Annotated in this window: 58 protein-coding genes, 6 tRNA genes, 1 rRNA gene, 3 pseudogenes and 1 other annotated feature (1 of these 69 running past the window's edge); of the genes and pseudogenes, 14 read left to right on the top strand and 54 right to left on the bottom strand. The window is 41.5% G+C overall.

Translation table 11 applies throughout. The features are described 5' to 3' along the window. From fxsT to ACYQ03_RS01980, 4 genes are all read right to left on the bottom strand, one after another. Positions 1-433 carry the start of an FxSxx-COOH system tetratricopeptide repeat protein gene (gene fxsT / locus ACYQ03_RS01995; RefSeq protein ID WP_459907231.1) on the bottom strand. It extends 2,129 nt beyond the left edge of the window, so the window shows 433 of its 2,562 coding nt (coding positions 1-433); its start codon is at positions 431-433; its stop codon lies beyond the left edge, outside the window. A gap of 216 nt (positions 434-649) precedes the next feature. Further along, a complete protein-coding gene (locus ACYQ03_RS01990) occupies positions 650-1,789 on the bottom strand; it encodes a metallophosphoesterase family protein (protein WP_459907230.1) in 1,140 nt (379 codons plus the stop codon). A gap of 700 nt (positions 1,790-2,489) precedes the next feature. Further along, positions 2,490-3,131 carry a hypothetical protein gene (locus ACYQ03_RS01985; RefSeq protein WP_488193067.1) on the bottom strand — a complete coding sequence of 214 codons (642 nt, stop codon included), beginning with the start codon at positions 3,129-3,131 and terminating at the stop codon, positions 2,490-2,492. A 50-nt stretch (positions 3,132-3,181) separates the two neighbouring features. Continuing rightward, on the bottom strand, positions 3,182-3,544 hold the full coding sequence (locus ACYQ03_RS01980; protein ID WP_459907227.1) for an HIT family protein: 363 nt from the start codon (positions 3,542-3,544) through the stop codon (positions 3,182-3,184). 177 nt (positions 3,545-3,721) lie between these two features. Here ACYQ03_RS01980 and ACYQ03_RS01975 point away from each other — a divergent pair. The 3 genes and pseudogenes from ACYQ03_RS01975 to ACYQ03_RS01965 form a co-directional block, all read left to right on the top strand. Continuing rightward, positions 3,722-4,241 (top strand): annotated as a pseudogene (locus ACYQ03_RS01975) (HTH domain-containing protein); the annotation flags it as partial. Then, positions 4,239-4,715 (top strand): annotated as a pseudogene (locus tag ACYQ03_RS01970) (pyruvate, water dikinase regulatory protein); the annotation flags it as partial. The pseudogenes ACYQ03_RS01975 and ACYQ03_RS01970, both read left to right, overlap by 3 nt. A gap of 300 nt (positions 4,716-5,015) precedes the next feature. Beyond that, positions 5,016-5,342: a hypothetical protein gene (locus ACYQ03_RS01965; RefSeq protein ID WP_459907226.1), complete on the top strand. Its 327-nt coding sequence runs from the start codon at positions 5,016-5,018 to the stop codon at positions 5,340-5,342. A 156-nt stretch (positions 5,343-5,498) separates the two neighbouring features. Here the strand turns inward: ACYQ03_RS01965 and ACYQ03_RS01960 are convergent, their stop codons facing one another. The 4 genes and pseudogenes from ACYQ03_RS01960 to ACYQ03_RS01945 form a co-directional block, all read right to left on the bottom strand. Continuing rightward, positions 5,499-6,248, bottom strand: a complete 750-nt coding sequence (locus ACYQ03_RS01960; RefSeq protein ID WP_459907224.1) for a DUF6904 family protein — start codon at positions 6,246-6,248, stop codon at positions 5,499-5,501. 25 nt (positions 6,249-6,273) lie between these two features. Further along, a pseudogene (locus tag ACYQ03_RS01955) lies at positions 6,274-6,616 on the bottom strand (RtcB family protein); the annotation flags it as partial. Positions 6,617-7,985: 1,369 nt separating this feature from the next. Continuing rightward, positions 7,986-9,371: a hypothetical protein gene (locus ACYQ03_RS01950; protein WP_459907222.1), complete on the bottom strand. Its 1,386-nt coding sequence runs from the start codon at positions 9,369-9,371 to the stop codon at positions 7,986-7,988. A 20-nt stretch (positions 9,372-9,391) separates the two neighbouring features. Next, the gene (locus tag ACYQ03_RS01945) at positions 9,392-10,477 is read right to left on the bottom strand and encodes a phospholipase D-like domain-containing protein (protein ID WP_459907220.1); all 1,086 of its coding nucleotides are present in this window, start codon (positions 10,475-10,477) and stop codon (positions 9,392-9,394) included. A 362-nt stretch (positions 10,478-10,839) separates the two neighbouring features. Between ACYQ03_RS01945 and ACYQ03_RS01940 the strand changes: the two genes are divergently transcribed. Further along, positions 10,840-10,992: a hypothetical protein gene (locus ACYQ03_RS01940; RefSeq protein WP_459907218.1), complete on the top strand. Its 153-nt coding sequence runs from the start codon at positions 10,840-10,842 to the stop codon at positions 10,990-10,992. A 139-nt stretch (positions 10,993-11,131) separates the two neighbouring features. Further along, entirely contained in the window at positions 11,132-11,593 is a 462-nt protein-coding gene (locus ACYQ03_RS01935) for a hypothetical protein (RefSeq protein ID WP_459907217.1), read from the top strand. A gap of 714 nt (positions 11,594-12,307) precedes the next feature. Here ACYQ03_RS01935 and ACYQ03_RS01930 read toward each other — a convergent pair. From ACYQ03_RS01930 to ACYQ03_RS01860, 15 genes are all read right to left on the bottom strand, one after another. Next, positions 12,308-13,084, bottom strand: a complete 777-nt coding sequence (locus ACYQ03_RS01930; protein ID WP_459907216.1) for a hypothetical protein — start codon at positions 13,082-13,084, stop codon at positions 12,308-12,310. Next, positions 13,069-14,046 (bottom strand): winged helix-turn-helix domain-containing protein, encoded by a 978-nt coding sequence (locus tag ACYQ03_RS01925; protein WP_459907214.1) that lies wholly within the window; start codon positions 14,044-14,046, stop codon positions 13,069-13,071. The genes ACYQ03_RS01930 and ACYQ03_RS01925 overlap by 16 nt, the downstream gene beginning before the upstream one ends. 141 nt (positions 14,047-14,187) lie before the next feature. Beyond that, positions 14,188-15,381 (bottom strand): McrC family protein, encoded by a 1,194-nt coding sequence (locus tag ACYQ03_RS01920; RefSeq protein ID WP_459907213.1) that lies wholly within the window; start codon positions 15,379-15,381, stop codon positions 14,188-14,190. Continuing rightward, complete coding sequence (locus ACYQ03_RS01915; RefSeq protein ID WP_459907211.1) at positions 15,378-17,267, bottom strand: McrB family protein; 1,890 nt, start codon at positions 17,265-17,267, stop codon at positions 15,378-15,380. Before ACYQ03_RS01915 ends, ACYQ03_RS01920 begins: the two co-directional genes overlap by 4 nt. A gap of 731 nt (positions 17,268-17,998) precedes the next feature. After that, entirely contained in the window at positions 17,999-18,298 is a 300-nt protein-coding gene (locus ACYQ03_RS01910; RefSeq protein WP_459907209.1) for a hypothetical protein, read from the bottom strand. Further along, complete coding sequence (locus ACYQ03_RS01905) at positions 18,298-18,495, bottom strand: hypothetical protein (RefSeq protein WP_459907207.1); 198 nt, start codon at positions 18,493-18,495, stop codon at positions 18,298-18,300. The genes ACYQ03_RS01910 and ACYQ03_RS01905 overlap by 1 nt, the downstream gene beginning before the upstream one ends. Before the next feature lie 55 nt (positions 18,496-18,550). Beyond that, a complete protein-coding gene (locus ACYQ03_RS01900) occupies positions 18,551-18,754 on the bottom strand; it encodes a LexA family protein (RefSeq protein WP_459907206.1) in 204 nt (67 codons plus the stop codon). A 436-nt stretch (positions 18,755-19,190) separates the two neighbouring features. Next, complete coding sequence (locus ACYQ03_RS01895) at positions 19,191-19,394, bottom strand: hypothetical protein (RefSeq protein ID WP_459907204.1); 204 nt, start codon at positions 19,392-19,394, stop codon at positions 19,191-19,193. Between the two features lie 716 nt (positions 19,395-20,110). Continuing rightward, a complete protein-coding gene (locus ACYQ03_RS01890; protein ID WP_459907203.1) occupies positions 20,111-20,428 on the bottom strand; it encodes an SWIM zinc finger family protein in 318 nt (105 codons plus the stop codon). Between the two features lie 409 nt (positions 20,429-20,837). Beyond that, complete coding sequence (locus ACYQ03_RS01885) at positions 20,838-21,239, bottom strand: hypothetical protein (RefSeq protein WP_459907201.1); 402 nt, start codon at positions 21,237-21,239, stop codon at positions 20,838-20,840. Positions 21,240-21,479: 240 nt separating this feature from the next. Further along, positions 21,480-21,554 (bottom strand): D-Ala-D-Ala carboxypeptidase family metallohydrolase, encoded by a 75-nt coding sequence (locus ACYQ03_RS01880; protein ID WP_459907434.1) that lies wholly within the window; start codon positions 21,552-21,554, stop codon positions 21,480-21,482. Between the two features lie 76 nt (positions 21,555-21,630). After that, positions 21,631-21,813 carry a YvrJ family protein gene (locus ACYQ03_RS01875; RefSeq protein WP_459907200.1) on the bottom strand — a complete coding sequence of 61 codons (183 nt, stop codon included), beginning with the start codon at positions 21,811-21,813 and terminating at the stop codon, positions 21,631-21,633. 71 nt (positions 21,814-21,884) lie between these two features. Further along, positions 21,885-22,109, bottom strand: coding sequence for a DUF2922 domain-containing protein (locus tag ACYQ03_RS01870; RefSeq protein ID WP_459907199.1), 225 nt, complete (start codon positions 22,107-22,109; stop codon positions 21,885-21,887). A gap of 51 nt (positions 22,110-22,160) precedes the next feature. Beyond that, positions 22,161-22,385, bottom strand: a complete 225-nt coding sequence (locus tag ACYQ03_RS01865) for a DUF1659 domain-containing protein (RefSeq protein ID WP_459907198.1) — start codon at positions 22,383-22,385, stop codon at positions 22,161-22,163. Between the two features lie 165 nt (positions 22,386-22,550). After that, positions 22,551-23,408: a ComEC/Rec2 family competence protein gene (locus ACYQ03_RS01860; protein ID WP_459907196.1), complete on the bottom strand. Its 858-nt coding sequence runs from the start codon at positions 23,406-23,408 to the stop codon at positions 22,551-22,553. 98 nt (positions 23,409-23,506) lie between these two features. Between ACYQ03_RS01860 and ACYQ03_RS01855 the strand changes: the two genes are divergently transcribed. Next, positions 23,507-24,178 carry a hypothetical protein gene (locus tag ACYQ03_RS01855; RefSeq protein WP_459907195.1) on the top strand — a complete coding sequence of 224 codons (672 nt, stop codon included), beginning with the start codon at positions 23,507-23,509 and terminating at the stop codon, positions 24,176-24,178. Between the two features lie 474 nt (positions 24,179-24,652). On the opposite strand, the gene ACYQ03_RS01850 is transcribed toward ACYQ03_RS01855, so the two are convergent. Then, the gene (locus ACYQ03_RS01850) at positions 24,653-29,926 is read right to left on the bottom strand and encodes a DEAD/DEAH box helicase (RefSeq protein ID WP_459907193.1); all 5,274 of its coding nucleotides are present in this window, start codon (positions 29,924-29,926) and stop codon (positions 24,653-24,655) included. A 16-nt stretch (positions 29,927-29,942) separates the two neighbouring features. Next, positions 29,943-32,054, bottom strand: a complete 2,112-nt coding sequence (locus tag ACYQ03_RS01845) for a hypothetical protein (RefSeq protein ID WP_459907192.1) — start codon at positions 32,052-32,054, stop codon at positions 29,943-29,945. Between the two features lie 562 nt (positions 32,055-32,616). Here ACYQ03_RS01845 and ACYQ03_RS01840 point away from each other — a divergent pair. The 3 genes from ACYQ03_RS01840 (at position 32,617) to ACYQ03_RS01830 (ending at position 35,331) form a co-directional block, all read left to right on the top strand. Then, entirely contained in the window at positions 32,617-32,817 is a 201-nt protein-coding gene (locus ACYQ03_RS01840; protein ID WP_459907190.1) for a hypothetical protein, read from the top strand. A gap of 94 nt (positions 32,818-32,911) precedes the next feature. After that, positions 32,912-33,229, top strand: coding sequence for an SWIM zinc finger family protein (locus ACYQ03_RS01835; protein ID WP_459907188.1), 318 nt, complete (start codon positions 32,912-32,914; stop codon positions 33,227-33,229). 965 nt (positions 33,230-34,194) lie between these two features. Next, positions 34,195-35,331: an FRG domain-containing protein gene (locus tag ACYQ03_RS01830; protein WP_459907187.1), complete on the top strand. Its 1,137-nt coding sequence runs from the start codon at positions 34,195-34,197 to the stop codon at positions 35,329-35,331. A gap of 277 nt (positions 35,332-35,608) precedes the next feature. Here the strand turns inward: ACYQ03_RS01830 and ACYQ03_RS01825 are convergent, their stop codons facing one another. The 6 genes from ACYQ03_RS01825 to ACYQ03_RS01800 are packed head-to-tail and all read right to left on the bottom strand — an operon-like array spanning position 35,609 to position 38,635. Further along, a complete protein-coding gene (locus ACYQ03_RS01825) occupies positions 35,609-35,875 on the bottom strand; it encodes a hypothetical protein (protein ID WP_459907185.1) in 267 nt (88 codons plus the stop codon). Beyond that, the gene (locus tag ACYQ03_RS01820; RefSeq protein ID WP_459907183.1) at positions 35,875-36,237 is read right to left on the bottom strand and encodes a hypothetical protein; all 363 of its coding nucleotides are present in this window, start codon (positions 36,235-36,237) and stop codon (positions 35,875-35,877) included. Before ACYQ03_RS01820 ends, ACYQ03_RS01825 begins: the two co-directional genes overlap by 1 nt. A 17-nt stretch (positions 36,238-36,254) precedes the next feature. Then, positions 36,255-36,659: a RusA family crossover junction endodeoxyribonuclease gene (locus tag ACYQ03_RS01815; protein WP_459907181.1), complete on the bottom strand. Its 405-nt coding sequence runs from the start codon at positions 36,657-36,659 to the stop codon at positions 36,255-36,257. Further along, positions 36,638-37,396, bottom strand: coding sequence for an ATP-binding protein (locus ACYQ03_RS01810; RefSeq protein WP_459907179.1), 759 nt, complete (start codon positions 37,394-37,396; stop codon positions 36,638-36,640). The genes ACYQ03_RS01815 and ACYQ03_RS01810 overlap by 22 nt, the downstream gene beginning before the upstream one ends. Further along, positions 37,317-38,243 (bottom strand): replication protein, encoded by a 927-nt coding sequence (locus ACYQ03_RS01805; RefSeq protein WP_459907178.1) that lies wholly within the window; start codon positions 38,241-38,243, stop codon positions 37,317-37,319. Before ACYQ03_RS01805 ends, ACYQ03_RS01810 begins: the two co-directional genes overlap by 80 nt. Before the next feature lie 35 nt (positions 38,244-38,278). Beyond that, complete coding sequence (locus ACYQ03_RS01800) at positions 38,279-38,635, bottom strand: DNA replication protein (RefSeq protein WP_459907176.1); 357 nt, start codon at positions 38,633-38,635, stop codon at positions 38,279-38,281. Between the two features lie 92 nt (positions 38,636-38,727). Here ACYQ03_RS01800 and ACYQ03_RS01795 point away from each other — a divergent pair, with 92 nt between their 5' ends. Next, the gene (locus ACYQ03_RS01795) at positions 38,728-39,156 is read left to right on the top strand and encodes a hypothetical protein (protein WP_459907175.1); all 429 of its coding nucleotides are present in this window, start codon (positions 38,728-38,730) and stop codon (positions 39,154-39,156) included. A 73-nt stretch (positions 39,157-39,229) separates the two neighbouring features. Here the strand turns inward: ACYQ03_RS01795 and ACYQ03_RS01790 are convergent, their stop codons facing one another. The 7 genes from ACYQ03_RS01790 to ACYQ03_RS01760 form a co-directional block, all read right to left on the bottom strand. Beyond that, on the bottom strand, positions 39,230-41,233 hold the full coding sequence (locus ACYQ03_RS01790) for an AAA family ATPase (RefSeq protein ID WP_459907173.1): 2,004 nt from the start codon (positions 41,231-41,233) through the stop codon (positions 39,230-39,232). A gap of 76 nt (positions 41,234-41,309) precedes the next feature. After that, a complete protein-coding gene (locus ACYQ03_RS01785; protein WP_459907172.1) occupies positions 41,310-41,528 on the bottom strand; it encodes a hypothetical protein in 219 nt (72 codons plus the stop codon). Beyond that, on the bottom strand, positions 41,528-42,508 hold the full coding sequence (locus ACYQ03_RS01780) for an ATP-binding protein (RefSeq protein ID WP_459907170.1): 981 nt from the start codon (positions 42,506-42,508) through the stop codon (positions 41,528-41,530). The genes ACYQ03_RS01785 and ACYQ03_RS01780 overlap by 1 nt, the downstream gene beginning before the upstream one ends. Positions 42,509-42,533: 25 nt before the next feature. Next, positions 42,534-42,806, bottom strand: coding sequence for a hypothetical protein (locus tag ACYQ03_RS01775; protein WP_459907169.1), 273 nt, complete (start codon positions 42,804-42,806; stop codon positions 42,534-42,536). A 1-nt stretch (position 42,807) separates the two neighbouring features. Then, a complete protein-coding gene (locus ACYQ03_RS01770) occupies positions 42,808-43,017 on the bottom strand; it encodes a hypothetical protein (RefSeq protein WP_459907167.1) in 210 nt (69 codons plus the stop codon). Positions 43,018-43,049: 32 nt separating this feature from the next. Continuing rightward, positions 43,050-43,382, bottom strand: coding sequence for a helix-turn-helix domain-containing protein (locus ACYQ03_RS01765; RefSeq protein ID WP_459907165.1), 333 nt, complete (start codon positions 43,380-43,382; stop codon positions 43,050-43,052). Between the two features lie 188 nt (positions 43,383-43,570). Then, the gene (locus ACYQ03_RS01760; RefSeq protein ID WP_459907164.1) at positions 43,571-43,783 is read right to left on the bottom strand and encodes a helix-turn-helix domain-containing protein; all 213 of its coding nucleotides are present in this window, start codon (positions 43,781-43,783) and stop codon (positions 43,571-43,573) included. A gap of 217 nt (positions 43,784-44,000) precedes the next feature. On the opposite strand from ACYQ03_RS01760, the gene ACYQ03_RS01755 reads away from it, so the two are divergent. The 3 genes from ACYQ03_RS01755 to ACYQ03_RS01745 all read left to right on the top strand — a co-directional run bounded on the left by ACYQ03_RS01755 (position 44,001) and on the right by ACYQ03_RS01745 (position 46,099). After that, positions 44,001-44,453 (top strand): helix-turn-helix domain-containing protein, encoded by a 453-nt coding sequence (locus ACYQ03_RS01755; protein ID WP_459907163.1) that lies wholly within the window; start codon positions 44,001-44,003, stop codon positions 44,451-44,453. Next, positions 44,437-44,844: an ImmA/IrrE family metallo-endopeptidase gene (locus ACYQ03_RS01750; RefSeq protein WP_459907162.1), complete on the top strand. Its 408-nt coding sequence runs from the start codon at positions 44,437-44,439 to the stop codon at positions 44,842-44,844. Before ACYQ03_RS01755 ends, ACYQ03_RS01750 begins: the two co-directional genes overlap by 17 nt. Before the next feature lie 94 nt (positions 44,845-44,938). Next, complete coding sequence (locus ACYQ03_RS01745; RefSeq protein WP_459907160.1) at positions 44,939-46,099, top strand: tyrosine-type recombinase/integrase; 1,161 nt, start codon at positions 44,939-44,941, stop codon at positions 46,097-46,099. Between the two features lie 133 nt (positions 46,100-46,232). Here the strand turns inward: ACYQ03_RS01745 and ACYQ03_RS01740 are convergent. From ACYQ03_RS01740 to ACYQ03_RS01720, 5 genes are all read right to left on the bottom strand, one after another. Further along, positions 46,233-46,324: transfer RNA gene (locus ACYQ03_RS01740), tRNA-Ser, on the bottom strand. Between the two features lie 4 nt (positions 46,325-46,328). Next, positions 46,329-46,781 (bottom strand): tRNA adenosine(34) deaminase TadA, encoded by a 453-nt coding sequence (tadA, locus tag ACYQ03_RS01735; RefSeq protein WP_459907158.1) that lies wholly within the window; start codon positions 46,779-46,781, stop codon positions 46,329-46,331. Between the two features lie 24 nt (positions 46,782-46,805). Then, positions 46,806-46,882 (bottom strand) — tRNA-Arg (locus ACYQ03_RS01730). 52 nt (positions 46,883-46,934) lie between these two features. Continuing rightward, positions 46,935-47,011, bottom strand: a tRNA-Arg gene (locus tag ACYQ03_RS01725). Positions 47,012-47,066: 55 nt separating this feature from the next. Next, positions 47,067-47,143: transfer RNA gene (locus tag ACYQ03_RS01720), tRNA-Arg, on the bottom strand. Between the two features lie 148 nt (positions 47,144-47,291). Here ACYQ03_RS01720 and ACYQ03_RS01715 point away from each other — a divergent pair. Next, a complete protein-coding gene (locus ACYQ03_RS01715) occupies positions 47,292-48,026 on the top strand; it encodes a CBS domain-containing protein (protein WP_459907157.1) in 735 nt (244 codons plus the stop codon). A 14-nt stretch (positions 48,027-48,040) separates the two neighbouring features. Here the strand turns inward: ACYQ03_RS01715 and ACYQ03_RS01710 are convergent. The 11 genes from ACYQ03_RS01710 to rrf form a co-directional block, all read right to left on the bottom strand. After that, a tRNA-Ser gene (locus tag ACYQ03_RS01710) sits at positions 48,041-48,134 on the bottom strand. A gap of 16 nt (positions 48,135-48,150) precedes the next feature. Next, a tRNA-Ser gene (locus ACYQ03_RS01705) sits at positions 48,151-48,240 on the bottom strand. A gap of 105 nt (positions 48,241-48,345) precedes the next feature. Beyond that, positions 48,346-49,620 (bottom strand): serine--tRNA ligase, encoded by a 1,275-nt coding sequence (serS, locus tag ACYQ03_RS01700; RefSeq protein WP_459907156.1) that lies wholly within the window; start codon positions 49,618-49,620, stop codon positions 48,346-48,348. 274 nt (positions 49,621-49,894) lie between these two features. Then, positions 49,895-51,475: a phosphoglycerate dehydrogenase gene (serA, locus tag ACYQ03_RS01695; protein WP_459907154.1), complete on the bottom strand. Its 1,581-nt coding sequence runs from the start codon at positions 51,473-51,475 to the stop codon at positions 49,895-49,897. After that, positions 51,475-52,629, bottom strand: coding sequence for a pyridoxal-phosphate-dependent aminotransferase family protein (locus ACYQ03_RS01690; protein WP_459907153.1), 1,155 nt, complete (start codon positions 52,627-52,629; stop codon positions 51,475-51,477). Before ACYQ03_RS01690 ends, serA begins: the two co-directional genes overlap by 1 nt. 81 nt (positions 52,630-52,710) lie before the next feature. Then, positions 52,711-52,952, bottom strand: a binding site (T-box leader). Positions 52,953-53,048: 96 nt separating this feature from the next. Continuing rightward, on the bottom strand, positions 53,049-53,342 hold the full coding sequence (locus ACYQ03_RS01685) for a hypothetical protein (protein WP_459907151.1): 294 nt from the start codon (positions 53,340-53,342) through the stop codon (positions 53,049-53,051). A 216-nt stretch (positions 53,343-53,558) separates the two neighbouring features. Then, positions 53,559-54,125, bottom strand: coding sequence for a pyridoxal 5'-phosphate synthase glutaminase subunit PdxT (gene pdxT, locus ACYQ03_RS01680; RefSeq protein ID WP_459907150.1), 567 nt, complete (start codon positions 54,123-54,125; stop codon positions 53,559-53,561). A gap of 7 nt (positions 54,126-54,132) precedes the next feature. Then, a complete protein-coding gene (gene pdxS, locus ACYQ03_RS01675) occupies positions 54,133-55,017 on the bottom strand; it encodes a pyridoxal 5'-phosphate synthase lyase subunit PdxS (protein ID WP_459907149.1) in 885 nt (294 codons plus the stop codon). A 197-nt stretch (positions 55,018-55,214) separates the two neighbouring features. Next, positions 55,215-56,432, bottom strand: coding sequence for an HD-GYP domain-containing protein (locus tag ACYQ03_RS01670; protein ID WP_459907148.1), 1,218 nt, complete (start codon positions 56,430-56,432; stop codon positions 55,215-55,217). Positions 56,433-56,462: 30 nt separating this feature from the next. Then, positions 56,463-57,275, bottom strand: coding sequence for an RMD1 family protein (locus tag ACYQ03_RS01665; protein ID WP_459907146.1), 813 nt, complete (start codon positions 57,273-57,275; stop codon positions 56,463-56,465). 283 nt (positions 57,276-57,558) lie between these two features. Next, positions 57,559-57,671, bottom strand: a 5S ribosomal RNA gene (gene rrf / locus ACYQ03_RS01660); the annotation flags it as partial.

Raw genomic sequence — 57,671 nt, 5'->3', positions numbered from 1 at the left:
CATGGCCCGTGGTACCTTGGGGAAGGTAGGGGCAAATTTCTTCCGGGTTGTTAGCATTATCAAAAATCAACAGCCAGTCACCTTTTTGTCCTAGCCATCGACGAACATCAAAAATGATTTGCTGTTGAGACGTAAAGTCTTTGGCTGGCAGAGCTAATTCCACGGCCAGTTGAGCGAATTCTGCAGCTAAAGTTGCAGGTTCCTCGGCCCGCATCCACCATACAATATTGTACTCTTCATTATGGCGGTAGGCAAATTCTATAGCAAGCTGAGTCTTGCCCATACCTCCTAAACCTGTAATAGCTTGGGTTGTTGTCGCATGTTGTCCTGATAACAGGGTTGTCCAGAGTTCCTTTAATAAGGTTTCACGCCCAGTGAAGTTTCGGTTCCGAAGATGGGGTACATTCCAGACGGGTGGTAAAGCTCCAGGCAAAGAAGACCGCCTTTGGAAAGTTTGTTGAAATGGTGGTGGAGTGAAAGGCTTGGAACTGCATGGTTTCAATTGTTCCATGTAGTTGATTTGAGATCCACTTCCCGTGTTAACTGGTCCATAAATTGGACCCATAATTATCGTTTTATTTACATGCTCCCTTTCATTTACCATTTAAGCACACCTCAAAAAATAAATAATTGGGTAATTTGTTTAAGCCTATTTATTATGTATATCCCCACTTCCTGTATGAATTGGCCCATAGATAGGACCATAAATAATAGTAGTATTCTTATTTTGTAAAGTTAATTCTGCTTCTTCACCTTTAGACTCAATAAAATTAATATCTTTAACAGATTTTACTCCTAACTCTGTAGCCAGAGGATATGGACTTTTTCCTAAAGTCATATTCCATTTTTCAAATCTAGGATCATACTCGTAAGCACGTCTCAAGGCACTTCTGGTATTTGTATTTATTTGTATAATTTGAAAACTATTTTTATATTCTGAACCTGAATATGTCGTACCTCCAGTGAAAACCCATGCGCCATTAACGTCCTTAGTTGGTTCTACTATTGCACTATGTACATGTCCATTGAGAATAATATGACATCTTTCTACAATGTAGTTATATCCACACTTCCTATTGGTGTGATAATAGTATTCTTCACTATTAAACCATTCTTTAGGGTGATGAAACAAAGAAATGGTTATTGGATCACTATGAAACTGTTTTTCATCTACAAGGTGACCCTTATTTCTTATCACCTCTAGTTGAGGTAAACCTAACCAAAGTTTACCCTTGTCAGAATTACCTCGACAAAACCATGCAGAATTTAGCACAATAAATCTAATACCTTTTATTTCACAGACACCATAAAGATGTTGAGATTGCTTCTCAGTTCCGATGTAAAAAGAATTAACACCCAAATTATCACAAAACTTATTATAGGCTTCAAATGGTCTAATAAAATCACTTAGATTTTCAAGTGCTAGTATTTCATCAGCATGAGCAGCATTATCCGGGACAATTAGATTTTTTGCTGACTTTCTATCAAGATCATGATTACCTGCGCATAATATAAGATCACTTTTGGTTAAATTTAAAGCATTAATTAATTTTTCCAACCACACTACTGCTTGATTATAGTCTGAATCTAAACCTTTCCAACCTATATCTCCTGTTATAGCAATAATTTCGGGTTTCCATTCAACTTCTATATTACTTATAAATTTTATTAGAGGAATTAAAATATTTTCACGTTGCGCTAAAGTTGTTAGTGTAATATTATCTTCAGGTTTTGGTTCAATTCCAAAATGAATATCTGAAAGATGCAAAATGTTAATTACTTGCCCCATCTTAATCCCCCTCAGGAATCTTTTAAACTAAAATTTATTTTTATGTTTTTTAGGATATACATTCAACCCTTAATTAAGAATGATAAATAAACTTAATCTAAAGAGTTTATGTGTTGCATTTATGAATAATTTCAATAGAAAATTTTATACTCCTTCATCTTTTAAATTTTTAGACAAAAATTACCTGTATATTATATTTTGCCGTTGTTTAGGGGTTGGGGTTTATTTCTAATTCCAGCCATTCATGAATTATATTTTTATAGGGGTCCATTACAGAACAAGGCTTGTTCTGGGATAGGTTGTATTTTGGTATTTCTGAGCTTTGTAGAGCTTTTCGTATGGTCTGCCGTGCAACGTTAAGATTGCAGCTGATTTTACGTATTGACCAACCTTCAATAAAGTACTTTTTTCTGATATACTCTGAATCTACTTTTAACAATATGGATCCAAAAGATTACTTTATATCAGTAGCCACTGGCCAAAATCCTAGAGTTGATTAACCATCTTCTCTAGGATTTCTTTCATTAAAATCCTCAAAAGCACAATATTTCTATGTAGAATGGCCGATAAAATTGATTTCTGGTATACCCTTATTGTATATTCCGATGTGTCAGAGCCACCCATTCCGGAATTTCAATCAGTGGCTCATTTTGACCCGGAATATTCACCCTTATAAAATAGTAAACAATAAACGTGACGTTTATGTTTTTATAATCCTAATTACATCTTCTAGTCTCATGAAGTATTTTTCAAGCCTGTCCATCTTTTTAACAACATACCCAGAAGCACCTGCATAACGTATCTTAATCCCATTTTCTAATGTGAACCAAACTCGCCCAAAAGGAACTTCTGGGTCTTGTAGAACTACTTTTTCTGGGGAAAGATCAAAATTTATGCCGCAAGCACGTAGATCCTCGTATAGACGCCACTCTGGCTCTGTTTCAATTAGTAACTCTGAGATAATCTCCGCCCTTTCTAAGGCTAAGCGTGAAGTCCATCTATGGCTAGAAAACCTTTGCCCCTTTCCATCCGAAGTCCTATTCACAATAGGTTTAGGTAGTTTGATAAATGTGCCAAGTTTATATAAAACACACAATTTATCTTTATCCTTATTTGAATTCCAGGGTGTATTTATATTTTGCCTTTGCATAACCTCAACACCTAAAATGGGAGCATAGTATAATACAGATCCATTTTTATCTAGGTTCCTTGAGGTATAGAGTGCTAACCATTTTGCAGCAAACTGTCTTTTCTGGGTTTTAAGAAGTGGCATATAGTATTGATTATTTTCTAAAACCCAATCCAGGTGTTGCCTTTCATTCGAAGGACGAAGTACCCCAATAAGGACGAATTAATATTCTTCTCATAGTAATTCACAATAAATCACCTGACTTAATAAATTCTCTTTTCGGGGATGACTCCTCTCACGCCGCCTCTTGGATTATCTATATCTCCCTTGTACCTAGGAATTAAATGTACATGAAGGTGCCAAACAGTCTGACCTGCAGCCTCTCCTACATTAATACCAATGTTATAACCACCTGGCTGATATCTAGAGTCAAGATAATCTTTACAATTGTCTAGTAGATTAAATAAAGCTTGTTTTTCTTCATCAGTAACATCAAAAAAATTGGCAAAGTGCCGTTTTGGTATGATCAACATATGACCATTGGTAACAGGATATTTATCAAAGATTGCAAAGGCTAAGTCATTTTGCAAAATAATATTTTCCATTGCACAAAAAGGACAATCCATAAAAATCCTCCTACAATAACCCTGAATAAAAATTAATTGTTATATTCAACCTTAATACAAATTTACCCTTTATAATAATCCCAAATACTATCCACTAGTTCTACTTTGCTACTTGCGGTAAAAGTGTAGCGGCTTTCAGAAAATAGTATGTCACATTATGTGGTTGGGGGTGAGGGGATGGAACTATCCAAAAGGCAGGAAACCATTATTGAGATTTTCAAAAAGAATGGTCCCATCACCGGCGAGCAAATCGCAGAGCAGCTAACCTGTCCAGAGCAACCCTGTACCTGATTTATCAATACTTACGATGGCAGGGTTACTGGAGCTCAACCGAGCGTAGGGTATTTTTACAGTGGTAAATCTACTGATCGAGTATTGGCAGGTAGAATTACCCGGATAAAAGTCGGAGAAGATCAGTTCCCATTGTGGTTCCTGAAAATTGCACTGTATATGATGCAGTGGTAACAATGTTTCTTGAGGATGTAGGAACACTTTATGTTGTGCGCGAGGGTGGCCTTCTGGAAGGCGTAGTATCCAGGAAGGATTTACTTAAGACAACACTAGGTGAACACGACATAAATAAATTGCCCCTTGGCGTAATAATGACTCGTATGCCCAATGTCCATATGCATTAGAAAATGATTCGGTATGGTTGGCAGTTCACAAACTGCTAACCCATGAAGTAGACTCCTTACCGGGTTTTGTTCGTAAGTTGGATGAGGAATACTTCAGGCGGGTAGAGGCTATTGAGTTTGCAGTTAAGTATGATGAAGGTAAGGACTCCCGGGGCATTCAACGTGCAGATCTAGTGATCTTAGGAGTATCCCGCACTTCTAAAACTCCATTAAGCATGTATCTGGCCCATAAACGTATTAAGGCGGCAAACGTTCCTCTGGTGCCTGAAGTAGCACCGCCACAGGAAATTTTTCCTTGCCGCCTCATAAGGGGATTGGCTTGACTATTAAACCACAGCAATTAAATGTCATTTGTACTGAACGCCTTAAGACCCTAGGTCTCACCCCTCACGCGGACTATGCCAGTCACGAACGGATTTTAAAAGAATTAAATTATAAGGGTAGGCTGCCCTATCATCGATGTTACTAATAAGGCAGTGGAAGAAACAGCAAGCAAGGTTTTGGAAATATACTACCGTGGCGAACGACACAGATAATCAGTGAGTCTAGAGAAGAAATAAGTTAGAAAATAAAATCGAGGTGGGTTGCTTAAGAGGATACTGAAATTAAAATAGTCTATTCCCAAATTACTTCTTATAGAAAGATAAAGTGTCAGCAAGGAAATTACCGTTGACATTGTAATTTGTTTAATTTGCTGGGAGAAGTATCATCAGTAAAGTATTTGAAAGCTTTCAATGATATAAATAAGATTTGTAGAAACCCTTGGCCAAAGTTTTCTGCAAACCTACTGTTCCAAACCTAATAAATAATATCTATTATTGAAAGGGGAATATATTGTGGAATTTGTACTTGAAAATTACCTTGATATTTTTTGGTGGCTTATGATTATCTTTATGTTTAAAGTAAAAATAACAACAAAGATATATCATATTAAAATTAGTAACTTGATCTGTTCATTCAGTGTGTCGAACTATACCGGAGAATATAAAAAAGTTAGACAGACTCCAGTCAATTCACGGGGTAGATTAAATATTTCAATGATTGCCCCCTACTGCTTTGATTTGAAATTGCCACTGGTAGCAGACCAGGACCCCACAATGAGCGGGACTAGTAGAGGTGGCTCCATTTTACCCATAGTAGATTCCAGGAGACCCGACATATAGCCATTATAACAGCCAGAGTTATAGTTGCTATTAGATGCAAAAGGAGCAGCAGTGGCCGCCCCCTCTGTTTAGCCGCGGCTGCGGCTATTGTGGCTACTTATCGATTACTGGCAACATCTATGCAAGTATTCGTCCCAATAATCATCGCCTTTCAACTCACCACTCTATATTTTCAGGGTAATCTTTTTTAAGCCTTAAATTTTTTACAGAGCAATTGTGCAGTTTTGCAGCTTCTTCCAGATCTTCTTTTAGGTTTATGTATTCCTTCCCTTTTTCTACTAACCGTTTGGCCATTGTTGGAATGCTTTTTAGGCGTTTTTCCTTATCCATCTCTATAAATTTAAGATTTAGAAGGTCTAAGTACTGTGTCATGTAGTTATCGAACCACGTGTAATCTTTAGTCATCAGGTTGATCATACGGGTATAAGAAGCCTCGGATACGGTTTCTTTTAAGCACTTTGCTACAGCTGCTTGAAAGAACCGCACCTGGGCAATGGAATTGTCCCAGATATTTTTGTGATGTCTCATCACAGTATATGTATTTTTTGCCTGCTTTCTGGCATGCAATAACACAAAGTCATTCAGGGCCATGAGAACAAACAGCATTTCAGGCCAGAGAACATTAATAACCAGGTAGATATTTTTATCACTGGTAATTGTGGACAAGCGTCTCATCTTATCCTGGTCCATACCATTATCAATAAACTCAATTTCCCTATCCCCCATCATTGCATGACGTAAGTCATAGCACACACCAAGTACTCTTATACGGGCGGTATCATAGGAGGGATAGACCCCCTCATCACCAACAATTTCGTGTAACTGATCGTAAAGTGCCTCAAAGTCCATAAAGTCGCCATAAATGGCTACTCCAGTATTATTGGGTGTGTTTTTAGCATATAGCATTTTTAGTCACCTGCTTATCTTCTTTTTATTCTGCTGCCTTAAAGTTATAGATCGGTCTTATTGTATCAATAATATCAACTGTGTCACCGATATTATTTACTATTTCCTCAATAGGCTTATAGGCAAGAGGACATTCGTCAAGGGTTTCTTTGTTAACCGAGGTGGTAAAGATACCTGTCATTGTATCTTTATACTGAGAGAGTGTAAAGGACTGACGAGCTTGTGTCCTGCTCGTGGATATAGTCATTAAATAGTTTTCCTGACACATAGGCCAAGGGCTTAGGAATATCGGTCAGTATCTCTTGTTTTTTCCTTTTGAGTTCTTTCTTAATCTCCTTTTCACGTCCTGCTTCTTTAAGCTCCAGGATATATGCACTCCGGCAGTCGCCATCTAGGTCATGAGGTTGCTAGCCTCTATCAGGAGGAAGCCTTTAGGTCCCACAATAAGAGTACCAAACTTGAACTGGATGCAGATTTTGCTTAAGCAAATGATAATTTAACCTAATTCTTTCAACCACTCTAATAATGATTTATCTTTTTGCCATGAAGGCATTTTATTTGAGAGATGCAGCAGGAAGCAATTGACAAACAAAAGATTAGTCCGATACCTTAAAGGAATTAGTCTGTGTCTACAAAGGATCTTAAATAAATTCAGATCCTATATAACAATAAATACCCTAATAAAACTGGATATAATATGGCTCAACTTTATAAATGTTGTCATTATCGAAATCACAACCAAATCTAATATAAAAAGGACTTCGGCGTAATCGCTAAAGTCCTTTTTATATATGTATTGGCGGAGAGTTAGGGATTCGAACCCTAGAGACCGCTCATCACAGTCTACTCGATTTCGAGTTGTACAGGGTGCCTATTATAAACTACTGCAACCTGTCTCAGGCCAGTAAAATCAAGACTTTTATTGATGTAGGTAATTACCTTATTTCATACCTTGACAGGTTTTTTGTGAAATTTTTGTGAACATCAAGGTCAGATGTTACCACTCACATGACTATGTAGTCGAAAAAACCCTCATTACCCCTCCATCCCGGAGGGGTGTTTTTCTCAGCACCCATCCCTATAAGATAGATACACGCCGAAGACACAGCCAACCGACAACACTGCGGAGATCTACCAGACCCTAAAGCTATACCCCAGGGTTTGGCCCCGTTTTCCAGTGAAGTTTGAGCAATGACGGAGAACATAAAAAACCGAATAATCTTCATCCCATATACGTCGAGACCTCCAGGCATTCACAAAGACCCGAAAACTGGCAGTCAGTGAGAGCGGGGGAAATAAAGACTTGTTTATGCTTGGCTCCCCCGCTACCGCTGTCTAGTGACCTGACACTAATTAGTACTCTCAGGATTTTAAGTCCTTCAACTCACCTCGAAATTATTAGCCTTGTAGCCACGATACCTTGAAATTACTGAATTTCTTTAGGCTAGTTAATGAGCAATATAGGTAATTAGGGGTAGTTTTGGCGACTTGTTGGCGACTCTCTGGCAATGTTTTTACACCATATCCTTCTTCCCCTCTGGTTTTAAACATTCAGCATTCCATTTTTCATATTAGTAATTATGGATAATCCGAAGTTGATTTTACCATTCATATACCTAACCAAAAAGCTCCAAATCTTCTGCTCAAATTTCTCGGGCATGTGGTGCTATATCGTTTGTTTCAGTACATTCCTGAAATACTTATAAGTCTTTATTGTTATCAAATCTCTTTCTGTTTTTACCACTTTGGTCTTTGTTTCGAGTGAGTGGTCCTCCCCCTCTTATTATCATAATAATCAATTACCTTGTTAGAACACTGTTCAAATTGGCTTTGGGATAAAATCCCCCTAGCAAAATTATGCAAGTCATCTTTTGAAGAGAATCCTTTTTGATAGATTACAATAATACATCGAACAATTAAACTACGTATAATTTCTGAAACAGATTTAGAATCTGCATCTTTAATACTGATAAATGAAGCCCCAGAATGTACCAATTTGTTTCGGACATCTGAGTAAACATACTCAAATATTTTTAAATCATGTTCATAAGTATGAATATTTCCGCCCGAAGATATCGCAGCAATATAGGTACGATGCTTCCAAGCTTTCCATTTTGAATCTGGTGAACAAAGACCGTCAAGAGCAAATACTAGCGCTAAAAAGCGTGCTTCTTCATAAACTGTATAAAATGCTTGACTAAGTGCTATTATGGAACTGCGTATTGCCAGCTCAATTTCAGTGTTAGAATCCCCTTTCACAATCCTAGCAAGCCATTCTAAATAAGGTTCACTAATATACTCTGCTTCTAAGCCTAACCAGTTATTTGATGCTCGGACAGGGTATACAATGTGTTGAAGTAATGTTTCTTTGTATTCTCTTAATTCGGGTAAAAAATATGTTACTGTAAAACCATTATCTAATTGCCCTGCCCTATCAGGTAGATATTCAATCTTTTCAAAACTACACTGAGTTATCCTTAAAAGATCTAATGCTCTATCTGCTTGTTCACTTGCGGTTCTAAGTAATCTCATTTCGGCATTAATATCGGCATTAATTCCCAGTAAATCAGATTCATACACACTAATATTGAGTTCAATTAAAGGGTAACGTAAAAGGTCTTCTTCTTTTCTTATCTCGCCATCCCATTGACCGAAAGATTGTTCAGATATCTCAAAAATAGAAGTATCTCCTACAAAATATTCAAACCAAGGATGTTCATTTGCAGAAAATCCATTCTCTTCAACGGGGGGCCAAAATTTAAAATCACCTATTGTAAATGCATTTTCTATCCGTAATTTCCTGATTGGAACCAAAACCTTGCATCTACATTTCTTATCTTTAAGGATTTCTGACATCTTATTTTGTAAATCTGATAGTTCGCACTCTTCAATTTCAATCCACTCGAATGAATTTCTGAAGTCATCAAGTGCTTGGCTTGGGAAATAATTGTCATTAGTAAAGGTTATACCATCACCTTCCGGAAAGGGGCTTGCCCAATAGCCTAGTTTACGAATTTTATCAAGAGATGCAGAGATCTTATCTTGCTCAAATTCATTTCTAGATGGCCACCGCAGATTACCGTTCATATTTCCATTTGGATGGAGTAAAAAAGCTTTTTTCATCTAATTCACCTTTGTTTCATTCATGTATTATCAACAACTTTATTCACTTCTCGTTTCTCTTCTACTTTTTTGAGGAGGTCAACTAAGAATTCACATAATTTGTTAAGCTTATCTTTACCAGCTAATGCAGTTTCATAGATTGCGTCAGCTAAATCCATATTTATTGCACCTGTATTATCTACCGCAGTCTGAGCATATTCATCTAAGAGCTCAGGATCACCTTCCTCAAGATACTCTTTAAAGAGTTCTTGGATCTTATTGTCAGAATTAAATCTCGAAAATTGCTCAAGCTCTGAGTCAATTCCAAACCAATGCCTTATTTCTTTGCAAATATCTAAATCAATATTTTTAAAAATATCTGGATAAATCTCATCATTATTCAATTCTTCAATAGAATTTTCAATCATGTAAGTAAGCTTTTCAATATTTTCTACAGTAATCGGTGATAATTCTGCATCAAATTTTCTATATTCATCGGATCTGCCATGATGTTGATGTCCCGAGTCTGCAAAGAAACTCCAATAATAATCTTCATAATAAACTTTTGCTTGCGTAAGCATATTTGATATCATTACAAATACTTTCATATATTCACTTGAATAGTATGAAACAGATTCATCGATTTGCATCTGAACAAAAACTTCATTTATATTATTGATAACGCTAACATCGGTAATTAATATTCCGCATTCATTATTGTTTTTGCTTTCATCAGAAAAATTTGCTGAACCTATGTAAGCCATCTTATCAGTCATGATGATTTTGGAATGGTTCCCGAAATTGAAGAATGTTTTTAGATTTGCATCATATTTCTCTGGATTAAGTCGCTCAATGTACTTATCAATTGTATCTTGGGCTCTAGCTCTTGCATACGAACTAGTGTACCTTTTAAATCTACCTGGTATATTAGTAATAATAATTACATCCTTTCCTTCCGGAAAGGTTTCTAATTTATTTATTAAGTCATCGCTTTCCTTTGATATATTATAAGTAACTATTCTAATAAAATTTGTATCATCTAAAGTCTCTAAAACCTCTAAATATCCAAATTCATTCTTTGTCATAACTAATTTTACATCATCATTTATTTTAATTTCCCTTCTCACATTAAACCTCTTTTCAAGTACTAATATTAGGTAATGCATGTTTTTCAGGTTCTCATTATAGACATTAATTAAACATTTTCCAACAAACACATTGAAAAACTATCAATGTACTTACCCGGTAAATCTTTTCCACGGTGTTGTAAATACAATTTCTTTCATCTAACATTCTGGGCCTACACAAACTTCAATGCTAAAAAGTTTATAAGGTTCATGTAGAAATAATTTCCATGTAAACAATTGTATTCCTTCTTAATTTTAACTCTTTAGATAAAAAATTGTCTGAATTTTGTACATTAAAGAGTTTTTACCCAGCGGTTCCACCACATCAAAATATTAACCTTTTACCCCTCCATCTCGGAGGGGTGTTTTTCACAGCACCCAACCCGCTCAGTGAGGTACCAGCCGAAGCCACAGCCATCCGACAACACTGCAGAGATCCACCAGACCCTAAAGCTCAGCCCCAGGACCTGGCACCGCTGTCCGGTGATGTTCGACCGATGATAGAGAACAAATAAAACCGAACAGCCTTCATCCCATTCACGATACGGCCTCCGTGTTTCTATGTTCGGTGATGTTTAGAGAAGTGCCAGGGCCGCAGCCGCGGCCCATCAAGACCGGCGGCATCTGCCGCTGGTTCCCAGGGTGAGGCAACCGGTGCCCAGGGCAGCAGCCAACCAGTTAACTGCATTGATCCGTAGCAGTTCCCGCGGGCAACCGCCCGCTTCCGCAGCTGCCACCAATGCCAGCGGGCATAGTGACCCGCAAAGTCTCGGCAAGCGATCTTTCTCCCGCTCCGAGACCACAAAGCAAAACCCCATAGCGGAGCGGGAGAAAGTTCGCGGCCCTGGACCACAAAGCCAGGCCCCGAAAGGCCAGTATGCCAATGATGGACCCTTCAGCAGGAGTACCCGCTTTGTACTGGCAGTTGCCTGGCGGTGGGCAAGCCGCTGCAAAGGCCTCTGTATAATGGGGAGTCCGGGAGAGGTTGACCCCAAAGCTTGCCGCGAACCAGCACAGAGTTGTCTTAGTACGGAAATATTAAAGCCTCCCGGCCCCATGAGTGGGGTGGGAGGTTGGAGGGTTGGAGTTGAAGGACCACAGAGGCAAGGCAGCTAGTAGGCCCCGTCTACAAAGACAGGCCCCAAAACAGGACCTATTAGCTGCCTGACATGCAAAAGACCACAAAGAAAGGCATTCACAAAGACCCATAAGCTGGCAGTTACCGGCGACCCTAAAGATTGGCAACGTGGCTGCCGGTATCTGCAGACCCGAGATAAAAGACCCACGTAGGCCGGCGAGCTCCTTGCAAGCAGACCGATGACCACAAATTTATTCTCCGAAGCAGGCTGCGGCCAAAAACCCAAGGGAGAGGCAGGGTGCCAAACCCAAAAGACTTCCCCCAAGGCACGGCACTCTGCCGAAGGTTACCTTGACCCACAAGCTGGCCGTCCATCTGGGCGGCTTCCACTGTAATAGAAAATTAAAAGCCGTCCTGTTGGACGGCCGACATGCAAAGAACTCTATAGAATTACATGCATATGACCTGTAAGCTGGCAGTCAGCGGGAGCGGGGAGAATAGATCTATTTAATAGTATCATACTCCCTCTGAACCGTAAGTTCTCCACGGTGACAGGCAGTCACTAGGGTAACCAAGACTAATATGCTACCCTCGGAAGCATTTTGAACAAGTACAAAAGAGATATATATTCAAGCAGTAGAAAAATATCAAGCGCAGCCTTTTGCAAAGCCTGTTTAAGGGTTGTTACCTTTTCTTTTTAGTATCTTTTTCTTTATTAGTCACACTTGCAATGTATTGTTAAAGACACTCTGTTATAGAGTGCCTTCCTTAGTCATAGGAATATAAAGTTCTTTGATTCTGTTAAGTAATTGTTCAAAGGTAACCGTTTTTATTCCTAAATTCTTTAGATCTGGTTGATCGTCCGTAATTTTTTCAAGAAATCGGTTAATATCTTCATAAATCTCATCTTCCACCTCAATCTTACTTGAAGGAGTTAAATTAACAAGTAACCGGAAAATATCATTCTTATGTTTTTTCACATTTTTAGAATCGATTTGCTCGCCAGCTTCAAGTCTTATAGTTAAATCTAACCAAGCTCTTATTTTGAAAAGCATTATATATTCCATTTCAAGAACTGAATAGCCGTCTACAAGGATCTTTCCCTTTAAAAGCAAATTATAATAAGCATCATTGAGAAGTATAGCCGATAAACTAGCAACATCGTCCCCAATGTGAATTGGTGTAACTAACGAGTCAAAATGCAACTGCATCTTTTCGGGCTTTCGACTAAATAATTCTATCATAGTAGGAAATCCCAGTTTGCTCGGATTTGCGAAACGATAGAAATGCTCTTTTCCTGTACTCTTTTGTCGGTATTCATAGCCACCATCTTCGATGAATTCCCAAAACTTAATTCCAAAAGGTTCATCTAAAGATTCAATGATAAGAACCATATCCAAATCTTTTGTGGATCTAAAAGAAACACCGATTTCTTCTAACAATATACTACAAGCAGTTCCTCCAATAAAAACATACTGTCCTGTGTAGTCACTAAAATACTCTTTAAATTTTTCTATCCCATGTACCATTTTTCACCCTTTAACCTTTCTTCCAGTGCCTGCTCGATTCTCTCATCATTGATCCCTTTTAAAGATAACGCAAGGGATGCAAGATCCACATAATTTTCTTTGCTTAATATCCTTGGATCGTAGTTCCAAACCTCAATTTCCGTTAGTTTTTCGTCTATAATCCTGTCCCTGTCTTTCAAAAGATAAGGCTCAATCTCACTTAAACTTTCTTTTGAAATTGCGATGACCGGGTTTCTGGGCGGATTCATCATAGAAATTAACGAAAGTGCCTCCAATCCGGCCACGAGGCTATTCTCTATTTTTTTCCATGTATATACCGTCTTCAATACTGGATTTTTTAGGTATCGACTACCTTCATTATAATACTCTGGGTCACCAATCCTTTTATATTCTTTACTTCTTTTGGTTTCTCCACAAATTACATAAGTCAGGAGCCCAAAATTATACAGGTCATTTAAGCTTCGAGAAGCAGTCATCTTGGAAGTATTTAATACTGCTGCTAGTTCTGTCGCGTTGATGGTCCTGTTCCCATTATATAACAAATATAAGAAAGCCAGTTGCGTGGAAGAAGAAAACATGGTTATCTTTTTTTCCTGTTTGTACAAGATGTTTTTTAAATCTAATCCTAAAAAAGGCAAGTACATCTGTCCATCTTCTATAACAAATGGTACGCGATTTTGAATTAAACTTTTTCTTCGAAACCATGAAATTGACTTATAGTAGAATACTAAATTTTGTTCAACCGTTCTATTAATAACTTTTATATGTTTTTTTATGGTATCTATTCCGGGAGCTTCCTGCAATATCTCAATGATTATGCAATGCTGTCCTAATATTTTGGTTTCATAGAAATTATAGATCTCAAGCAAAAACAAAGGAATTTTCTTCTTACCATCCCAAGGTTGAATAGTTATATTTTCGTCAATGTTTTCTTTTAAATAACTCTCAAGCGTGTATTTCAAATCAACCGCCCTCTTTAACATAACTAACTTTAAATATAACAACACCTATGTTATATTTCAAGTATTTTTTGTTACATTAAAGTATCTCCATTTTTTGTATTTTTAGACTTCGCCATAAAAGTTAACAAATTTGGTCATGAATTACAGATTGCTTATTAATTTCCCAACTAACCTTTTGCCTGCTTCCTCAAGATTACCCGCCAGCGGAAAGGCTAGTGTTTTAACGGTAATATCTCCTATGGTCTCCTTAAATGGCCGAATATTTGATGATGGGTAAATCAGCACTGCATCACGGCACCCCTTGGCGACAGCATAGGTAACCACCTGATTAATATCTGCCTGGGTCGGAGTGGCAGCGGTCTTGTATTTGGTGTCCATTACACACATAGCAGTTTCATCTCTTTTACGGTAAAGAACCAAGTCGATGGAAAATGTAAGTTCTCCGGTTTCTCCGATCTCCACCCTTTCTTGTGGGGTTATTTCGTATTCAGGTGGCAGGTAGGTCCGTAGCCACTGGGCCACAAATAGCTCAAAGAGTCTGGGCATATCCACCAGAAAGGGGATCATTGAATGGTCTCCAACTTCATAACCAGGTCCGCACTGCTCCAGAAAAAAACGGCACAAGGCATGAAGTGGGCGGTAATCTTGGTTTAACCTGCTATATACTCTACTACTGAAACAACCCGGGTCAAGGGGGATTAAGGACGTTTGGCTCAGTAAGCTACGGTAGGCCTTTTTTATCACTGGTAAACCTCTATCGGAACAAAGCCCGCTATATAATATCCTATTTAATGTCCAGGTTAGAATTTGATTATCTTCAATGTCTGCAGTGTGCTCTTGATAGCGACAAGAAAAACCAACCTCCCAGGGTTTTACAAGCTGGTGCCGTATATTAAGCTGCCCTCTAATATAAGGCAGTTTGTCAACCTGTTCTCTGTATTCCCGGTATAATCCCTGTCGATTTCGATTTAGTATCATCCCTGCCAGGATCATGGCCAATCTCTCATAAAATTCCTGTAGAGAATCACATTCCACCATCCCATCAAGTATCCTAAAACTTTTTAGTCTGTAAGCATACTCAAGCATGGTAAAAATATTACTTAGCTCAACCCTGGGGCACAAGTACAAATATAGATAGCGGGACACAGGGATATAACCCACCCAGCCCTGGTTGATGAGGCGCCATTTATTACCTGTTGCAGGTGAAGGAAATTCAACCTTAACCTGATTACCAAAATTTTGGTAAAGGAATAACCCTTCATCTTCCGTTAGATATGACCTTTCAAATTCAGCGGGCAAATATTCTCTTAAGGAGAGGAATTCTGCCTCTGTCATGACAGCACTTTCTCCCGGATTTTATCCCATCGAAAATCCTCCACTTTTTCCGGTTGATCAAAAAAGAATTCTTCGATATATGGCTCTATTTCCATGCGCCAGATATCCTCCAGCTGTTCCCCTAAATCAGCCCTTAAAAAGAAGGACACTCCGATTTCGTAGTTTGGATCATTGATTCTCCTGTTCAGTTTCATCAGGGTTTCAATTAAGCCCTCCACACCTAACCCCGTCTTAGTGTGGTATCGGCGTAATACTTCATAGTTAGGCTGCAACGGTATAAAAGCAAATCTTCTGCGCAGGGCAAAATCTACTAAAGCAATGGAGCGATCAGCTGTATTCATGGTACCAATAATACGTACATTCCTGGGTAGGCTGAATGTCCCTCCGCTTGCTAAAGGTATTTCCGCATCCCGATACTCTAGTAAGTACATCAGTTCACCAAACACACGGGACAGGTTGGCCCTGTTTATTTCATCAATGATCAAAACACACAGTCCTTGCCTGTTCCTGGCCTTCTGGCAAAATTGCAACAATCTGCCTGGTAATACCGGGTATTTTAGAATACCCTCGTTATCCACCTGGGGCCTGATACCTTGAATAAAATCTTCATAGTCATAGGCTGGGTGAAATTGCACTAAATCCACCAGGCCATCACTACCCCCGATTAAATGCCTGGCAAGTGCTTTGGCTAAAAAAGTTTTGCCAGTTCCCGGTGGTCCGTATAAAATTGCCTGACCTTTCCGTTCGATAGCCTTAATCCATCTTTCAAGCTCCCTTGGATCCGTTTCGGTATCAGCGGCCAATTTTTCCAGGGAATATTCCTCAGTGATGTACAGAGGATCCTGGGTAGCTAATTCACTTTCGTCAAGTTCATCTTGCATATGCAGCCCCTCTGTCAGCAAACGCATCAGTAGTTCTCTATCAAAAATAGCACCAGCAATTTGTTCCAGGTGGTGTTTTCGGTAGGGTGATTTATTATACTCCTTAAATCGGGAGGCAATATGTTTCATAGCTCCCACATAACGATGTTGTATATTATCTAAAGGTTTTTCCATAGGCAAAAGGTAACTGGCAATGGCTGGTTCGTCCTGGTTCTGAGCAAATTTATAGGAATTATCAATATCACTATCTTGTTCCTTTTCCTCCAGTAACGGAAGTCGTAGTCTCCTGTCGGCCTTATTGGGACCATAAAAGCCAAGTAACAGCCAGTTACCAAAATTAATATGTAACCCCATATACTTATTCCGAATAGTTACAGCCAACCGTTGATCCTCGGGGGAGTCAATTCCCAAAAGATTTGCAGCACTGGCTATCATTTCAAAGGCCCAAAGGGCTTCTTCCCGGTTAATAAATATTCTGGAGAATGGTTCGGCCAAGAATAGAGAATCGCCCGGTGGAGATTCCTCCTGAACTGAACCTGCTTTTCGCCATTTTATCAACTTCAACTGGTAAATTAATGGGGTATCTGTTTTGTAAAACTCAATATATTCAGCCCTATTGTCGGGCACAATAATATCTTGCTTCTTAGCTTTGTTTTCATTTCTTATTCTTTTTTTCTTTATAAAATCATGACTAGGGTAAAATTCCTCTAATAATTGCTTCCTCAGAGCAGCTTCAGATTGGTAACGCAATTGCAACGTATCTGCGGCTACACCCTGCCGGTTAACGTTTGTTATAACAGCCTCGTAATCGATTCCATTTAAACGGAGCTTTACGGAAAAACTTTGTCCCCTCTCTGGTAAAACTCCACCATTGGCTTCCCTAAAATATTCATGATATTCCACTGGTATATGACAGCCAGTTTCAAAAACAGACCAGTCCACCTTTTTTCTAGCGATGAGCCCCGGAGTATCATCTTTAAACCAGCTTTTGCTTATCCTGGCCACTTTTGTTCCCCCTTAAAGCTTGGCAAGTCTAGTACCTAGGCCATTTAAACTACCTTTCCTAAAACTGTAAATGTACATTTTCATTAAATCTAAGAAAAATTCTAGACCTAAAAATAATCCCCTTCCTTAAAGTTCTATGTAATAGCTGAGGTTGTTTATTGATAGAATCTTATTTCAAATACCATTCTGGTGTAGCAGTTTTTTGGCCTTACCGTTAGCAATATGTGTTTTTTACGGAGTTATCTTGTAAGATCCACAACTACCTCAAAAGAACTTGTGAAATAATTCAACTTAATAGCAAGAAGTCCTTTGATATATTCAAAATAACCTGAAGTTTCTTACCTATTATTGCCATTATGTTTATAAACAGTTTACGCGCTCACTTACACGCACACGCGTAAACTTTACACGCGCGCGTGCAAAGTTACTTACGTATATAATAACTGAACTTAGAAGATTCCTTAATCATTTTAAGCAAACCCCTTTAACACATCTTTCTTAATAAGCGGTATGCCTGATCTTTATTGATTTTGCATAAATCAGAGATCTGCATCTCTACAGTTACTTCCTTTTCATCGTTTCGGGCGGCAAAGCGGGGTCAAATCTCTTTTTTAATATATTGAAGCTGACTCGACTGGTGGAATCTCCTCCGTATAATAGAAAAAGCCGACCCTAACATACGTCCAGTCGACTTTGACTTCTAATAATGCAATTTTTCCAGATGTCAATACCTATCGCTTACTGAACTCAAGAATCTCAGAATAGAGTTTTCCTATTACGGGTTTAATCTCCTCAACAGAGGCCCTGGCTCTTTTTATACACTCTAGGAAGTCCATCATTTTGTCTACCTCCCCCTCTTTAAAAACCACTGCGGATAAGGACTCCCTGGAATTTTGCTGCAATTCCACCTGTTCCCAGAGGACCCCATTTGGCATAAAACCAACGTTATAAGCTAAACTGATCTCCGGGTTAATTACTACATGAATACTTAACTCTTCTTTTTGGAGGTTCATCTTATCCCCTTCATACATTATTTTCTCCTTGCCTGTATTTTTTCAGGAGAAACTTTAAAGCGATTATTTTCTAAAAGCCATTCTATATCAGAATAAACCTTTTCTACCGTTATACCTGCATGTTTGGCAACCCTTTCAGCCGTTATGCTAGGATTCTTTTCTATTAAACTCAGAACATCTATTCTCGAATCCCATTTTAAAATTGGTATACGCATTTATCCACCTCCAGAACATTTGTTTAGTTGTATCTTAGTTGGTTGCAGTTAAAGCTTACACATTATCGAGCACCCGCAGTGTCCGAACTTGGGTTGGTTCCCATTCAATTGCACCACGCTCTCGCAACTTAGACAAACGGTAATAGGTCGTTGCCGTTGATCTAAAGCCAACCGCTTCGCCTACTTCCCGAACAGAAGGTGCATAACCCCTTTTGCTTAATTCCTTAATTGCATCAAGTATTTGATTATCGGTAACCATGATACCACCTCAGAACAAGTGTTTGCATTGATTATACCAAACACTTGTTCTTAATGGCAATATAAAATAATGCATGCCCTATCAATCTAATCAATGAGAATAATTAATACAAAGGCAGGTAACACAGACTAGTAGTCCCCGTTCGGCAGCTAGCCAGGCCAGCCCTCATAAGAATAACTATCGGGTCAGGTTGCCCCGGCTAACTGCCAGCTTATGGGTCTTATTGCATGCCTTTCTCTTAGGTCCTTTTACATGTCCGGCGGCCACCAGGGCACCTTTTATTTACCGCAGACAGCGGCAGCTGCAGGTGAAAGAACCCTGCCGGCTGGCCAGCTTACGGGTCAATGAAGCCGCGGTATCGTAAGCTGTTGCAAAATCAGGCGGCAGCTGCCGCTTATCATCACCCCAACCCCTTGTCTTATTCTGCGTCACGGCCCTAACAACAACCACCTAGTACACAGCAACACCCATTGGCAACAGCCTGCTCCAGGATACCGGGATCCCGGGCAGCGGCCCTACCTGCAGCCGCCAGGGCAACCACCGCCACACTGCGACAGCGGCACCAGGCCGCACAGCAGCGGGACCCACGGAGGCCAGCGAGCGATCTTCTACCCGCTCCTGACCAGCGAAGCCTATCCAAAAAGCGGAGCGGGTAGAAGTTCGCGGCCAGGACCCACGAAGCCAGGCCCCACTAGGCCGGAGCAGTCGCACAGGAGCAGGAGCGAAGTGCAGGGAGTGGAGCGGGGCTTGTGGCCCGCTACCCCAAAGACCGGCCCGCAGGGCGGGCCACTGGCCAAGCGGAGCGACCGGAACGCAGCGGGAGCGGTGGGCGATTGCGGAGGCCAGGACCTGCGAAGGCTGGCCCGCTATTTGGACCCCGATCCACTAGGCTGGCACAAGAGTGGGGCCAAGTAGCGGGCTGACATGCAGGGAACCCGGAAGTATGGCATGCAAAGGACCCGTAAGATGGGCGGCTAGTAGGCCCCGACCGGCAAAGCCAAACCCCAAAGCTGAAGCCTATTAGCTGCCCGACATGCACCGATGACCCGCGAAGGCTGGCAGTTACCGGCGACCCCAAAGACCGTCCCGCTGTGGCTGCCGGTATCTGCCGACCCGGACAAAAGACCCGTAAGCTGGCCAGTTACCAGGGTGGCCATGATCTCGGAAGGAATGCCCCAGGGCCACCCTGGTATCTGGCCGACCCAAGCTGCCTAACTTTTATCCGCAACCACCGGTAGCAGCAGCCGACCTGCAAAGCCCTCCCCCAAAGCTGGCTGCTGGTACCGGTGGTATCCATTGACCCCTTATGGATCGGGATAACCGCCTGCCCAGGCGACCAAAAAAAGAGGCTGCGGCCTAATGGCCGCGAACCTCCTGTACCTGCCTGTGAGCGCTGCGCTCTGCTGCATAGTGTGCCAGCTCTGCCATAGCCACAAAGGCAATGTGCTTGCAAGGCACCTTGCGGCTCATGTAATCCTGGCAGCTGCAGAAGCACTTGCTACCTTCGATATGCACCGTGTACTTCTTGCCACCGTAACTGACTTGCCCCCCAACCTGCACGCCGGACTTACCAAAGATACGGTAACCAACTTCAAACTGCCAACCGGCCTGCATGCCTGCCAGCGCCCGGCCAAAGCGACCTTCTTCAACCTTGCCTAACAGCTTTCTCAACATAACCTTCAACCTCCCGTTTTTGTTACGGGAACGTGCCGGTGCCAGCCTGTCAAGGGGCCGCGGCACGCGGGCTTGGAAAAATTTTTTTACGACCACAAAGCCTAACCACAGAGCTGTAAAAAAATTTTTCCAAGCTTTCCCCTTGACAGGCATGGCACTGCCGCTACCACTAAACGTAAGCTGGCCAACGTGGCTAGCGCGGCTTCCTCTAAATGCCGCGCGTACGCCGGTAGTACCAGCCATCGCCAAGCAGCAGCCCTGGTAGCGGGCAAGAGACAACGAGGGCCAGCGCAGCGGGAGTATAACCGCTTGTATTAGCTGTAGCCATTCGAGGCGGGCAAGCGGCAGAGGCACGTATAATAGGAAGATCGGGAGATCGACCCCAAAGCCTGCCGCGAATTAGCAGTGGTCAGCTTAGCACCGTAACATCGTGGCCCCCCGGCCCCAAGATTGGGGCGGGGGGTTGGGGGGCTGGGGTTGAAGGACCCGTAAGCTGGGCAGCTAGTAGGCTCCGACCGCAAAGCCAAACTCCAAAGCTAGAGCCTATTAGCTGCCGACATGCACCAGGACCCCAGGGAAGGGCAGTTCCCGGCGACCACAAAGCCAGGCCCCAAAAGCTGCCGGGATCTGCCGACATGCATAAATGACCTCGGAGGCTGGCCAGTTCACCTGGTGGGCATGATCCCCAGAGAAATGCCCACCAGGTGATCTGGCCGACCCCAGCCGCTTTTACTTGATCCACGGCAACCGGTAGCAGCAGCCGACCCGTAAGACCAACTCCAAAGATGGCTGCTGGTACCGGTTGCTTCATTTGCCCGGAGCCAGGATCGGCACCAAGGCCCCAAATCCTGGAACAGATTCCCGGAAGCGGTGTCCTCTTAATCTGGCTGGCCCCGGCCAGGATTGTCCCGAATCGCTGCTAATTTCTTAAAAATGCAATGGTATCGGTATCGAATAAATTACAGAGTTTTAATAAATTAAGCCGGGGACCAACCTTCTATCCTCGGCTTTTAAAGTTAACCATCCCATCTGTCTCGGTAGCCTCGCACATCTACAATGGATAAGAATTAGCCGCACTGCCCACCACCCGGTTGTGGTCCGGGCAGCGGTAGCCGCTGTTCACCATCAGCGGCAGGCCAATTCACCTTCTGTAAAGTGTGGCGTTAACTTCAGCCAGTGCCTTGCCTTAACCGCGCCCATGATTACACCTTCTTTATCTGTCGCAGTTCGTCAACGTCAACGTCCATATGCTTCGCTATAACCAATGTTTGCATGTCTATACTTCTTTGCAGGTCTTTGATTATCGGTTCTAATCTTATCAACAGGTAGCCGGATACGACTATAGGAAAACCGTAATTGCTCACCATTTTGAAAAATTCTTCCATAATGACACCCCCCTTGTAAAAAAGGGAGTGGACTATTCTCCACCCCCCCTAGCCAGTTAATTATTAAATTTTTAAGCGTTCAGCACATCAATGTCAGTGGTATCGCGAGTAACCACCCGAGCACTGCTAATAGCGGTCAGATCGCCGCCGGAGCTAGTAAAGATGTTTCTACTGATAATGCCTTCCATTGCAGTCTTTACTTCCGCTGCGGTCAGGTCCTCGCGCGCGTCAGGCAAACTCAAGGTGACTTTATCGCCAGCGGCATTAACAAATACCATTTGCAGGGTAACTGCCATTGTTTAACCCTCCCTTATAAAATTTAGTCATAAAAGTGCTAATTCACTGGATTAACCAGCGTCAGTAATGTCGAAATAATCCTCCCTGATAACAGAGCTGAGAGACGCAGCCTGCAGACTATTAAGAGATGCAGCAGTATCCCAAATCTGTTGGTCAGTGGCGGTAAGCTTGGCCTTGAAAGAAATGTTCTTAAAGATCGGGTTTCCACTGGCAGAAACACCAGTCTGCACCCTCATAACCAGAGACTTACCATAGGCCGTAGCAACAGCTGCCATGAATATAACCCCCCTTTTCTTTAATTAGATACCCCGCGCGGGCTCCTGCCGGTACAAGAGCCCGCTATTAAATATAAAAGCCGGCACAAATTCCTTGTACCGGCTATTTCCATTATATGCCTTATGGTTATACATTGTCAAACTATTATTTATAATAATTAGATATTAATCTATTGTTACTTCCATAAATGTTGTATCATCTGGGTTCTTCCCAATTTTGATTAAAATTTCACCATCGCTCCTTGTAGTTAGGCACTTTCTCTGTTCAGAGTTACCACTTCTTTTTTGAACTTCCCATCCCTTAGCCAATGAGCTATAACGACTGACCGCGCTAGTATCACAAAACCTACCGTCTGATACAATTACCAAGTTCGGTTCAAAGTGTTCAAAAAGTTCTTTACAGTAACCTGATTCTCGGCCGTGATGGGGAGCCACTAAAATACGGGCGTTTTTAATGGCCTCCACAAAATCGTTTTTTTCCAACAGTTCCTTCCAGGAAGGTGGTTCATTATCACCGGGAATGATCACTTTTATGCCTAGATATTCAATTACTGTAACTACACTGTGGTTATTAATGTTGGAAGTACCACAGCTTGTTGGCAAAAATGTTTTAATATTAACATCTCCGTTATTTTCTGGTAAGGCAGGGTTTTCGGAATCAGAAACCGGGTACTTATAACTATCATTAATTTCTAAATATTTGTCCACCTTATCCGAATCTTCAGAGCGGTTGGCTTTCCTGATATCTTCCTGGTTAAGATGCTTAGGTCTTAGCAATACTTTTGGTGACAATTCGTAAAAGTTAAAAATATCGTCTATGTGATCTGTATGAGGATGGGTTATAATAACCTCATCAAGCTGATTGACATCCCAGTTAGCTTTTAAGTGTAACAAGGGACTAAAGGTTTCATTATTATCATTATGGGAACCTACTCCAAGGTCTATAACAATGTGTTTGCCATTGGGGGTCTTTATGTAAGCCGCGCTTCCGTGTTGGACATCCCACACTACAATTGTTAACATAATTTACCTCCTGCTTTAAATTTTGTCATAAATTCTAATTTATTCCGAAGTTTTCCTGCAAGAAAGAGAAAAAATATTTATTATACGAGAGGATACCTATGAAGGAATTGGGTCTTAAAGCAACTATATATGACATTTTTGGTTATTTAGTACCGGGGATAATTTTATTGGGTTTAGGTTTCGTTAGTTATGAGCACTCCAAGGGGGTTTTCGATGTTTACCCTGTTTTCCAGGACTTTATTGGAAAACTGGATACAAAAACATTGGTTTTTTTGTTGCTGATAGCTTACTTCTTGGGTCATGCTATTTCTACGATTAGTTCATTAGTTATTGAAAAGAACATCGTGTTTAGGTTTCAAAAACTATCCACAAGGTTGGAACCAGCAAATTTATTGACTGAGGGGTTATTTTCCAGGTTTAATAATAAGTTTCAACAGCTTTACGGGACTACATTTCAAACAAAGGATTTTAGAGCTATACTTTGCTATATTGAAGAATACCGCCCTGCTGTGTATTCTACTGTCTTTGTTTTTATGGCTTTTTACGGAATGGCCAGGAGTATTGCCTTTGTATTAAGTAGTTTATTTCTTTGGGAATTAATTAATCTAAGGTATTTTTCAAATGAAAAAATCTGGCTATATGCTATCATTTATTTTATTTCATCCTTGGTTTTTCACTATCAGTATTTTAGATTCTTAAGGTATTTTAGGGAGCATGCATACAATGGATTTATTGTTCCTGATCCAGTACCCAGTAATCCTGTTTCTTGATCTAAATAATTGTTAGAGGTAAATCCTCTTACGATATTGTGTTATTTTCGTGATGATTAATTCACATAAGGAACCCAATGATTGGCGGCAGCAGTCGGGCCGCTTCCCTCTGTTCAATATGCAGAAACGGTCAATACAGTTGCCTAATAAAGTCCACCACCTTGATCAAGCGGGCGCACCTTTAGGGGGTCCCGGAGGCCACTGCACTCGGCAGCGTAATAGGCTCTAGACTGGCCCCATTCCTATGAACTGACCCCTGAGTTAGATCCGTTATGACCCAGGAGGTCGGGTCATTAAACTGGAAAGCTCGGGCAGCCTTCCTTCATAGGTACGGCTACGGAGTTTAAACTCATCTTAAGCACTTTGAAGTTATCTTCACACTTTCCGTAACCTTACCATCTTTGACATCTACTTGAGATTTAAACAAACAATTCTTTAGACTTAGGGAAATCATAATAACCTTCCTTTATACCATTACCCTTGGAGTAACCGTTTTAAATAATAAACTGCCCAGTGCCGTTCTAACTTTCCTGACGCTATTTGCGCATCAAACGTCAACAAACAATCCAAACAGGCCCGCTGACACAGTTGATCATGCTCCTCGTTAATAATCAATACTTTTTCCAAAGAATACTCCAACCACTGTCTCCCCATTGCCAGTAATTCCCTGGTGTGCCCGGCACCTCCAGGAACATTATCATATAATACCACTGCCCAATGGGTACGGTCTGTACCAACATTGATTGTTAATACACCAATTTCTCTAGTGTCAATTTCCAATAACCTACTAGCTGCCTGCTGCAATGCATACCCAAGAGTGGTAGCGGTGTATCCTTTCTCATCCATACTTATCCTGCAATCTGAGAAGTCTAAATATAACGCGTCTGTAGTTTCTCGGGCAGCCAGCACCATTCTCCGCATCACCGGTGCTTCGTCAGACTTCCAGCAGTTTTTCCAAACCTTTTCTTCATCTATTGGGGCATGTTTTGCAAAACCATCTGGCAGGTTTATCATCCCTTCGCCAGGTGTTTCCGGTTCGCTTTCTGCATAACCACATTTTAAACAAATAGCAAATCCTTGACGTTCTTTACCTTCGTTAAATACCAATAATTCAGCATCTTCCTTGTACTGGGCTACTAGCCCTGATACACCGGCAAAATTTTGTTCTACTAATCTGCCATCATTGGCTGTTTGTGAAAAGGTGATAGTTTGTACTTCAGCTTGACCAATCCGTTCAATATCAGTGCCATAGTATGGCGGGTCCCATTCTGCCGATGTAAAACCATAGCGAGGAAATAGCAAATTTCTTACCGTACCCTGGAGTTCTTCTTCACCACAAACCGGACATGCGTCAGGTCGTTCGGTAGTCCAATAAAAGAAATGTTTATTTTTACAACGGGAAAATTGCCCCCGGGAACCAATAGCATTATCAAAGTTCTCACCGGACCAGTGCTTTAATACCCCGTGGGAAGTAACAATTCTTCCACCCACCAGCAGTTGGGACCCAGGCACATACTCTCGTAGTGCCAACAAGCCAGCACGTTCCAACCGAAACTGGTCTTCTTCTTTCTTTGAGTGATAGTCCTCCGAGGGGATGATTACCCTAAGTTTTTGTACCCCAATGGGAAATCCATAACGGGGTAAGAATTGACGATCAGCTAATGCTTCAATGACAGTGGTATTGTACATATGCATCATTTGATAGTATATTGCATTTGCCTGTGCCGGCTTTTCAGCCTCCTCCCAGGAAATAACTAATCTCCGGTATTCATCCTGCCAATCCTTGGTAGATAGGTGAAATTGCTGTAAGGTAGCTTCTATAAGAGTTTCCCAATGGTACAATTCCCTGGCCAGATCGGTATGACAGAATAAACTGGCTACAGATTCTGAAAGAATTCCCTTACCATCTTTTTTTGCCCATCGCAAGAAGCTCTCAAATTCACCCTTTAAGCAGTCCACAGTGTTTTTCTTAGTCCAACCTAGTCTGGATGGATTCACCTCTACCGGTAGCGGATCTTCCAAATGTGGTTTGATTGCCTTGCTGGTCCAACGATGGGGAGCTTTTACTGCACAGAAATGACCCATTTTGCCGTAGGCATTCATCGCTCCCACCCTGGTCTGGGGGTGATAGATCTTACTGAAGAAAAGACCCAACAGAAAAGAATTAAAATGCCGCCGTACAACCCGGATACGATCTAGGAAAATAATCGGTTTTCGTGGAATTCTACCAAGATAATCTCCCAACCGGTAGAATACTTCCCGGTCGTAAGGGCGCTGACGACAAAAGGTAACTACCACAGACGAGCCATCGGCCCGCCGGCCTGCACGTCCTGCCCTCTGTAAGTAATTTGCTTTTCCAGGGGGTACATTACCCATCAATACCGCTACTAAACTACCAATATCGATACCTAGTTCCAGGGTAGTGGTAGCAGACAAAAGGTTTCGCATACCCTGACGGAACATATCTTGTAATCGTCTGTTTTCAGCAGGTGCCAATTGAGCACTATGCTCCTCCGCCCATAAGCCCGTTGTAAAAAGTTTTCCTTCTGCATATTCCCGACGAGTACGCCCCCACCTTGGATCTTGGTCTGCCTCAGTGTGAGTTATTGGTTCCAAGGTGTTTGTACATCCTGTTTCCGGGGCACAGCCTAATACACTACGTGGCCAAATACGTCCGGTTACTCGGCACCTGTAGAGTTGTCTCGGCTTACGTAAACCCAGTTCGGAAAAAATGATTTGAAAGCTGTTCTCACTGGTGAACTTTTTAATATTCTGTTGGACACTTGGTCTTTTAAGCCACACCAATTGCGCTACTTCTATGTTTCCGGTGTAGCTCTCCTGTTCTGCGACTATGTTAGATAGTTGGCGAAAAATAGTGGACAGTAACTCGGGTGTAAATTTTCTAGCCTCTATCTCTTCCAATCCGGCCGCCCGTAGAACCTCAAGAGTAAACCGGTTTCGACGAGATAATTTTTTGCGGTAATCTGCTGGAGATAATTCTTCCCAGTTAGCAGGTTGTTGACCTACAAAGTTAGTTATACCACTGCCGCCTTTAACTTCAACACAAATCCTATTACTATAAATTGTTCTGGCATAACGCTTATTGCGTCGTCCGTCTTTGTCCCAGCTGATGACCCCTTCTCCCCGCAAAGTGTCTAACAGAAAGGCCACCAGCTCAACCCAACAATCTCTTAGTGCTTGCCGCACTTTTTCATTTGGTAACACCGCCAGAAACTCATCTACTGGTAGTAGAGTATCTAACCCAGGGTAAGTGACTTCCACCAACCCTAGTGTTTCAAGGGAAATCCCCCTTCTGGGAGGAGAGGCTAATTCTTGGGCTAAATAATAACCTAATTCCCGAGCCATATTACGCCAGTTCTCCTGCCACGCTTCCTGATATTGACCCGGACGGTGATTAATGGCGGATTCTACATGCATAAACTCTCCAATTACCTGCTCGGTGGTTAGTTTTTGTTCCCACGCTTTAACTGATCCCCCAACAGAAGCTGCATTTAACTTTTGTAATAACTGGAGCCGCTCATTTTCCATGTCTGTCTTTTCTGCTTCAGAAAGGCTGTCATCAAGCAATTCCTCTTCTAGGATAGCTAACTTTCTCTGATTTCTGGCAATTACTCGTTCATCACTAAATACTTCTCTATGTACCATACGCATGATTGAACTTCTGGCCATTTGTAACTCGTGCTGGCAAGTTAACAAAGGCCCAAGTCTTGCTGCATCCTGGCGACTATCAGAAAAAGCTAATACTCTTCTTCCCCTAGCTGGTAATTGGTCATTGTGGGAGCCTGGATAGGGTGGAACCTCGGACAATAATGTCTCAGCAGTAATAGATAAATATAAATTATCTTTACCGACAAATAATTTTGCCTCCGACACTCTTTCCCGGCAGTTAGGACAAACCTCTATAGTTTTTAACAGCACTCCTGGAGCACCAGGTAAGTCAATCTTACCGGTACTAGGGTTGCTAATGCTAAATACATGATTGTGATTACCTATCGCCTCAATATTGGTAGTTAGATGCTTCATGTCTGAGGAATGACCCCCGGGAGGGTAGGACAGGAAATCTTGCTCAATTTCGGCTGCAAGCATCCACTCGTTGCAACAGGTGCAGCGATATAAGGGTAACGTTACAGTTTCACAATAAGGACATTTTTCTACCATTCCGCTCATAACTACACCAAGAGGTTTTAATTGAAGGGCCTCCGGGCCTGAGCAGTTACTGTTAAGACAGACACTCAAACCATCGGCAGCCCGAACCAGCACATGCAGGCGATGGGGCATTAATGGATAATCGTGAACTGTTAACCTGGCAGAGGCAGTGATTTGTAATAAGCGAACTGTAGCCAAAAGAGCTTTCTCATCAACCCTACCCCACAACATTTTGGCCAACTGAGTTAGTGTTAAACTCCGGTTATTCCATAAAATATCCGCCAGTTGATGGACAACCGGGGCATGTGCCAGGGAATGGTAAAGAAGTTTAGCTGGTTGGTTTTCATTAAAATAAGTCATCACTTCTTCACCAGCCAGGGATATCAGGCCAGTTCGGAGTTTCTGACTGTAATTAGTATCTTCTGTTAGATAGGATACTCCCTGTTCATCTAATTCTATGGTTTGTTCTACAGTATCAAAAACCTTCGTAACTATTTCAGGGGTTGGCTTAACAGAAGGTGAATATTGAGTACGCAGTGGGATCTCCTCTGGCTGACCCTGTACAACATATACATGTTTTTTATCCTTGCTAAAGATTTGGCTGGCAAAGTTTCTTAATTCATCTGCACTGCCTGTCCCCAGGGTAGCAGAGGTGGCCATTTGCAGTACATCGCTACTAGTTAAACCGCATTTCAAAAGAAGTCTACGCAAAAGTAACGTTATTTCAGCCGCCAGAGTGCCTGTATAGAGGTGGGCTTCATCCAGCACAACGGCTTTCAACCCCTTGCCAAAGAATACTGAATCCTGAGGACGGCAAAGCATATATTCTAACATTGAGTAGTTGGTAACCAGAATATCAGGAACCTTGAGACGATCTGCCGGGTTAACAACCTGTCCGTTAGGTGTCTCCAATCCCCTTGCCTGTTGCCGGGTACGAATACGGCATTCCTCATATATTGGAGTTCCTAGTCTGTCCGCTGCCTTTTTATCTTCCGGGGTTTCACTGGTAAAGTGGAACAGGGTTACCAGACTTTGTCCACGAATCCACCGGTAAACTCTGTCAACCTGATCATTTACCAGTGCATTCATAGGGTAAAGCAAAATACAACGAACACCCTCCCCTGGTTTGGCCGGGGACGTAAATAACTCATTTAGGATAGGTAGCAGGAAAGCCTCGGTTTTACCTGCACCTGTACCGGCTGTCACAACGATAGCCGGCCTCTCGTTATTAGCGCCTATTGTCTTAGCTGATTGGATGGCACTTAGTTGGTGCGTCCGCAGTTCCCAATGTGCAGGAAAACGGTTTCCATCTTCGCAAGGTTGGTTTAATAAGTCAGCCAGTTTAGAATTAAACTGATTTTTCTTAACCATGTCATTCAACGTGACACCGGAAGATTTAGCCGGGAATGCCCCTTCCACCCATATATCACCAACCAACCCGCCCTCCTTCGGGCCTGATGACCAAATAGTTTGACATATCTCAGCAAGCTTGAGATCCCGCACTGCAAACTGTTCCAAAGAAAAATCTACTAAGCGCTTTTTTAAAGCTTCAGATAATTTCAGCGCATCAATTTGTGACATCCTAGTACCCCCCACTCTAGTTATAGGCTGCATTAATAAGGCTCAAACATAAATATTTACGTAGGAATGGAAAAGAACAAGCAGCTAGGGTATTTGGCCTGCTCCAATTACCCAACGGACGTTGGTAAATCCAATCTAGAGCCCTTCGAACAATACCATTTTTTATGAAGAAATAGTCTACATTTGCTTCCCTGGCAGCCAGCAAACCAAGGTTTTCCCGCTCATCGTTTATCTTACTGGGGTTTTTTAGTTGAAGAATATCCATCTCTAGCCTTTGTACCAGGTTACTGGCAGCAATAACACCCAGTTCTGTTTTAACACTACGGACATTTCTTCTTACTAGATCGGCATAAAGCAAAGGTGATATGTCATTAATTTTTGCCCTGCACCAGCTTAGGTATCGAACTAAATCTTCTGCAGTATGTTGCTCGGTTGTATTTTTGAAATATCTATTTGTCATTAGTTCGTTAAGTTTGTTTCCTAATCGATAATCAAGTATATAAAAGCGTAATGCCGCTTTTTCTGGTTCACCGCTATTTCCATGTCTTAACCCTTCTGGTAAACCTTCGTCCAATATCCATCCGGCAATGACATCCATAGGGTAAGTCTTTAGAAGTCGTACCACGAATCTATGGGCTTGGGAACTTAATATTGGAAATTTGCCCCATCTTAACAAAGCTGCAGTGGTGGCAGGTGAAGTTATTTTAGGTGACATGAGTAACGCTTGAAAAAATCTCTCCCCCCACCATGCACCAACTCGAAACCCTCGGTAAGAAACAACAATGGCTGTTTCCGCTGATACTACATAAGGAACAAACCAGGATTGCCCATCTTTTAACTGCTCGATCAACTCCCCGGGTATTTCTCTTAAAGTACCGGGGGGGTCCCAGATTAATATCCTATGCTCCTTTCCTGCATCGTAAGCACAGTTAAATACAATGGTTGTCTTTTTCTGTTGACCATCAAAATAGATATCTTTTACAATACCTCTATTTTGAATTTCAGCAGCAATGACCAGCTTGTCCTGAGAGTTGTAAGGTTTTTTCATTAATAACGGAGCCCCGAGACCACCAACACTTTTTAATAGTTGAGGGGTTGTTTTTACATCTGTCAGTATTTGATATCCTTCCATTAGGCATAGTTTTTGACGGTCTTCCTTTTGTCGCCAGTTAACAGGTAAATTAACTTGCAATGGATAATTTACCAAATCTTCTTTTTCAAGGATTTGTTGACTCGTTAGGATCGCTTCCTCATTCTTTTTAATTAGGGAAGCACCCCGCCAGTTTATCCTCGGCCTTTTCTCCAAGTAATATGTATCAAGACTTTTGTAAAGGATATGTATTTTAAACTCGGGTTTTACCTCTTTTATCATGACATGAGTAGTTATATATCTAGGGCCATTTTTAGTAAAGGCAATATTTTTGTCATGATACAAAATTTTAGTTACTTTGCAGGATTGCCCCGGTACTGAAATGATAAAAGTGATTGCCTCACCCAGTCGGGGTATTACATTCCGATCAGGATACATAGTAACTTGCCGAATATTAAAGGGTAATTCTTGTTTTGTATTACTTTCATCTAGGACTCTTAAGTTATTAATTCCATCGTCTAACCAGAGAAATCCATGCCCCAAAACAGCTTCTATATCGACTATCTCCTGCCCATTGAAGTGATATAAACGCCACTCTTGGTTAAGATTAAACATTCTCTGTCCGGAAACAGGTAATTCGCTTTCACTATCAACAATGGCATAAAAGGCTTGTTTCCCTCTGTTTGGATCCACCCGCCTGGTCAATAATAACCCATCCCGGTTGTAGATGCTTATTGAACGGGTTGTATCCCAAAGCTCTATATCATCGCTGAATAACTCATTGCCACTATCACTAATTACTTGAATATTTACAATAGGCTTACTGTAGTCAAGTTTTATAGGATACAGCAGCGTTAATACCCCGCTTTGTTCTGGAAATACCACACCCTTTAATTCTTCATCCACCAGCACCTGGTATTGCTCCCATGCCATCCCTGTTAAGGATTGCTGTAAACCTAGCATAAAAAATGGTTCATCATTGACTGGCCAAACCAGTCGTGGCTGGGCAAATATTATTTTTGCATCATATTTGGTCATATATTTTCACCCGAGTTTGTACTAATTTTGTTTGTAAAACACGAGAAAATCTTTTAGATAGTTTAAATAATACCACTTATACTTGTCGAAAACTGTAATTATATAGGGACTAATAGTAATGTTTGAGAATTTCTTTATGAAATAACCTTTGTTACCATCATGCTCATTCCCTGCACCATTGTAACAATTTGACAATTCCAGTTTTCCCCGTAGGGGGCCTTCAAGAAAAAACAAGTATCCTTCAAACAGAAAACGCTCAATGTAAATTAATGTAAAATTAGCTTTATGACATTGGTCGGCAGATACCGGCAGCCACGATGCCGGCCTTTGGGGTCGCCGGTAACTGCCCTGCTTACGGGTCCTGTGCATGCCAGCCCGCTACTAGGCCCCTCTCTTGGGCTAGTCTATTGGGTCAGGCCTAATAGCGGGCCAGCCTTCGCGGGTCCTTCAACCCCAGCCCCCCAACCCCCCGCCCAATCTTGGGGCCGGGGGGCTTTGGTATGGTGTTACGGTTCTTAGCTGGCCACTGCCGGTTCGCGGCAGGCTTTGGGGTCGGCCTCCCATGTCTCCCCATTATACAGAGCCTTTGCAGCGGCCTGCCCGCCGCCAGGCAACTGTCAGAGCTGAGCCGGCTCCTCCCGCTGTAGGGGCCACCGCTGGCATACCAGCCAGCGGTGGCTGTGGTAGCCGCTGCAATCGCTGGCCTGTCAAGGGCCGCCAAAATTTTTTTCACCGGTGGGGTAAGCATCTGGGGCAACGGTGAAAAAAATTTTGTCTTTCCCCGCTGCCGCGTGTCACCCTTGACAAACCAGCGACCGGCTCTGTCCCTGCCAAAGAAAAGGGGAGGTTGATAGGTTATGTTAAGAAAGCTATTAGGCAAGGTTGAAGAAGGTAGGTTTGGCCGGGCACTGGCGGGGCTTGCCGCCGGCTGGCAGTTTGAAGTAGGTTATCGTGTCTTTGGAAAGTCCGGTGTGGAAGTGGGTGGGCATGTTCGCTATGGCGGCAAGAAGTACACTGTGCATATTCAGGGCAGGTGCACGTGCAGCTGCGATGACTACATGCGCAGAAAGGTGCTCTGCAAGCACATTGCCTTTGTGGCTATGGCCGAGCTGGCCTACTACGCCGCAGAGCGTAGCGCACACCGCCAGCCCCAGGAGGTACGGCCCGGCGTATAGCCGGGTCTTTCTTTTTTTGATCGGTCTCGGCCTCGGCCCCGCTCCCGCCCCTGGCAGCTGCCGTTATCCGGCAGCGGTGCGGCGGCTGCCCCGGTGGACAGGCGCCATTCTCTGTCATCGGCAGCGGCGTGGCAATTGCTATTTTTGACGTTGCCCCTAACCTGAAAGCGGCCGTTACCGCCCTGCTTACAGGTATTCACCTGGGGTCAAAGGAAACCACCGGTAACGGCCCACTTCCTGCCTCTGCTTTCCGGTCAGGGCCGCTACCGGTGGTTTATGATTTACCATGTTCAGTGTCGGCAGACACCAGGCCAGCCCCCGCTGGCCGGTCTTTGGGGTCCTGGCTGCCCTGGTGACTGCCAGTCTCAGCGGGTCTTGGCCGGATCCTCTCCCGCTTCCCCCGCCTCCAGCGGGAAAGGCCCCGGCCTGTCGGGGTCATCCTATGGGGTCCTGGGCCGCGAACTTTCTCCCGCTCCACCTGGGTGCTGGATTTTAGGGTCCCGGAACGGGAGAAAGATCGCTCGCCGGGCTTTGCGGGTCAACCTAGCCGCTGCCTTGGAGAACCGTTACGGGAGCGGGCAGTTGCCCTGGGGTGGCTGCAGCCGGCGGCCTGCTGCTCTGTGGACAGCTGCACTCCCTATGGTGAGCGGCGGCTGCCTTGGATGTAGCTGATGGTGATCGCTGCAATCAGCGGGTGGACTTTATAACCAGGGGCGAGCCGATTTATGGTTGCTGTTTGGCGCTGTTGCGCCTGGGGATGTCCGGTCAGCCGTTGCTGTTCGGACCCTTGGCCGCAGTTGCGGCCTTGAAGAATATTTAAATGCATAAAAAACAGTCAATTTTTATCTATAGATTTACAATAAGAAGGAGAACAAGTTTGTCCATTGAAATTTTCCTGTAATAAACTCATTAACTCTACAAGATTTTATAATATTTTTAAGAAAGTGTAGGGGTGAACGTTAGGATTGAAAGATATCAAAAGCATCAGAGAATTAAATAAATCTGATATATATAACTTATTAAAGCAAAACGAAGCAGATAGAGTCTTTGCTGAGAATATTAGAAAAAATCATAATTCAAGAAAAGATCCTTACGCAGAAGGACACTTTCGTTTAAATTTTTATAAGGAAGTTTTGTCTGATATGTATATTGATGGGTTTGTAATGACCTATCCACATGGAACAGTAGTGCGTCAAGCAAAAAGAAAATTCTATTATCGTGGCGAAAACCAGCTATATCCTAATACCTCACCATCACTCTGCAGATTTTTAAAGAATATTGAAAATAAAGAAGAAAGGTCTGTAGAACGTTTTGTTGCTGACATAAGAATAGCTGAATTTCATTCTTTGCTGTTTAAATTTCAACACACCTCTAATATATGGAAACAAGGTATTGATATTCTATCAGAGCAACTAGCTCAACATTACGGTCTGCAAACTCAGTGGTTGGATATTACTAATGACTTTGAAGTTGCTTTGTTTTTTGCTTGCTGCAAATATGATAAGCATAACCACACATGGCTCCCACTAACAAATTCAGACTTTAATAAAAACGAAAATACACAATACGGTATCATATTCAAAAAGAATACTGACTTGTCAGATTTGCTCCTTGGTAGTTATTTAACTTTGGAAGGCCAAGTATTACCAATCGGTTTTCAACCATTTATGAGAAGTCATATGCAAACAGGCTACGCCATGCTAATGAATGATCAAATGGACTTACAGAACGACTCAAGTTTTGAGATCTATAAATTCAAGCATAGCGAAAAACTTTGCAATTTTATTTACAACAAGATGGATCATGGCAAAAAAATATATCCTCATGAAGGATTGAATTCTGTAAAAGATCAAATAGAATTAATCGATAAAAGCAGGGAATTTAGCCATGAAGCATTTGAATATGCCTATAGCAAAACAGATCAGAATTTAAATATTAGCTATTGGGAACAACTTCTGATGAAATATAAATATTACATAGGAAAGTCTCCGATTAATTTATCTCGACAGAGAATTAGAGCTATAAATCGAACCTATGAAAAGTTTGATTTCGAAAAAACATATAATATTAAACTGGTGTCTCGCTTGGTGTATACTCCATGATATAACCCAATATAGTTGACTAATTGACATAGTAACCATAATCAACACAAATAATTCTCCTCAAGTAAGAGGACTCTTCACTTTTGGATTATGATTGCAACATTCAGCAAATGTACATTACTGACAGATTACCGGCTGGCTGTTGCTACGGCTGATACCTTTCTAAGTGGGCTGAGTGCTATGAAAATACCCCTCCGGGGGGAGGGGTGGAGAGGAATTTTTAGATACCTATGCCTGGAATTGGTTCAAGTAAAGTCAATCCTTCGGCACTTGTCCGTTACTCGCCGGAAGGAAATTGAATTACCTTGGCAGGTTCTTGTTCCCTGTCCCTGCGTGCCAGAACTTCCTTTAGCAATTTTTCACCGGCTTCCGTTAAACCTAGGCTTACTTCAGCAATCAGCGAAGGGGCCACCAGAAAAAGCTCATTTAAGTATTCATATTTGGCTGCTTCCTGCGGCATGTTTTGTTTTTCGTAGAATTGCTTGGCCACATTAACCGCATTAACAACGTCCATAAATTCATCCTTCGTTAATTTAATATTCATCAGAAATTCCACTCCTTTGCAATCATCTCAGGCGGCACAGGGTCCGGTTCCCCTTCAGCCAACAGGAAAAGATCATCATCTTCTTGATCCTGGTCATCATTAATGGATTCAGAGTCAGAATTTGACTTGACAAGAGTTAGATGCTTCTCGTTATTAACACAATCATTTAAACTCACTTGCACCGGTGTGATCACCACCATAACCGGCTCATTAGGCTTAAATTGCTTTAGTTCCAACAGGTTTTCATCTGTCAGGTCAATGTCATCCAGAATAAGCCGAATAGCCTGGGCCCAGCCGTCCGTTAGGGTGCGGTTGGCAATTTCGATTTTCTTGACGCGTGCTTTAAAGTCAGCTTGTCTCATGGTAATCTTTACCTCCTTTATTGTATCACAAATTTTAAGGGTAGGGCCCTGATGGTTACCTCCGCCCGCTCGGAAATACCCTTCTGCACTGTTAATTTAGCCTTTAGTTCCACCACCTGCCGGTCGTCTAGATAAGCAATTCTGTTTAGGCCATCGCTGACTGCTTTAACATAATTATCCAGATCCCCCGGACGGGAAGATAAGAAGAAGTTGACTTTCAGGGCCACCGGTCCGGCATAGGGCCTGCGGAAAACGGTATAGGCCGATGTCGCTACCTTTTTCTCGTACTCCCGGCAGTTTTTGGGAGTATAGACATGGCCATTTGGCCCCATCCGGGGCCTTTGCTTGGGTACCGGTCGGCCTGGGATGGTAAAAGAGACTTTCATGGGTGGCACCTTCTTTACTGCAGCCGGAAGTTGCATGCTTGACCCTCAATAATGACCGTATGCCCTTTGCCCCGCTCCAGGATGCGGGAACCGATGGCTTTGTCTATCTCCAATAGTTGATAATCAATCCTCTCGCTGTTGATGATGGTGGGAAGCAAATTCAGGTAGCGGTAGTTAATCACCTCAAATACCAGCTCCAGTACCCAATCGGTGGGCTTCTCACGGCCTTTAAAAAGATCGTCCCAGATTAAGACCTCGGCATTTTTCATTTTGTCCACCCTGTCGTGGATATTGGCTTCGCTCTTTTGCTGGAAGTATTTAAGCAGCTCCTTGATACCCTCCACATGGGGAAAATATAAAACCGGCACCGGCTTAGCTAACAAAGCATTAGCCACTGCCATACTCAGGTGGGTCTTACCACTGCCCACTTCGCCTAGAAAAACCAGCCAATTATTTTCTAATTGCTGAATGTCAGCAAAACTGTCGGCATAGTCTTTGGCACACCTAAACATATTAATTATGGTCTGTGGCCTGTTTTGTAACGTAAAGTTAGCAAAGGTTTTGGCACGGAAGGCCGGGGTAATTTGGGAGCTTTTCATAAGCCTCTCTAGCTTTCTTTGCTCCTGGCATTGGCATATTGCGCAGGTGTCGGGGCTTACCATTACAATGCCCCGGTCCTGACAGACGGCACATTTATACGTCTTTTCCTCCGTTGAAAAGGAATTTGCTACGGTCAATGACGAAAGGTCTATGGCTTTGTCTATGGGTTCCATTGGTTGACTCCCCTTTTTCTTTGACTAACCCGCGCATAATACCGGCTGTGTAATTCTCCTGCTTATCCCGGTATTTTTCCAGATGAAGCTCTATTGCCTCGATAACAATCCCCACAGGAAACCGTTCCCAATAGTTCATTTGTTTTGCGACAATGGAAGGTGAGATAGTCCTGTTGTTACGTGCCCGGCCAATCATTTGCCAGTAGTCCAGGATCTTATCTGTCTGCCTGCTGGTGTATCTGGGAAACCGCGTGAGGATATCTTCAGTTGTTGCTTGTCCATCTGTCCCCTTATGGGGGGGTTGGGGGGGTATACCCATTTCTTTAATATTTTCTTTAACCTTTTCTTTAGGGGGCTGGCAGGCCTTGTATTGATTGGCCCCAGTGTCCCTGGTGGTTGGTATTTTACCAACTGGATAATTGGTAAAACACCAATTGGTTGTTGGTATTTTACCAACTTTGTTATCATCGATTGGTATTTTACCAACTCTGGCATGCTCTAAATTCCTGCTTAGTACCTCATTCCATCTTTCAGTATTAATAGAGCGGGCCATACCCACCCGCCAGCATTCGTAGTCTTTATTCAGGGTGATGTTATTTTCATCAATAAATAGCACTTCTGCCTGAAGCAGAACATCAAGTTCTTCCCTGATATCGGTTTTATGAATACCCACTAAGTCAACAAAATCCTGGGGTCGTAAGATAGCATATTTTTTACCGCAGCCGTAGCTCATGCGGATCACCAGGTCCAGTATTTTTCTCTGTCTTTTGCTGAAGTTGGTCTGCATAATGGCTGTGTAGAGCTCATTGGATATTCTGGTAAACTGCTCTGGCTGGGGATTGGCCAACGTGCAGACACTCCTTTTTGCAAAATCTGATCCTGCTATTCTCCGTCCAGCACCAGTTTAAGCTGGCGACTGAATTTTTCCCTGGCGATCTTCTCCAGTGCCCGGCTTCGCCGTATAATGGCCCTTGCCCTTGGCATCAGGTGCCGGGTGGCAACTTCCAGGTCCTCTTCGTCCAGAATAATAAAGTAACCACCACCGCTGGGCTCGGTACTGCTGCCGATGGGCAGGCCATGTTTTACAATGAGACCGTAAATTATTTCCCGGGCCTCCCGCTCGGACAGGCCGGACAGCTTAGCCAACTGAGCTTTGGTAATTGTCTGCCGGTGACCTGGTGGGATGAGATTATAGATAAGTTGTTCCCGAGGTGATAGTTGATTTAAGTTAATTAACATTTAGACCCCTCGCTTATAGGTGTTTATTATTAAAGGAGTTTTAATTAGTCCACCGAATAAGAACAAAAAACTAGAGTGGGGGGTGTTCTGTTTTGAGTAAAGAAGAAACTCGTCAAGCATTATTACTGATTGGTTTTACAAATGACGAAATAAATCGGATGGCAGTTAGATTTAAAAAATTACTTAATCTAACTCCTAATACAATTGAATTGAAATTTAACGAATTACTAGCTCAAGGTCTTAATACAGAATTAGCTCATAACTTTCTTGTTTATACACCCTCAATTTTCGGCATGGGAATAGATAATATAAGGCAGAAATTTAATATATTAAGAGACATATTTCAAGAAAGGTGTACAGAAGTTATTGGTGTAAATCCTATGCGATTAGTTCAAGGTCCAGGTACAACAGCAGCAAGGTATGAATATTTTATAAATCAAAACCTTACAATTGACGAAATAGAACGAAACCTTTTTATCACAAGACCACAATTTAAGAAGAGATATAAAATAGATCTATAAAGTCTTATAGAATAACCCGAACACCCCGCTCCCGAAATCTGTCCGGTAGATGGGAGCGGGGTTATTCAGTTGTCTACAGCTCTTTAACTTTACCTTCCTCCACCCAGAACACCTTAACCCCTTCTATGCCTGGATTTTCCGGCGGTACATCGCCGACAGTGGTAAACACCAGTACCTGCTCATATTCCTCTGCCAGGTCTAAAAGCCACCCGGTTAACAGATCCCGGTTCTCCTGGTCCAGCATGTCCGCCTCATCAATGGCCAGGAAGGAAAGACCGGCGACATTGCTCAGGGCCTCTTGAATAGTAATGCCCACTCGTAATTGCTCAGATTTGGATAAAAGCTTTAGCTGCAGGAGTGGTCCCCCGTTAGCCCGGCAGAGTAATTCCATATTCTCGCCCAGGGCCAATTGGTAACTACCCTCGGTCAGCCTATTCAGCCGGTCATTGACCCGGCCCAGAAAATTGTCCAACAAACCGGCTAACATGGTTTTACGCATACCGTCCGGCCCCAGTGCCCTAACCAATATTTCCATATCTGCTACCTCTGTGGTAAGGGTGGCCAGATCCTGTTTCATTTCTTCCCGCCGCTTGGCCAGGGCAGCCAGTTCTCCGGCTTGATAAAGTTGTTCCTCGGCATTGGCAATTTGTTGATCCAAAGCCTGTATTTCGTTATTTAAGTTTGTGCTGTGTGTTTGTGCCTCTGGCAATTCTGCCAGTTCCTTGGCCAGGGCATCCCTATCTGTATCTAATTGATTGTTAAGTACCTGCAGGGTTTCAATCTGGCTTTTTAAAGCCACAACCTGCCTGCTTTTCTCCTGCCCTTGCTGTTGTTTAACCCTAAGTTGCCGTAGTTCTTGACTGGCCAAGTCCAGCTCATCCTGTACATTTTTTAGATTAGTCTTAATCTGTGTAAGTTCATCCTTGGCTGCCTGGTATTCCGCCTTCAACTGAGCAATGATAGCCTCCACCTGCTGATTGCTCATAGCACACTCTATATGTTCCGGTGCCAAAGGACAGCGGCGGATTCGGCTTCCCAATGCCTGACCGGCCTCACTTATGGTTTTCATCCGACCGCTAATACTTTGATCCCGGCTTTTTAAACTTGCTGCCTCATCGCTTAAATAATTAATCTTTTCGATTAAGCCATCTTCCAGTTGCTCTGTCTCATGTTCGCTTTCAGTGGTTACAGTGCTCACAGACAGTTCTTCAATTTGCTTTGTCAGCGCTGAGATTTTGTCCTGGTTATCCTTGAGCCTTGCTTCCAGAGAAACTATCTTTTGTTGAAGAGTTTGGCGTCGAATTGGAGTGTTATCGTTTAAACGGAGATATTCGTCCCTTTTACTTCTCAATTGATTAATGTGTACTTTTAGATCATTTACTCGCTCCGGTAGATCAGCTTTCATACCGGGTTCTTCCATTTCTGCCAGGGCTGCCTCCAACTTTTGTTTATCCCTCTTTAAATCCCTCCGCAGTTCCTTGGCCCTTTTCTCCATGACATCCAGCACTTCCGGGCCACCGGTGATATTGGCCGGATAGTATGTTCGTGCCTTATTGGCTAAAACTTCCACCCGCTCTGCCGGCTGCCCCTTTTCCTTGAGCCAGGCTGCTAACTGTTTGGACACAATATTAGAGGTAAAGCTTAACCCGTAGGCATTAAAGAGAAAATTACGCTGTTCAGCCTGGGGTAATGTAAGAAAGACTCCGGCATTCAGGGACAGATGTAGCTTTTCTTCATCAGTAGCCAGCTGATTTAATATAGCTGCCTGCCCTTCCACAGCTCCCATAATTTTACCTACCCGCAGGGTGTGGGGCGGCATTGTTCGTACAATACCACCCAAACCCTCAACCTCCAGTGCCACCGCTGCCTGCTTTTCTCCCTGCCGCACCAAATCAACTGCCCCTCTGCCTCCCTTATCTGTCCAGCCGCATTTACCCGTTAGACCCCATTCAATGGCAGCCAGAAGAGAGGATTTACCTGCATTGTTATGCCCAACAAAAAAGTTAATCTTGTCCAACTTAAGATAAGTCTGTTTATGGTTACGGAAATTTTCTACCGTTAGTGTCTTGATTTTCACGGTTCCAGCCTCCATAATTAATTTGGTGATTTTTGTTGTGCCGCCCTACAAGTTACCGGCTTGTAGAGCGGCTTCTTTATTTCTGGTTCTCTACCGCCAGACGATAAAGGACCTTTAACTCATATATGGCATCATTAATTTCATTAACCCGTTTGGCTTTCTCGGAAAGATCGTATCTGTATGTCTGTTGTCTTGTTTCCCGCTCCTTTTCCAGAAGTTTAAGTACTCCCTGAAAAGCAGCTTTGGCTAACTGACCATTGTCCCTGGGAAACAGGCTGTGTTCCCGGTATGTCACTAAAAGAGCCTCCTTCTGCCACCACCGGCAGTCCTCACCGGCGGATTCATTTGGTTAACTGAGTTCCAGAAGGGATCATCTCCGCTATGATCTTGATTCATCTGTGCCTTGGCACCCTGGCTTTTTAGGTTAACCTGTTTACTCTGCTGCTGGTTGATCTGTAATTCTGGTTTTGCCTGTTTGGTATCCTGGGTTTTCTCTTTCTTCTCACCGTAAAGTGCTTCCCAGGCAGGACTGCCGGGTCCAGGTACTTTAATGGGACCGGTAGGTGGAAAATCTATAATCTCAGCACTGTTGGGTACCCCACTATCAAGCCATTCCACCAGCTTTCTACCGATTTCCCTGGAGGGTTTAAAGACTTGTCCGTCAAACAGAGATGTTCGGTCCTTACTGGAACTTGCCATATGGGATTGATCCAAATCCAAAAACAGTCCAAATTCATACTCCATGCCATCCCGCTGAATTGGGTTCATGCCTACCTTCTTGACTACGGTTTTACCGTTTTCAGTGGTTTGGATATGGTCCATCTTAGAGCGCAGGGTGGCGATGATGTGGCATTTACTCTGTAGTAAGGCATCCACCAGCTCGTTGTGCCGTGGTGTTACCTGCCGCCAGGCGGTCCAGGAGTTACCGGATTTATCAGCAGCATAGCCGTGAATATCCAGCACCCCGCCGGTACCTGCCCAGGCATGGGTTAGGCTATCTATGATAATAATGTCATAGCCTGCACCTTCGGCTACCTTGATGGCCTCCACATATTTTTCCGGAAGAAAGGGGGCCTCTATGGTGCAGACATCGTACTCACCCAGGTGGGAGTACAACTCGCCGGAACCCCGCTCGGTATCTATCATCGCTACCCTTCCACCAATACCAAAGGCAATTAGCAGGGCTGAATAAGTTTTTCCGGCACCGGCGGGACCAGCCAGGGCCAGGCGTAGTTTAGCTCTTTTGCGCTGAGCCCGTTGAAATTGTACTAGCATAAAATTCTCCTCCTTCGCTAACTGGTTAGCAATGTTTCAGATTATAGAAAAGATTAATCTTAGCCTTTTCTGCCTCCAACTGTACCCAGGAGAACCCACCCTGTTTGTGAGAATAGCGGTGGATCTTATCCTCTTCAATCATCCTGTTGCCAAAACCACTGATGGCGATATCTCTGGCCAAGCTAATGCTCTGTGTAGGTGTCATATGGTGACAGTTAATAACTACCTCTGCCTGGCCCAGACCACACTCCTCCAGTACTTGCTGCAGGTTTGCCAGCGCCTCGTTCAGTTTTACCATGTTACACAGCCTCCTTCTGGTTTAATAAATCATTGGTTTCTACCTTGGCAGCACCGTATGATTTGTCTTCATTTTCCCAGTAATGTATGCCACATGAACTGTGAGTTAACCACTTACGCATAGTCCGCAGGAATTTTGACCAGTCTCTGACCTTGCCTGTAAACACCACCTTAATAATCAGATCACCTCCCTCAAAGCCTCTAATCTTCATGACAAGAATGCTTTCACATGGTTTTGCACCTTCTAACTAGATATTCTCTTAGCATTCTCTTGTGCTGCCATCCACTTATCCAAGGCCTCTTCCCTCAATAGAATTTTTACGCCAACGCGAACATGTGGTATTTGCCCTTGCCGAATAGCACTCCTTAGTTTTGTTTCACCGATGGTACCCTGAAAATATTCCTTTAGGGCAGTTTGCACAGTGTATATCCGTTTTGGTTTGTCATCTAAGAAATTACCAAGCTCAGCCAGCTTGCTCCCACATTCCAGGCAAAACTTTGCATTTTCAGGCATCCTGGTTCCACACTCTTGGCAGTACCTATCTTTAGGTATTAACGCAATCCTGTCGCGTTTCATTGATTTTCCTCACCCCTTCCAACATCATCTCTGGTTAAGTTTTCAACTGATGTTCAACCTAACGTTTTATCTAAAGCCTTAATTTTACCGGATTTATTCTCTGAAAATGCCGTTTATAGTGTGGACATTTAGGTTTTGTTAAAGCCATTATTTTCGAGGCTTCTGGGTTTGTAGAAAAGTGAAGTTTTTTAACTGGCCCCTTTGTCAGTTTCTTTTGGGACAACTTTTATTTTCAGATCCAGAACGTCACAGACTTTTTCAATCATAGTTTCATTCCAGCGTCTCTTGCCTTTAAGTACGTCAAGGATATATTGATAGGAGTATCCCGTCATTCTGGCTAAATCTGACGTTTTGAGTCCTTTATCAACCAAAACGTGCTTAATTGTTCTTGAAAAGTCCAAAACTTACCACCTCCTAAGTACAATATTAAGCTAATAGCTATATATTTACAAAGGCCAAAATAGAGCTATTAGCGTTATGCGTCTAAAAAATAATATGTTTTATAGCTATTTGCTCTAAATAGTTGCGTTTTATAAAAAAAATAGCTATTAGCTGATTGTATTTTAAGCTAATAGCTGTTACTATAGAGCAAACAGCTTTAGGAAGATGGTGTTTTTTTTGGATAACAAAATTAGAGAACTTAGAATGAGCAGAAATATCTCAGGCACAAAGATAGCCAAAGAGCTAAACATTACTCCCACCTATTTTTATGAAATTGAACGAGGCAAGAAAAGATTAAGTGCGGAGATGGCAGCTAAGCTTGCTGCGATTTTTAATGTAACAATAGATTATTTATTAGGCCACGACGAGCAACCGGTTGATAACGAACCTGCAGAAGCTGCAATCCCCACCTGGGCCACATCTAAAGATAAGCGTGACTTTAAAAAGATGCTGGACGATGATGCCCCGCTAATGTTTGACGGTATTCCGATCCGCAAGGAAGACAAAGAAAAAATCAAACGTGTTATGGAGGCCATGTTCTGGGACGCTAAGGAAAAAAATAAAAAAACCTACGGACGTAAGAAAAAGAAAAACAATGCCGGGGATGATTTGAGTGGACCAAGTCATTAATAAATTAATTCGCAAATTTAAGACAAATGATCCATTCACAATAGCAAATGGTCTTAACATTGAGGTTTGGTTTGAGGATTTGGGTATGGGAACCAGAGGGCTCTATTACAATAAGCTGCGCAGAAGATATATTGTCATACATCGTGATCTATCAGACGAGTGGCAAAGGTTTATTTGCGCCCATGAACTTGCACACGATAGGCTTCATCCAGGCTTTAGTCGTTTCTGGTTGGACGCGCACTCCTTATTTAATCCCGGAAAATATGAGCGTCAGGCCAATAAGTTTGCCGTTAAATTACTTTTATCCAAAGCAGAAATTTATCCTGGTGAAACATTGGAAAATGTATTTAGGAGAAATTATATACCCCTTGAAATGTTGCAATATTATTAGTTTGAGTAAGACAAGCATATTTTTTTTACCCCTTTGGCAGAACATATGTTTTTGCCAAGGTTTATTTCTATTAACTAATGAAAGGAGGTAAAGCATGGCCACAATTAAGTTTAACGAAAAGAAAGGCTTTTATGAGGTACGCTATGATGCAGGATTTGATGGCAACGGGAAAAGGATACAAAAATATAAGGGAGGTTTCAAAAAAGAGAGAGATGCCAAACTCTTTGCTGCTCAACTTACAGTGAACATCAGTCAAGGTACACACATAGAGCCTAACAAAATGTTTTTATTTGAATACCTTAATACTTGGCTGGAGGAGAAAAAGGAAACCCTCTCACCAACATCCTATAACGGGTACGAAGTTAACATCCGGTGCCATATTAATCCATACATCGGTGGAATTAAGCTCTCGGATTTAAGGGCTGCCCATATAAGAGGGTTATACTCAAAGCTCCAAAAGGCCAGGGAAATTAAAATTGACGGGGAAAAGAGATCCTTTAAACCTCTGTCCGGCACCTCTATTCGTTATGTACACAGAGTGCTGTCTAAAGCTTTGGAAGATGCTTACAGGGAAGAAACAATACCAAAAAATCCAGCTAAACTGGTTACCCCTCCAACCAAAAACAAATTTGAAGCAGGTTTTCTGTCAACCAAGCAGATTAGGGAAATGTTGGATAAACTCCGGGAAGATGCCTTATACATGCCGGTGTATTTATCCGTGGTCCTGGGTGCCCGCCGAGGAGAAGTCTTAGGCCTGCAATGGACCGATGTAGATATGGAAAACAAATTAATTCATATTCGTCATAATTTAATAATGGATAATGGTAATCCTGTGCTGAGAGAAAAAACTAAAACTGATTCTTCTAACAGGGTTATCGTGGTTACAGACAGATTAATCAAAACATTAAAGGACCATAAGCTAAAGCAAATAGAAATGAAACTCCAGCATGGTCAACTATATCATAAGTCAGATTTTGTTTGCACCTGGCCCGATGGAAAACCCTTCAACCCCTCACACTTATCCAGGTCCTTCAGCTTACGGTTACAAAAATATGGGCTACCTAATATAAGATTCCACGATCTACGCCATTCGAACGCTGCCTTAATGATTGCCCAAAACGCCCCCATGAAAGGGGCCAGTGACAGGTTAGGGCACAGCACTATTCAAATCACTAATGATCTTTATGGTCACACCGAACGGTCAGTGCAGGAAGAAATTGCACTTAAAATCGATCAAGCCATCTGGGGTAGCTAAGGCGCACAACTTTTTGTGAAATGACACTCGATTTATGTGAAATGAATTTATGACTTGTGAAATTTTATGTGAAATTTTTGTGAAATGGCATGAAAAAACCGCCTTACTTTAGTTAAGTAAAGCGGTCTTCAAGTGGCGGAGAATGTGGGATTCGAACCCACGAGACGCTGTTAACGTCTACTCGATTTCGAGTCGAGCGCCTTCGACCAGCTCGGCCAACTCTCCTAGTTTATTTATTTCTTAGTTCCCGAAAAAACTTCTGCATTATTTCCCTGCATTCGTCTTCCATGACACCAGAGATAACTTCTACCCTGTGATTAAATTTAGGTTGGTGAACAATATCTAAAATAGTATCGACAGAGCCTGATTTTGCATTGGGAGCACCGTAAACTAATCGCCTGACTCGAAATTGGACAATTGCACCAGCACACATGGCACATGGCTCAATAGTCACATAAAGAGTGGCATGATTTAAACGCCAATCACCCATTAGCTTAGCTGCTTCCCGCATGGCTAAAATTTCAGCATGGGCTGACGCATCACAAAGACTTTCTCTTAAGTCATGACCCCTGCCTACTATATTCCCTTCAGCCACCACAACAGCACCAATGGGTACTTCTCCTTTTTCAGCTGCCAATTGTGCTTCTAACAATGCTTCACGCATATAGGAAGCATGAGACAATGAAAAAACCCCTTAAAATAATAATGGTGCGCCCGGGAGGACTCGAACCACCGGCACGCGGTTTAGGAAACCGCTGCTCTATCCACCTGAGCTACGGGCGCATATAAATAAGTTGTTAGCCCCAATTTTTACTTAGAACTAACAACAGTAAAATGGCGTGCCTGAAGGGACTCGAACCCCTAACCTCCTGATCCGTAGTCAGGTGCTCTATCCAATTGAGCCACAGGCACATATTAACACGACACAAATCATAACACTTTTTCATTGATATGTCAAGTAGATTAATGGCGTGCCCGAAGGGACTCGAACCCCTAACCTCCTGATCCGTAGTCAGGTGCTCTATCCAATTGAGCCACGGGCACATAATTAATTAACTTAACATATGATGTAGCGACTGAGATGCTCAAAAGTGTTGTTCCTGTCGCAAAAACTATTATATAACAAGTAGTAAGCTAAAATCAACTGTAATCAAATAACTTATTTAGAATTTTTTAATCAGGGGAGTTTTATATGGATCATGATGATATTCGTCACCTTGAATGTAAATTAAAAAGCCTTATTATTGTATGTATAATCATTTTTTTAGGTTTTTTCTTTGTAAAAATAGTTCAACTTCCTTTTTATAATATAACCAATCAGCCAGAATATATAATACCTTTTTCAGAAAAAGTTAACAATTCTATGGTTAAATTTTTTCTTTCTGCTATAGTTTTTTCAATTATTGTCATTGCAATCGTTTTCCGCTCTAACTTAAGTTTAAATGTATCCAAGGATAAACTTGAATTTAATCTAGACATAAAAATGAAGGATTTCAACCATAGTATGGATGGCATGAAACGTATTGTCGATGAACATGGTAATATCCCTTTATATAACTCAGAAGTATATCAGCAATTAACACAAGATTATATTATTTCCCAAGTAAATGATGAGGGTAAACCTGAAAAATTTATTACTATGGAGTCTTACCTTAACGGCTTTTTACATTTATGTAACTCAAATATCTGTCATAACCAAACTATTAATCTTCAAAGTGTTAACAATGATAAGATTTATGCACCAAAGGATTATGTAGAAGTGAATGATAGTTTATTAACGGTAATTAAAAAAATGAATGAAAAGAGGCTATCTGCCCTGCCAGTGGTAAATAAAAATGGTGAAATGATTGGCTCTATCAATTTTCTGCAAGTATTAAGACTGGTTTTAGAGGCTATAGAACAACAAAAAACCGTTAGAAAAAACTAACGGTTTTTATATCATGGCGGAGAGCGAGGGATTCGAACCCTCGATACAGGTTTACCCCGTATACTCGCTTAGCAGGCGAGCGCCTTCAGCCAACTCGGCCAGCTCTCCGTATATCTATCTCACATGGCGGAGGGAGTGGGATTCGAACCCACGGAACCCGTAAGAGTTCAACGGTTTTCAAGACCGCCTCCTTCAACCGCTCGGACATCCCTCCGAACTCGGAGGTGAATCCTCCTAAGCAGCTCGTAACCCCAAGCAAGATAGAGTATACCATAGTAAAAAACTGTTGTCAAACCATAAATCAAAACAAATAATGGTTTTACAGTTTTATTCTTTCAACTCCACCCATGTAGGGTACAAGTACTGGGGGTACTGTGATACTACCATCAGCTTCTTGATAATTTTCCAAAATAGCGGATACTGCTCGCCCTACAGCAATGCCTGAGCCGTTTAATGTATGCACAAATTCAGGTTTTGATTTAGGAGTAGGGCGATATTTAATATTTGCCCTTCTGGCCTGAAAATCTAAGAAGTTACTGCAGGATGAAATCTCCTTGTAGGCATTGTAACTGGGCAGCCATACCTCTAAATCATAGGTTTTAGCCGAGGAAAAACCCATGTCACCCGTAGATAATAAAACTACACGATAGGGTAAACCCAGGGCTTGTAGTACCTTTTCAGCATTTGCAGTTAAACGCTCCAACTCATCAAAGGAATCCTCTGGCTTAGAGAACTTTACTAATTCAACTTTATTAAACTGGTGCTGTCTGATTAACCCTCTAGTATCTCTACCAGCTGCCCCGGCCTCTGCACGGAAGCAGGCACTATAGGCACAATGATAAATAGGAAGCTGCTCTCCAGAAAGAATCTCCTCTCGATATAGGTTTGTAACAGGAACCTCAGCCGTGGGAATTAAATAATAATTTAATCCCTCCAGTTTAAACATATCTTCGGCAAACTTAGGCAGTTGTCCGGTACCTAACATACTATCAGCATTAACGATAAAGGGTGGTAAAATTTCTGTATAACCATGCTCTCTGGTATGTAAATCAAGCATAAAGTTTATTAAGGAGCGTTCCAAACGGGCACCAATACCTTTATAAAAGGAGAACCTGGCACCGGTTACCTTACCTCCCCTTTCAAAATCAAGAATATTTAAATCTTCACCAAGATCCCAGTGAGGTTTGGGTTCAAATTCAAATTCACGGGGTTTACCCCAGCGTCTTATTTCTATGTTGTCATTTTCGTCTTTTCCCACAGGAACTGATTCATGGGGGATGTTAGGAATGGACAATAAAATCTCTTGGAGCTTTGCTTCAATATTTTTAATTTCATCATCCATATCTTTTATTTGCTGGGATACCTTGCGCATTTCTATGGTTTTGTCCTCAGCTTGTTGTCCAGATTTTTTTAACTTGCCAATTTCTTGGGATACAATATTGCGTGTGTTTTTAAGCTGTTCAGCAACTACTAATTTTTCACGACGTAAGGCATCAAGTTTTAAAAAATTATCAAGGGATATGTCAGAACCACGTTTATTGAGTCCTTCTAATACAAGTTCAGGGTTGCTACGTACAAATTTAATATCTAACATAAATATGACCCCCAAAATTTGGTAGGAATTTAGTTCTAATGTTAATATTGCCACATTTAAACAAAAATTTCCTTATGTATTATACTATAACCCTACTCCTTTGTAAAATGAGGGGAAATACAATGAATTTTATTAAAAAAATTACTGGACTAAATCTATTAATTCAATCTTAGTTTTACTTATTATTACTGAAAATTTATAAAATTTTCTACTATGCTCAAAACGCAAGGTTAGGGTTAGCAATCGTAATGCTAACCCTAACCTTATTCTTATGCTATAAACTTACCATTTTTACTTCTAAGATTCCATCAATGGTTGCCAATTCCTTTAAGGTATCGGTTGGAATAATGTTATCAACCGTCATAATCATAATAGCCTTGCCACCTAGCTCAATTCGACCTACCTGCATACCCGCTATGTTAATAGCAATGTCACCTAAAATAGTTCCAACTTTTCCTATAATACCTGGCTTATCAATATGGGGAACAACCAACATATGACCAGAAGTTGCAACATTTATATGATATCCGTCAATGTTTACAATCTTAGTTTCATTATCCTGGAATAGAGTACCAGATATAGTTCTTATTCCTTTATCGGTATATATATTCACAGTAATTAGGTTGTGGTAATTTTCCCCATTTTCCTTTGTGGTCTGAATTACCGAAATTCCACGGTTACGGGCCACTAGGGTAGCATTAACAAAGTTTACATTTTCCTGAAGAATTGGGTCCAAAATACCTTTAAGTAAAGTAGTTGTAATGGGATTTACATCATACTTAGCTAAGTCACCGCTGTATACAACTTCAACCTTTTCAATTCTCCCATCGAGCATTTGGGCCTGAAAGGCACCCAGTTTTTCTGCTAGATCCAGGAAGGGACGTATTTTAGCCAGTAATTTTGGACTCATCGAAGGCATATTAACGGCATTTTTTACTAAATCGCCGCGAAGAGCCGCAACAATTTCTTCGGCCACGTCAACTGCTACATTAATTTGAGCTTCTTTTGTGGAAGCCCCAAGGTGGGGGGTTGCGATAAAGTTATCTAATTTTATCAATGGGCTATCAGTACAAGGTTCATTCTCAAAAACATCCAGTGCTGCTCCAGCTACTTTACCAGATATCATGTACTGATATAAAGCTTCTTCATCCACAATTCCGCCCCGAGCACAGTTTATAATACGAACCCCATCTTTCATAGTTTCCAAAGCTTCTTTGTTGATCATATGATAAGTTTCTTTAGTTTTAGGCATATGAATTGTAATAAAATCAGCTCTCTTAAAAAGTTCCTGAAGGGTTACAATTTCAACAGCCATTTTACGAGCATGATCTTCCGAAATGTAAGGGTCATAAGCTACTATATTCATTTCCATGGCATGGGCCCTTTTTGCTACAGCACTCCCGATACGACCTAGACCGATAACACCCAATGTTTTACCCCTTAATTCAACACCTAAGAATGCTTTTTTATCCCAGACGCCATTTTTCAGCTTATCACAGGCTGCAGGCACCTTACGAGCCAAGCCTAGCATCATAGCCATGGTCAGTTCTGCAGCAGCAATGGTGTTACCATCAGGAGCATTTACTACAACAATCCCTTTGTTGGTTGCTGCATTACGGTCGATATTGTCTACACCAACGCCTGCACGACCTATTACTTTTAATTTTGTTGCTGCTTCTACGATTCTGGCAGTCACTTTAGTAGCACTACGAACAATCATTGCATCATACTGGCCAATCACTTCAACCAGTTGATCTTCTGTCATTTTTTCACCAATAACAACTTCAATATCTGTATGTTGACGTAACGGTGCTAAACCCTGTTCCGATACTCCATCCATCACTAATACTTTCATTATGCGTGTTCCCCTCCTACAAATATCATTTGAGCTTCTCTTACACCAGCACCCAGTTCAGCTTTATAACCACACTTGCCAAGGGCCATTTCTAAAGCAGAAATTGCAATTATTACATCCATCTTATCTGCAAAGCCCATGTGTGCGATGCGGAATATTTTACCCTTCATCGCATCCTGACCACCCGCAAAGGTTACACCATAATCCCTTAATAGTACCTTGCGAAGGGTATCAGCATCTACTACCATCGGTGATTGAACTGCCGTTACAGCCATCGATGCACAATCATCAGGAGCTAACAATTCCAAACCTAGACCTTGGATAGCTGCCCTCGTTGCCTTTGCTAGTAACTTATGACGTTCAAAAACATTATCCAATCCTTCTTCTAAAATCATATCTAAGGCTGCATCCAACCCATATACCATGGATACTGGAGTTGTATAGGCCGTATTCCACTTAGCAATGGATTTCCTTGCTTTTAGTAAGTCAAAGTAGTATTTCGGAGAAGTATTTTCCTCAATTTTTCTCCATGCTTTATCACTTACACTTAGGAAAGCCAATCCTGGAGGAAGCATAAGAGCCTTTTGAGATCCACTGGCCACAATATCGATATGCCATTCATCAGTTTTTAAATCTATGGCAGCTAGACCACTTACAGCATCAACTGCAAGAACTGCTTCGTACTGTGCCACCAGTTTACCAAGTCCTTCAATGTCGTTTTGTACACCAGTTGATGTTTCGTTCTGTGTAGCCAATACCACTTTAATGTCTGGGTTTTCCTCTAACTTCTTCTTAACAACCTTGAGATCTATATCATAACCCCAACCAAAATCAACAAAATCAACTTCACCGCCGTAAATTTTAGCTAGATCTCTAAATCTTTCACCAAATTTTCCGCAGGACAGTGCTAAAACTTTATCACCAGGGTTTACTAAATTGGCAACAGCTGCCTCAAGGGCACCAGTGCCGGAACTACCAAGGATAAAAACATCATTCTTAGTTTGAAATACTTTTTTTAGTTTTCCGGTTACCCTTTCTACTATGGCTTGAAACTCAGCACTTCTGTGACCAATAATAGGTCTTGACATTGCTTCTACCACAGGGGGGGGAACTTGAGTAGGTCCTGGTATCAAGAGATACTTTTTGTCCTTCATTTTAACAATCCCTCCAGATAAAATTTTTACCCGTCGGGGGGGAAATACAAAAACCTCCCGCCCCTAACGGATGATCAGTCCATTAGGGACGAGAGGTATTCTCCCGCGTTGCCACCCTTGTTGACCAGGAGTAAATCCCGGTCCACTCAATTGTTATAACGGGTATCTTCCCGTATCCACCTACTAAACAACAACTTATTCTCCCTGTGTGTTCGGCAGATCCCCTCTGGGGAGGAATTCACTTAAACCCTCTACCGATTCGCACCAACCATCGGCTCTCTGAAAGAATAGCTTAAATTACTTTTCCCCTTCTTTGGGTTTAATTACTTTACTGTTAATGATTTTACACAGGAGACCTTTGTTTGTCAATAGTGGATATTGTAAAAAAATTCATTTGGACCTAGTATCTATCCTCCCTTTCAAGGTCCACGATTGGTTGTTTTGGGCAGTGAGCTCAAGATTATGGCTAGACTAATAGCTGTACCAATTTTTAAAGCTTCATAAGTTTTTTCGGCTTCTTTGTAGTAGGCATCAAACCTTTCTCTAATTTTATTGCCGGCCGGCAACACAACTGCATTTACGTTTTCGACTGCATTTGTTAAGTTTTCCACAACCTGTAATCTATTTTCTATCAGGGTGCCAAACATAAATGAGAATATTACCGCCAGTGTGACTATCCACTTGCCTAGTTTGTTCAGGTTGACAAACTTCATCGCAGTTCACCTCCTGAACGCCGCCAAGTTAGCGTCAATGTTATATTACCATATAATACCAAATAACAATATATGTTATTTTTGTTTATTTAATACATTTATAGCCTAAACTGAATTATTTTATTAGCTCTTATTCTCCCACAGTTATAATTACATTTATTTACTGTTTATTACTAATGTTGTATAAAGAAAAAACAAGGGAAAAATCCCTTGTTTTTATCTTATCATATTTAAGAAATGTTGATGAAGTATCAAATCTTTTGTCAGTTCAGGATGAAATGCCGCAGCCAAATAATTGTCCTGTTGAGCTAGAACAATTTTATCTTCATATTTGGCTAGAACCTTCACATCTTTACTTACACTTTTTATGTAAGGTGCCCTAATAAATACAGCCCTTATTGGTTCATTTCTAAGATCTGGAATAGATAAATCAGTTTCAAAGCTTTCTACCTGTCGACCAAAGGCATTTCTTTCAACTTCTATGTCCATTAAATTTAATCGGGGTTGTGTTGAACCAACTATTTTCTTAGCAAGCATAATTAATCCGGCACATGTACCAAATATAGGTAAACCAATATGGGCCTTTTCAATAATGGGTTCAAATAAGTCAAATTGATTCATTAATTTACCCATTGTCGTACTCTCTCCACCGGGAATAATAAGACCCTGGATATTTTCTAGCTCTTTAGGGTTACGTACTTGTACACTATCTACTCCACAGGCCGCTAAGGACTTTTGATGTTCAATAAACGCCCCTTGAAGTGCTAAAACACCAATAACCATGATCTCTTTACCATCCTCTTTCTTGCATCCTGTGCTCAGTAGGAATTGAAGAAATCTCCATGCCAGGCATTGCCTCTCCTAAATCCTTTGATATCTCTGCTAATATTTTAGCATCATTAAAGTGAGTAGTTGCTGCTACTATGGCTTTTGCTCTAGCAACAGGATTATTCGATTTAAAGATACCAGATCCTACAAAGATACCATCACAACCCAATTGCATCATTAAAGCTGCATCGGCAGGTGTTGCAATCCCACCTGCTGCAAAATTCACTACTGGTAATCGACCCAATTCATGAACTTGTAACACTAGATCATAGGGTGCGCCCATTTCCTTTGCTGCTGTCATTAATTCATCCTTAGGCATGTTGTGTACCATTCTTATTTCACTCATAACTTGCCTCATGTGGCGTACAGCTTCTACAACATTACCAGTACCAGGTTCCCCCTTTGTGCGTATCATAGCCGCACCTTCCCCTATCCGCCGCAGTGCCTCACCTAGATTTCTAGCACCACAAACATAGGGTACTTTAAACTGGTGTTTATCAATGTGAAATACTTCATCTGCTGGTGTTAAGACTTCACTTTCATCAATATAATCCGCACCAAGTGCCTCTAAAATTTGAGCTTCTACAAAATGACCAATACGTGCCTTGGCCATAACGGGAATGGTTACTGCGTCCATAATTCGTAATATAATATTAGGGTCTGCCATTCTGGCAACTCCACCAGCAGCCCGAATATCTGCGGGTACCCTTTCTAAAGCCATGACAGCACATGCTCCAGCTTCTTCAGCGATTTTTGCTTGTTCTGGCGTAGTAACATCCATTATTACCCCGCCCTTTAACATCTCTGCCAGACCTTTTTTTACAGTCCAAGTTCCTTTTTCCGCCATTTTTTTCCCTCCAAATGTTAGCTTTGTTACAATAATGTATTTTAGATCATTTATTACAGTATGACAATATTTTTCCATTGTATTTTTTAAATTTACATTCTCATCCCATACTATCATGTCATATTTGTTTAACGTATATACTAATTGTTGGAAACAAAATAAGAAATTACTCTCATTTTGAGGGTAAATTTCTTATCTCAAACTGTTATATTTAACATATAAGCTTCTTCATAATTAGAGATTAAAAGAGATGTTAACTCTGAATCTATGGCACCTGCCTTTACCTGGTTCGTTAATATCTTTATAACCTCTTCTTTTTCCATTGCCTGTCTGTAGGGTCTTGTTTCAGTAAGGGCAGTAAAAATATCTGCCACCGCTATTACCCTTGCTCCGTGTTTTAAATCAGAAGCATCCAGCTTAAAGGGGTAACCTCTACCACTTAATGTTTCATGATGGCTAGATGCAAAATGATTAATATCCTCAAATCCATCAATTAACTTTAATATGTGATAGGTGTAGTATGTATGCTTTTTCATAATATTAAATTCACTATTGGTTAGCTTTCCAGGTTTATCTAGTATATCATCTGGGATACCTAACTTACCTAAGTCATGTAATAAACCAGCTACCTTTATCAATTTGCTATCTTCTTCTGCACATCCAGCCTTGCTAGCCAAATAACTAGCAACATTAGCCACACCACTGGAATGTCTTCTAGTAAAAGGACTCTTAAAATCAATAACCTTTGACATAGTATCTGCCACTGAAAGTACCTCTTTTAACCCTATTTTCTTTGAAATTATGGGGCAGTGGTGTGATAATATTTCACTTATAAAGGGTGAATGCATATCTAGCCAAAAACATTCCCTACTGGAAATATCGTTAAAGGCTTCTACCAAGTGAGGATCAAAAAGCCCATAACTATCCTCATTTATCTTCTTGCATATGTGCCTTTTTTGTTCGAGTATGTAGAGGTCATCACGAATTAAAACGTCAATTCTGTCAGCCAAATAAATAATTCTGCTTTCTACGGGTATTAGATTTCCTTTTAATCCAGAGATGTTATTTATTCCGTTCCAGTGATCATGGTGACATAGAATAATTTCAGCAATAGAGTTAAATAATGTATGGTTTTTGAACAGATTATATCCTTTTTTACAGTGTATCTCTGTATCTGTGGAAAAGAAATCAAATAATAAATCCTTTTCAGTCCATGTGCTTGAGCCAGCATCATGCAGAATTGCTGCAGTAAATAAATTTTCCATTCTTTTTAAATTTAGACCATATAATTTGCCAATTTGCAGAGATATTAGTGCAACCCTTTGATGATGTCTCATTAAACCATGGGTACAAAAATCCATAGCAAGGCTTAGCGAACTTAGTAATTTATAATAATTAGTTATAAATTGTTTCATTAATTCACCTACTTAGTAGTATTTAAAGGATTATAATAGTTTTTCAGCTAGAGAAATAACAATTTCAAAGGCAATTAGAATAATAATCATCCATTCCAACTTTGTACCTCTATTTGCATGGCCAAGAATGGTAAAAACCTCGGTAATATCCATAATGTTTTCGGTCTTTTGACGTAGATTTTCATACCTTTCATGTAGGTCAAAAAGATCGGCGAGCTTTAGAAATAATTCTTCAGCAGCTTCCTTGTACCAAGTAATGTCGGGTTTGTCTAATACCATAACATATGATATTATGTTATATTTATATCGCAGTACCTTAGCTGATAATTTTGCCAATTTATTATCATCTATATTCAATTTACCCTTATCTAAGTATTCGATTATCTTCTCAATTTCATCAGAAACCTTTTCAACACTGTCTTCTATTCTATCTAAGGCAACAGATCTTGCCAAAACAACGGATATGATCTGTGGATAAAAATCCAATAATTTTGGAGCTCTCATGTAATCATGATGCACTTCTTTTTCTTTATCAGGATCAAGTTCTAATTTATATGAATCCGAATATTTCAGATGATGATCAACTTGTGTTAAGGAAGGTTCAATCGTACGAAGGTAATTATAAAAATCTGATATATCATATTTAGTTAAATTAATGAACACCAAACATCCAAAATGAAAAAGATATATTGTTTTATTATGATGATGATTTAAAATACCTTTTAAATCATCATCTTTTAAAATCAAAGTTTCTTCCCACTTAAATTTTTTATTGATTCCAAAATGACTCGCAATAAGATTTAAATTTAATTCATGAGCTACTGATATAGCTAAAAATTCCATGGCATTTATACCTCTTTATTTTTATATATAGGTATTTTTACCATTAATATAGAATATATCACGTTTTTCAAAACAATTGGCAGGTTTTTATATCTACATTTTATCACTTTAAATTATGATTGTTTTAACTATTATGCGACAGCGGGGACGGTTCTCGCTGTCGCAAACAAATTGGAACTGCTGTGGTAAAAAATGCGACAGCGAGAACCGTCCCCGCTGTCGCATAAAATATCTAAATATAACAAAACCACAGTGAGAAATCACTGTGGTTTCTTAAAAATTACTCTGGCGACGACCTACTCTCCCAGGAGCGCTAGCTCCAAGTACCATTGGCCCTGGAGGGCTTAACTGCTGTGTTCGGGATGGGAACAGGTGTACCTCCTCCGGTATCGTCAC

It is taken from the genome of Desulfotomaculum defluvii, from assembly GCF_054657375.1.
The sequence above is the reverse complement of the archived record's forward strand: the minus strand, read 5'-3'. Positions and strand labels throughout refer to the sequence as shown.

Coding starts and splice junctions, on each gene's coding strand:
- ACYQ03_RS01845 (WP_459907192.1), bottom strand. CDS start 32,054: ATGACCAAATATGATGCAAAAATAATATTTGCCCAGCCACGACTGGTT.
- ACYQ03_RS01670 (WP_459907148.1), bottom strand. CDS start 56,432: ATGAAACAATTTATAACTAATTATTATAAATTACTAAGTTCGCTAAGC.
- ACYQ03_RS01875 (WP_459907200.1), bottom strand. CDS start 21,813: ATGGAAGAATTTTTCAAAATGGTGAGCAATTACGGTTTTCCTATAGTC.
- ACYQ03_RS01690 (WP_459907153.1), bottom strand. CDS start 52,629: ATGAAGGACAAAAAGTATCTCTTGATACCAGGACCTACTCAAGTTCCC.
- ACYQ03_RS01685 (WP_459907151.1), bottom strand. CDS start 53,342: ATGAAGTTTGTCAACCTGAACAAACTAGGCAAGTGGATAGTCACACTG.
- ACYQ03_RS01990 (WP_459907230.1), bottom strand. CDS start 1,789: ATGGGGCAAGTAATTAACATTTTGCATCTTTCAGATATTCATTTTGGA.
- ACYQ03_RS01900 (WP_459907206.1), bottom strand. CDS start 18,754: ATGGTTACCGATAATCAAATACTTGATGCAATTAAGGAATTAAGCAAA.
- serS (WP_459907156.1), bottom strand. CDS start 49,620: ATGTTAGATATTAAATTTGTACGTAGCAACCCTGAACTTGTATTAGAA.
- ACYQ03_RS01815 (WP_459907181.1), bottom strand. CDS start 36,659: ATGCAACTTCCGGCTGCAGTAAAGAAGGTGCCACCCATGAAAGTCTCT.
- ACYQ03_RS01665 (WP_459907146.1), bottom strand. CDS start 57,275: ATGGAATTTTTAGCTATATCAGTAGCTCATGAATTAAATTTAAATCTT.
- ACYQ03_RS01980 (WP_459907227.1), bottom strand. CDS start 3,544: ATGGATTGTCCTTTTTGTGCAATGGAAAATATTATTTTGCAAAATGAC.
- ACYQ03_RS01860 (WP_459907196.1), bottom strand. CDS start 23,408: ATGTTAACAATTGTAGTGTGGGATGTCCAACACGGAAGCGCGGCTTAC.
- ACYQ03_RS01850 (WP_459907193.1), bottom strand. CDS start 29,926: ATGTCACAAATTGATGCGCTGAAATTATCTGAAGCTTTAAAAAAGCGC.
- ACYQ03_RS01905 (WP_459907207.1), bottom strand. CDS start 18,495: ATGCGTATACCAATTTTAAAATGGGATTCGAGAATAGATGTTCTGAGT.
- serA (WP_459907154.1), bottom strand. CDS start 51,475: ATGAAAGTATTAGTGATGGATGGAGTATCGGAACAGGGTTTAGCACCG.
- ACYQ03_RS01885 (WP_459907201.1), bottom strand. CDS start 21,239: ATGAAGCAACCGGTACCAGCAGCCATCTTTGGAGTTGGTCTTACGGGT.
- ACYQ03_RS01800 (WP_459907176.1), bottom strand. CDS start 38,635: ATGTTAATTAACTTAAATCAACTATCACCTCGGGAACAACTTATCTAT.
- ACYQ03_RS01890 (WP_459907203.1), bottom strand. CDS start 20,428: ATGTTGAGAAAGCTGTTAGGCAAGGTTGAAGAAGGTCGCTTTGGCCGG.
- ACYQ03_RS01920 (WP_459907213.1), bottom strand. CDS start 15,381: ATGACAGAGGCAGAATTCCTCTCCTTAAGAGAATATTTGCCCGCTGAA.
- ACYQ03_RS01810 (WP_459907179.1), bottom strand. CDS start 37,396: ATGGAACCCATAGACAAAGCCATAGACCTTTCGTCATTGACCGTAGCA.
- ACYQ03_RS01770 (WP_459907167.1), bottom strand. CDS start 43,017: ATGAAGATTAGAGGCTTTGAGGGAGGTGATCTGATTATTAAGGTGGTG.
- ACYQ03_RS01960 (WP_459907224.1), bottom strand. CDS start 6,248: ATGCTATATGCTAAAAACACACCCAATAATACTGGAGTAGCCATTTAT.
- ACYQ03_RS01775 (WP_459907169.1), bottom strand. CDS start 42,806: ATGGTAAAACTGAACGAGGCGCTGGCAAACCTGCAGCAAGTACTGGAG.
- ACYQ03_RS01780 (WP_459907170.1), bottom strand. CDS start 42,508: ATGCTAGTACAATTTCAACGGGCTCAGCGCAAAAGAGCTAAACTACGC.
- ACYQ03_RS01950 (WP_459907222.1), bottom strand. CDS start 9,371: ATGAAAAAAGCTTTTTTACTCCATCCAAATGGAAATATGAACGGTAAT.
- ACYQ03_RS01910 (WP_459907209.1), bottom strand. CDS start 18,298: ATGTATGAAGGGGATAAGATGAACCTCCAAAAAGAAGAGTTAAGTATT.
- ACYQ03_RS01825 (WP_459907185.1), bottom strand. CDS start 35,875: ATGAATATTAAATTAACGAAGGATGAATTTATGGACGTTGTTAATGCG.
- ACYQ03_RS01820 (WP_459907183.1), bottom strand. CDS start 36,237: ATGAGACAAGCTGACTTTAAAGCACGCGTCAAGAAAATCGAAATTGCC.
- ACYQ03_RS01870 (WP_459907199.1), bottom strand. CDS start 22,109: ATGGCAGTTACCCTGCAAATGGTATTTGTTAATGCCGCTGGCGATAAA.
- pdxS (WP_459907149.1), bottom strand. CDS start 55,017: ATGGCGGAAAAAGGAACTTGGACTGTAAAAAAAGGTCTGGCAGAGATG.
- ACYQ03_RS01865 (WP_459907198.1), bottom strand. CDS start 22,385: ATGGCAGCTGTTGCTACGGCCTATGGTAAGTCTCTGGTTATGAGGGTG.
- ACYQ03_RS01765 (WP_459907165.1), bottom strand. CDS start 43,382: ATGAAACGCGACAGGATTGCGTTAATACCTAAAGATAGGTACTGCCAA.
- ACYQ03_RS01745 (WP_459907160.1), top strand. CDS start 44,939: ATGGCCACAATTAAGTTTAACGAAAAGAAAGGCTTTTATGAGGTACGC.
- ACYQ03_RS01840 (WP_459907190.1), top strand. CDS start 32,617: ATGTCTCCCCATTATACAGAGCCTTTGCAGCGGCCTGCCCGCCGCCAG.
- ACYQ03_RS01715 (WP_459907157.1), top strand. CDS start 47,292: ATGGATCATGATGATATTCGTCACCTTGAATGTAAATTAAAAAGCCTT.
- pdxT (WP_459907150.1), bottom strand. CDS start 54,125: ATGGTTATTGGTGTTTTAGCACTTCAAGGGGCGTTTATTGAACATCAA.
- ACYQ03_RS01855 (WP_459907195.1), top strand. CDS start 23,507: ATGAAGGAATTGGGTCTTAAAGCAACTATATATGACATTTTTGGTTAT.
- ACYQ03_RS01930 (WP_459907216.1), bottom strand. CDS start 13,084: ATGGTACATGGGATAGAAAAATTTAAAGAGTATTTTAGTGACTACACA.
- ACYQ03_RS01835 (WP_459907188.1), top strand. CDS start 32,912: ATGTTAAGAAAGCTATTAGGCAAGGTTGAAGAAGGTAGGTTTGGCCGG.